This window comes from Streptomyces sp. NPDC060194 (assembly GCF_042728285.1).
In the GTDB taxonomy this organism is placed as follows: Bacteria; Actinomycetota; Actinomycetes; order Streptomycetales; family Streptomycetaceae; genus Streptomyces.
This window is the reverse complement of record NZ_JBHWZH010000051.1, coordinates 1-40,518: the sequence shown is the minus strand read 5'-3', so window position 1 is coordinate 40,518 and position 40,518 is coordinate 1. Positions and strand designations below refer to the sequence as shown.

Below are 40,518 nucleotides of genomic sequence, written 5' to 3'. Positions count from 1 at the left end.
AAACGCCCGGTTACATTCCGAACCCGGAAGCTAAGCCTCACAGCGCCGATGGTACTGCAGGGGGGACCCTGTGGGAGAGTAGGACGCCGCCGAACAAATTGTGAGAAAACCCCCGCACCACAGGTGCGGGGGTTTTCTGCGTTCAGGCCGGCCGTCGTCGGGACGAGCCGGAGGGGATGCGTTTCCCGTCGCCGTCCTCGGAAGAGGGCCGGTTGAGAACCTCCGAGGCTACCGGGCCGGAGGGCCGCCCGGGTGGGCGGTGCCCGGCAGGGTGTCCGTCCACTGGGAAGAATTCGGCCAGCGGGAGCGCGCCTGCTCCTGGGATCGCATGAGCGCGTACGTCGGCAGTTCGTACGGCCGGCCCGAGGTGCGCAGGAGCTCGGGGAGTCGGGGGATCGGGGCGACGGCGGCGACGTCGTCCAGGACCAGGGTGAGTGGTAGGTCGAGCCGACCGTCGGTTGACCGTGCGGCCATGCGGCGGCCGTGCTCGACCACGCTTGCGGTGAGCGCGGTGAGGAGCGGCACGGCGCCGGGATGCGCCCGCGGGTCCTCGACGGGTTCACCGACCACGTAGAGCGTGCCCGTCTCGGGGACGAATGATGCGAGCGCGAGGGTGTCGGCGCGGTTCGCCGTGCAGGCCTCGCGGATGTGGAGGGAGGCGTGCGCGGCGAGGGCGTGGGCGACCAGCGCCGTGGCGGTGGACCGGCGTTCGTCGTGCGAGGTCAGGGCGGACTCGAGCTCGCCGGCGGCTCCGGCGGCCGCGTCGGCGTGCGTGCGGAGGATGGTGACGGGCTCCTGCGGCTGCGTCCCCTGGGCCCAGCGGTGGACGTGCTTGACGGGGCGGCCGTCGAGTGCGGCCGCGTGCAGCCAGCTGCGCAGGAGGGTCTCCGCGGTGTCGGCCGTCGCCGCGTCGCGCCTGGCGCCGGGCCGTACGGGCGCGAGGAGGGCGTGGGCGCGGGCCGCGGCGGTCCACCGGTCCTCGCAGTCGGCGGTCGGCGACCAGTGGAGGCGGACGGCCGCGTCCGTGCGGTGGGTGGGGTCGTAGACGTGGACGGGGCCCAGCTTGGCGCGGGCGCTGCGGGACTCCTCCCAGAGGGCGGGGTCCGAGGTGAGGACCAGGACCGCGCCGGGGGCGTCGGCGATCGCCCGCAGGGCGGTGGTCCTGCGGGCGGCCGGGGGTCCGTACGACAGCGCGGGCACGGTGATCGGGGGCGGCAGCGGTGTCCCGGGCCGCGAGGGCTCGGCGCGGTGCTGGGGCGGCAGCGGTACGGCGGCCGTAGGTACCTGGGCGGAGGACCGGGGCTGTGCCGGACGGCTCTCCTGCGGCTCCGGGACCCCCCGTGGCTCCGTGCCGGGCACCAGGCGCGCCCCGGGGGCCCGCCGGGCGGCTCGCACGGCCCGGGCCCGCGTGACCGTCCCCAGCACGAACACGGCGAGGACGAGCCCGACCATGATCTCGCCGAGGAGGATCCCCCAGAAGAGCCCGTAGCCCGGGAGCTGTGTCCGCGGGGTGGCGGGCCAGGCCGCGGGGAGGTCCTCGGGGGCGGTGGCGAGGGAACGGATGGCGGCGGGGGAGTCGGAGAAGGCGACGCCGTCCGGCCAGGAGCCGTGCACCAGGAGGCCGGCCGCGCCCGTCGCCGTCCAGACCAGGGCGGTCAGGGACAGGAGGAACCCGAGCAGCCCGAGGACGAGGCCGTCCGGGACCCCGCCCGTACCGCGCTGCTGTTCCCCCGCCATCGCCGGCCCCCTGCCCTGTCCGTCGCGCCCGTCACGCCACCGTCGACTCCGGATCGCCCAGACGGTCCATCAGGGCGGCGCGCTGCTCCGTCTCCAGCTCGGCGGCGAGGAGGTCGTCGGCGATGGCCGCCTGCTGCGCGGAGGACTCCGTCATGGCCCGGTCGGTGTAGACGAGCGGGCGCTCGGCCTCGGTGATGAGGTGCTTGACGACCTGGACGTTGCCGTTGACGTCCCAGACGGCGATACCGGGGGTCAGGGACGGGATGATCTCCACGGCCCACCGGGGCAGGCCGAGGACGAGGCCGGTCGCACGGGCCTCGTCGGCCTTCTGGGCGTAGATGGTGCGCGTGGAGGCCATCTTGAGGATCGCCGCCGCCTCGCGGGCCGCCGCCCCGTCCACGACGTCGCTGAGGTGGTGGACGACCGCGACGAAGGACAGACCGAGCCGGCGGCCGAACTTCAGCAGCCGCTGGAACAGCTGGGCCACGAAAGGGCTGTTGATGATGTGCCAGGCCTCCTCGACCAGGAAGATGCGTTTCTTCCGGTCGGGGCGGATCCAGGTGTGCTCCAGCCACACGCCGACGATCGCCATCAGGATCGGCATCGCGATCGAGTTGCGGTCGATGTGCGAGAGGTCGAAGACGATCAGCGGCGCGTCGAGGTCGATGCCGACGGACGTGGGGCCGTCGAACATGCCGCGCAGGTCGCCGTCGACCAGCCGGTCGAGGACGAGGGCGACGTCGAGGCCCCAGGCGCGGACGTCGTCTATGTCGACGTTCATCGCCTCGGCGGAGCGCGGCTCGGGGTGGCGGAGCTGCTCGACGATGTCCATGAGGACGGGCTGGCGCTCGACGATGGTCGCGTTCACGTAGGCGTGGGCGACCTTGAGCGCGAAGCCGGAGCGCTCGTCGAGGCCGTGGCCCATCGCGACCTCGATGATGGTGCGCAGCAGGGCGAGCTGGCCGGTGGTGGTGATGGACGGGTCGAGCGGGTTGAGGCGGATCCCGCCGTTCATGGCCGCGGTCGGGTCGAGGCGGATGGGGGTTATCCCCAGCTCCTCCGCGATCAGGTTCCACTCGCCGACGCCGTCCTCGCCCTGCGCGTCGAGGACGACGACCTGCCGGTCCTTGAAGCGCAGCTGGCGCAGGACGTAGGTCTTCTCCAGGGCGGACTTGCCGTTGCCGGACTCGCCGAGGACGAGCCAGTGCGGGGCGGGGAGCTGCTGGCCGTAGAGCTGGAAGGGGTCGTAGATGTACCCCTTGCCGCTGTAGACCTCGCGGCCGATGATCACGCCGGAGTCGCCGAGGCCGGGGGCGGCCGTGGGCAGGTAGACGGCCTGGGCCTGGCCGGTGGAGGTGCGGACGGGCAGGCGGGTCGTCTCCACCTTCCCGAAGAGCAGGGAGGTGAAGGCGTCGCTGATCGCGGACAGGGGATCTCGCATGGGGCCTTACCTTCGGATGCCGGTGGCGAACGGAAGGGTGTTGACGAAGGCGCGGTGGTGCTCGCGGTCGCACCACTCCAGCTTCAGGTACGACTTGCCGGCCGAGGCGCGGATGGTGCGCTTGTCGCGGGCGAGTGCGTCGGGGTTGCGCGAGGAGACCGTGATGTAGCCGACGAGGTTGACGCCGGCGGCGCCGCTGGCGAGGTCCTCGCCGCGCTGGTCGAGGCGGCCGTGGGCGGCGATGTCGCGCGGGTCGACCGTGCGGTTCATCTTGGCCTGCCGGGACGCCTCGGCGTCGTCGTTGGTCTTCTCGGTCAGCATCCGCTCGATGGCGATCTCGGTCGGTTCGAGGTCCATGCAGACGGCGACCGTGCGGATGACGTCGGGGGTGTGGACGAGCAGCGGGGCGAGGAAGTTGACGCCGACGGGGGTCATCGGCCACTCCTTCACCCAGGCGGTGGCGTGGCACCAGGGGGCGCGGGTGGCCGACTCGCGGGTCTTGGCCTGGAGGTAGGTGGGCTCCATCGCGTCGAGCTCGGCCGGCCAGGCGTTGCGCCGGGTCATGGCCTGGATGTGGTCGATGGGGTGGTCCGGGTCGTACATCGAGTGGACCAGGGAGGCGAGGCGGGCCTGGCCGAGGGGCTGGCGGACGCGGATGTCGGCCTCGGCGAGGCGGGCGCAGATGTCGGTCAGCTCGCGGGCCATCACGACGGCGAGTCCGGCGTCCCGGTCGACCTTGCGGCCGGCGGCGGGCCGGGCCGCGCGGGCCATGGTCTGCGCCTCGGCGGACAACTCGCGGGTGAAGTGCATGCAGGCGACCAGGTACGCGCGGTGCTGCTCGCTGGAGGTCGAGACCATGGACTGCAGCTGGTCGTAGGAGTCCTGGAGCCAGGCGGGGGACTTGGTGTCGCCGCGCTGGGCGACGTCCTTGGCGTGCGCGTCGGGGTCGGCGGGCAGCGTGCGGGCGAGGATCTGGAGCCGGCTGACGAAGCCGTCGCCGTTGGCCACGTGCTTGAGCAGGGTGCCGAAGCGGTCGACGAGGGCCTCCTGGTCCTCGCTGTCGCGCAGGCCGACCCCCGGGCCCTCGATCTCGATCGCGGCGGTGACCGTACGGCGGTCGGCGTGCAGGAGGACGGCGATCTCGTCCGGGCCGAACGGGGCGGCCAGCCAGTTGATGCGGCCGATGCCGGGCGGCGGGACGACCTCGGTCTCCTTGCCGTCGGCGCGGGTGCCGGCCTCCATGGCGGAGGAGCGGTAGGCGGTCCCGGACCGCAGGGAGCGCTTGTAGCTGCGGTTGATCTCGAACCACTTGTAGAACGTGCGGTGGCGGTAGGGGACGTACACCGCGGCGAGCGCGATCAGCGGGAAGCCCATGAGCAGCACGATCCGCAGCGTGAGCTGGGGGACGAGCAGGCCGCACATCATGCCGAGGAACGCGCCCGCGATGATCAGCGCGATCTCGCCGGTCTCGCGGTTGCGGCCGATGATCGCGTTGGGCCGGGCGCGGCCGATGAGGTACGTACGGCGGGGCGTGACCGGGTGCGCGTGGGACGGGGTCGTCAACGCCCTTCACCTCCTGTGCGGTTGTGCGGGGTGGTCGTACGGGGCGGGGGTGCGGCGGAGGGGACAGTTCCGCCGCCGGACCCGCCCGCTGGGGTGCGGGAACTGTGGGCCGACATGCCGCCGGAGACGGCGTTCGCGGGGCGCGGCTGGGCGTCGGAGCCGCCGCCCTGCCCGCCTCCGCCGCCGTTGCTGCGGGCGCTGTGGGTCTTGATGCCCTGGGCGACGAGGGTGGCGGGGGAGCTGATGACGGCGGCGGCGGACGAGCCGTCGGTGGCCCGCTTGCGGCCGTGCCGGGCGGAGGCGATCTCGTCGCCGAAGCCGGGCACGAAGCGGTAGATCATGGCGCTGGCGAAGATCGCGAGCAGGATGATCGCGAGGCCGGAGACGACCGCGGAGAACGCGTTCGGGCCGTCCTCGGCGGACAGCGCGCCTGCGAGGCCGAGGACGATCACGATCACCGGCTTCACCATGATCACCGCGATCATGATCCCGGCCCAGCGGCGGACGTGGCCCCACATGTTCTTGTCGACCAGGCCCGCGTAGACGACCGTGCCGAGCAGCGCGCCCACGTAGAGCAGCGCGGCCCTGATGACGAGTTCCAGCCAGAGGATGCCCGCCGCGAGGATCGAGACCAGGGAGACCACGATCAGCATGATCGGTCCGCCGCCGATGTCGTCGCCCTTCTTCAGCGCCTCGGCGAACGAGCCGAAGAAGACGTCCGTCTCGTTGCCGGACGCGGCCGCGATGATCTCCGTGACGCCGTCGGTCGCCGAGACGACCGTGTAGAGGATCAGCGGGGTGAACGCGGAGGCGAGGACGGTCAGCCAGAGGAAGCCGATCGCCTCCGACAGCGCGGTCGTCAGCGGCACGCCGCGGATCGCGCGCTTGGCGACGGCCAGCAGCCAGATGACGAGCGTGAGGATCGTGGAGGCGGCGAAGACGACCGCGTACTGCTGGAGGAACGTCGTGTTGGTGAAGTCGACGGTCGCGGTCTCCTCGACGGCCTCGGAGAGCTTGTCCACGGTCCAGGCGGCTGCGTCCGCGCAGCCCTTCCCGAGGGAGGCGAGGGGGTCGAGGGTGCTGAGGGCGTCGCTGCCGGGGGTGGGGGCGGCGGGGGAGCCGTCGCCGGAGTCGCAGTAGTCCCGTGCGGGGCCGCGCAGGGCGTCACAGGGGTCGTCGTCGGGCGCGGCGGCGGCCCGGCCGGCCAGCAGGAGCATCGCGCTCTGCGCGGCCGTCAGGGCGGCGGCCAGGGAGAGGACACGGCGGCGGTTCTTACCGGGCATAGGTGAACCCTCCGTACTGCTCGACGGCGGCGGCCATGTCCTCGGCGTCGGAGGCGGCCTGGTCGCGGCCGACCGGCACCGGACCGTCCTTCTGCGTGAAGTCCGTGATCTTCCAGTTCCCGTCGACCCAGGTCAGATCGAAGGTGTTGGTGTACCAGCTCTCCGAGACGGGGTTCTTGGAACCCTCGCCCGCCAGGCCGAACAGCGCCGAGTACCAGACCGAGACGCGGGCGGAGTCGCCGCCGTACTCCTCGACCTTGGAACCCACCGGGTTGAAGCGGCTGATGAACGTCTGCCCCTCGGGGGCGGTGCCGTCCGCCTCCAGGCCGATGCTGGTGAGGAACTTCTCGCTCGAGTAGACCTCGTCCAGCGACTTCAGCCGGTCCTCGACCACGGCGGGCGCGTACACGGCCCGGGCGATCTGCGTACGGCGGTCGCTCCGGTACATGCCGTCGGAGCCGAGCGCCACGTGGTAGTTCACGGCCGCGCTCTGCGCCCCCGCCTCGCTGCGCGCGAACCCCGTCGGGATGCCCGCCGCCTTGCCGTCGACCGGGCGCTCGCCCGTCGGGGCCGTGGCGGACGCCTCGGGCCCGCTCGCTCCGGTGTCGTCCTTCGCGCCGTCCCCGCCGCGGTTGGCGAAGGCGATCGCGGCGAGCAGGAGGACGACGACGCCGACGATCATCACCAGGTTGCGGGAGGACGGCGCACGGCCCGGCCGCCGCCCCGAGCGGTGGCCGGCTTCGTCGTCGGGGTAGCGGTAGCGCGGCGGGGCCGCCACGCCGCGCACGTCACCGCGGTCGGTGTCGCCGAAACCGTGCTCGTCGTCGTAGCTCATGCCCTCACGTCCCCTCGACCTGTCGCCGGAACCGGATCCGCCCTACCGCCTCGTACGACGGTAGCCGTGCTGTTTCCCGCGCGCGCGGGGTGTGGTGACTGGACATCAGGGAGACGCAACCTCAGTCGGGTGGCACGGCGGACGGGAGGACGGAGGGGGAGGCGGCGGGCCCGGCGCGGTGACGCCGGGTCAGACGGCCATGCCGTACACGATGGTGAACAGCGTGCCGAGCGAGCCGATGATGAAGACGCCGGTGAGACCGGCCACGATGAGGCCCTTGCCCTGCTCGGCACTGAACGTGTCGCGCAGCGCGGTCGCGCCGATCCGCTGCTTGGCCGCACCCCAGATCGCGATGCCGAGGCACAGCAGGATCGCGATGGCCATGACCACCTCGATCATGATGCGGGCCTCCTGCCCGAGGGACCCGAAGGGCCCCCAGTCCGGTGCGATCCCGCCGATGATCGTCGTGATGTCGCCCTCTTCGGCTGCCAGAAACATGTAACTCACCGCCCAGTCATGGGTAGTTCCGTGTCCCCCCTGCCACTGCGCAGAGGCCAGAGCCATTGTTGCCGAGATCCCGCGATCCCGTATGTCGACTTGGCGTCATAGTGGTGTCGGAACGCGTATCGTCACTCTGTGTATCACGCTGGGGTACGCCGGGCAATGATGGCCGGGCCTGCGGCTCGAAAGCCGCGGTGCGCGAGTGGGTGATTTGTAGGATGACCGGCGATCCCCCGCGCGGGCGACGGCGGTCCCTCGGTGCCGCAGTAGGACTGGACCGGGCAAAGCCGGTTCCTGGCAGGGATGGTGACGATGCGTAAGGCATGGTTCGTCGGGACGGCCGTCGCCGCGGCAGGCGTGAGCTTCGTGCTGCTGCTCGTCGTCGGGACGTACATGGTCGCCGGGAACCTGATGAACGGGGTCGGCGGGGGCGGGCGGGCCGTCGGGCTCGTCAAGGGCTCGGTGCCGGCCGCGTACCAGGCGCTGGTGCAGAAGTGGGGCAACCTCTGCCCGGCCATCAACCCGGCGCTGCTCGCCGCCCAGCTGTACCAGGAGAGCGGCTGGAACCCCCGCGCGCAGAGCCCCGCGGCCGCGCAGGGGATAGCGCAGTTCATCCCCGGCACGTGGGCCGCGCACGGCGTCGACGGCGACCAGGACGGCGACCGCGACGTCTGGGACCCCGCCGACGCGATCCCCTCGGCGGCCACCTACGACTGCTCGCTGGCGAAGTACGTCGAGGACGTGCCCGGGAACCCGACCCACAACATGCTCGCTTCGTACAACGCGGGGGCGTACGCGGTCATCAAGTACGGCGGCGTCCCGCCGTACAAGGAGACGCAGAACTACGTCCAGCGCATCACCGAGCTGTCCAAGAGCTTCGCGAAGCCGGTCGGCCGGGTCGACCCGAGCAAGCAGGCGGCCGGCGCGATCTACTACGCGCAGAAGAAGCTCGGCACGCCCTACCTCTGGGGCGGCGACGGGACGGCCGCCGACGGCGGGCGCTTCGACTGCTCGGGGCTGACGAAGGCCGCGTACGCCTCCGTCGGCATCACGCTGCCGCGCGTCGCCAACGACCAGTACAACGCGGGCGAGCACCCGAGCCGGGACGAGCTGCTCCCGGGGGACCTGGTGTTCTTCTCCGACGACCTCACCAACTCCCGCGCCATCCGGCACGTCGGGCTCTACGTCGGCGGCGGGTACATGATCGACGCGCCGCGGACGGGGGCCGTCATCCGCTTCGACCGGATCGACACCCCGGACTACTTCGGGGCCACCCGGGTGACGGCGGCGGGCGCGGAGGCGCTGCCGACGAAGCTGCCGGAGTCGGTCGAGGCCGCGGGGCCGGCCGCCCCGGAGGAGACCGGTCCGGATTTGTGACGTTTGGTCATCTGGCTGGAACTCAGCGTCAGGGCACCCTCTTGAGCTGCGGGGACGAGTCACTCTTCGATAACGTCCGAGTGATCTTTCCGTGCAGAGTGGAACGTGGACGGGGGGAGCGGACGTTCCTCGTTCACGGGCGCGGGATGCTGGTGTCGGCCGACGGCCGGACGGCGGCCCCGGCGGTCCCGTGGGCACCGTGAGCTCGACGAGTACGACGCACCAGGCAAGGGGCAGTGGAGATGGCTGGACTTGAGGCCTCCGGGTCGAACCCCGACGTCAGCCTGCTCTACGACATCAACGGCGTCGCCCAGGACGCCCCGCACTGGGTCGACCGGACCATGGAGTTCGTCGGCGAGTACGGCACGATTCTCGCGCTGGTGCTGCTCGGGCTGTGGGCGTGGTGGAGCGTCCGGCGGCGGGCCGTCTCGCGCGACGAGGCGGTGAGCGGGGTGGCGGGACTCGTCTGGGCGCCGCTGGCCGCGGCGGTCGCCCTGGTGGTGAACATCCCGATCCGGGGGTTCGTCGGCCGCCCGCGGCCGTTCCTCGACCACGAGGGGCTCGAGGTGCTGGTCGACGGGAAGACGGACTTCTCCTTCGTCAGCGACCACGCGACGATGGCGATGGCGCTGGCGGTGGGGATCTTCGTCGCGCACCGGGGGCTGGGTGTCCTCGCGATCCTCGTCGCGCTGTTCGCGGGCGTGAGCCGGGTCTACATGGGGGTGCACTACCCGACGGACGTGATCGGGGGGTTCGCGCTCGGCACGGCGGTCGCGCTGCTGCTCGCGCCGCCGGCCCTGGCGCTGCTGACGCGGGTCGTGGGGGCGGTGGAGCGGTCGCGGGGCGGGCGGCTGGTGTGGGCTCCGGTCGTTCCGGCCGAGGTGTCGCTCCCCGCCCAGGCGATGGCGTCGTCGCGCCGCGACGACCCCGCCCGCGACCTGGCGGCGTAGCTCCGCAGCAACCCTTTTCGGCCGTCCCGGCGGAGGTCACGCGCCGGCGGGCACCGCGTTCTCCCGTTCGTGTGCCGCCGCGTCCTCGCGGGCCTTCGAGCGGGCTCTGCGGGAGGGGCCGCGCCAGCCGCAGGCGCAGATCGCCGTGACGAAGCTGCCGGTCTCGGTGGTGGTGGTGCGGTGTGCGGACACCGTTCAACCGTAGCGGGCGTGACGGCGGGTGGGGACCGTCGTTAGGCGGGGTACGCGGCGGGACGGGAGTCGGTGGGCGGCGATGGTCAGGGACGTGCGGGGTCGGGGCGCGGGTGGTGCGGCGGGGGTCGCCGCGGTGGTGCTCTCGGTGCTGGGGACGACGGGGTGTTCGGTGGACGGCGCGGCGGCCGAGGACCGGATGTCGGGGGAGCGGGGCGCGACGCTCGTCCGGGGGGCCGCGGAGCGGCTGGTGCGGGCGGGGACGGCGAGGACGCGGACGTCGATGGAGATGGCCAGCGGCGGCACGCGGGTGACGATCCGGGGCGAGGGGGCGTACGACTTCCGGTCCGCGACCGGGCGGCTGGAGGTGGTGCTGCCGGCGGACCCCGCGGGGGTGCAGGAGCACCGGCCGATCACGGAGATGCTGGCGCCGGGCGCGCTCTACATGAAGAACCGCGGCGCGGGGGTGCCGGCGGACAAATGGGTGCGGATCGAGACCGCCGGGCTGAACGACGGCAACCTGGTGACCGGCGGCGCCACGGACCCGATGGTCGCGGCGGAGCTGCTGCGCGCGGCGTCGGACGTGGACTACGTCGGTGAGAAGCGCGTCGGCGGGACGGAGGTGCGGCACTTCCGCGGGACCGCCGACCTGGGCCGGGCCGCGAAGGAGGCCTCTCCCGGCGCGCGGGGCCCGCTCGCCGCGGCGGCGAGGGGGTTCGCCAGGGACCTGGTGCGGTTCGACGCCTACCTCGACGAGGAGGGGCGGCTGCGCAAGGTGCGGCACCGGTTCAGCTTCAGCGACGGGATGGCCGCGGGCGGGACGGGCGCGGGGGGCCGGGCGATGGAGGTCGCCTCCACGACGCTGCTCGACGGTTTCGGCACCCGCACCCGGTGGCGGCTGCCCGCCGAGGAGGACATCTTCGCCGGGACGATCGCCGAGCGCTGACGCCGCGTCCGGGGGGCGTGAAAATGGTCCGTCCGTGCCATGCGCCGGGCGTGCCGCACTGCCTACGCTGGGGTCCGCAGACGGCGGGAGGAGGTGATGGACGTGGCCCCTGTGGGACGTACCGCCGTGTCGGATCATGTCGCTCTCGCCGAGATCGAGCTGTACGGCGAGCTGATGATCGCGGCCGCGGCCGCGATCGGAGAGCGGCTGCCCGCGGACCGGATCGACGAGGTGCTCAAGGTCACCGCCCCACGCCGACCGGCCGACGGCGACGGGCCGCGCGCCCCGGGCCCGTAGCCCCGGACCCGGCTGCGGCCCCCAGGGGCCGGCCGCCCGCAGCCCGTCCCCGGTCGTGCGGGCCGGGTCGCCTCACCGGGCCGCCGGGGCCGGTCCGGAGGGCTCGCGCGTCACGTCCGCAGCAGGCGGGCGATCGCCTTCGTCGCCTCGTCGACCTTCGTGTCGATCTCGTCGCCGCCCTTGACCGCCGCGTCGGCGACGCAGTGGCGCAGGTGCTCCTCCAGGAGCTGGAGGGCGAAGGACTGCAGGGCCTTGGTGGACGCCGAGACCTGGGTGAGTATGTCGATGCAGTAGACGTCCTCGTCGACGAGCCGCTGCAGGCCGCGGATCTGGCCCTCGATGCGGCGCAGGCGCTTGAGGTGCTCGGACTTCTGGTCGTGGTAGCCGTGGGTGGCGGGCGTGGTCTCGGCCACACCCGGCCGCGGTCCTTCGCCGGCCGGGGTGGTGCCGACCGCGGGGGTGCCGGCCTCGGTGGTCGTCATCGTGCCCTCCGGTGGGACAGTGCGGGGATTCCGGGGGTTTTCATACCCCTCCTGGGTATAGGGTACCCGTCCTTGCGCAAGGTGCTGGTACCGCTTGCCGATCACTCTGCCCGATGGGCGACACTGGTGCGATGCCGGTTAGCCGTGGCCGGATGATGCGCCTAGCATCAGCCTGACCGGTACCCACGACAGATCCCACGCACCCCGAGGACCCCTTGTGCGCTTTCGTCTGACCCCCAGGGAGACGAGCTTCTACGACATGTTCGCGGCGTCCGCCGACAACATCGTCACGGGCTCGAAGCTCCTGATGGAACTGCTCGGAGCGGATCCGTCCGCCCGGGCCGAGATCGCGGAGCGGATGCGGGCGGCCGAGCACGCGGGTGACGACGCGACGCACGCGATCTTCCACCAGCTCAACTCCTCGTTCATCACGCCGTTCGACCGCGAGGACATCTACAACCTCGCGTCGTCCCTCGACGACATCATGGACTTCATGGAGGAGGCCGTCGACCTGGTCGTCCTCTACAACGTCGACGAGCTGCCCAAGGGCGTCGAGCAGCAGATCGAGGTCCTCGCCCGGGCCGCGGAGCTGACCGCCGAGGCGATGCCGCACCTGCGGACGATGGACAACCTCACCGAGTACTGGATCGAGGTCAACCGGCTGGAGAACCAGGCCGACCAGATCCACCGCAAGCTGCTCGCGCACCTCTTCAACGGCAAGTACGACGCCATGGAGGTCCTGAAGCTGAAGCAGATCGTGGACGTGCTCGAAGAGGCGGCCGACGCGTTCGAGCATGTCGCGAACACCGTGGAGACCATCGCGGTCAAGGAGTCCTGAGGCTTCGTGGACACCTTCGCCCTCGTCGTGACCATCGGGGTCGCGCTCTTCTTCACGTACACCAACGGCTTCCACGACTCCGCGAACGCGATCGCGACCTCCGTCTCCACCCGGGCGCTCACCCCCCGCGCGGCGCTCGCCATGGCCGCGGTGATGAACCTCGCGGGCGCGTTCCTCGGCAGCGGGGTGGCCAAGACGGTCAGTGAGGGGATCATCGCCACGCCCGAGGGCCGGACCGGGATGTGGATCCTGTTCTCCGCGCTCGTCGGAGCGATCATCTGGAACCTGATCACCTGGTACTTCGGCCTGCCCTCGTCGTCCTCGCACGCGCTGTTCGGCGGGATGGTCGGGGCGGCGCTCGCCGGCGGCACGGTCGTGTACTGGACGGGCGTCCTGGAGAAGATCGTCATCCCGATGTTCCTGTCGCCGATCGTCGGCCTGGTCGTCGGGTACCTGGTCATGACGGCGATCATGTGGATGTTCCGGAAGTCCAACCCGCACAAGACGAAGCGCGGGTTCCGGATCGCGCAGACCGTCTCGGCGGCGGGCATGGCGCTCGGCCACGGTCTGCAGGACGCGCAGAAGGCGATGGGCATCGTCGTCATGGCGCTGGTCATCTCCGGCCACGAGAAGTACAGCGACCCGATCCCGGTCTGGGTGAAGCTCGCCTGCGCCGTGATGCTGTCGCTCGGCACCTACGCCGGCGGCTGGCGGATCATGCGGACGCTCGGCCGGAAGATCATCGAACTCGACCCGCCGCAGGGGTTCGCGGCGGAGGCCACGGGCGCGTCGATCATGTTCGCGTCGTCGTACGTCCTGCACGCGCCGATCTCCACGACGCACGTCATCACCTCGGCGATCATGGGTGTGGGGGCGACGAAGCGGGTCAACGCGGTGCGGTGGGGCGTCGCCAAGAACATCGTCCTGGGCTGGTTCATCACCATGCCGGCGGCGGCGACGGTCGCGGCGCTGAGCTTCTGGGTGGTGCATCTCGCGTTCCTCTAGGGACGCCGCTCCTCACGCACGGCAGAGGGCCCGCCCCCGGTCTCCCGGGGGCGGGCCCTTTCGTCCTGCGGTGGCACCGCCATGCAGCACCGCAGACGGTCGGGACGGGCCTGGCGCCGGTTATCCGAAGCGGCCCGAGATGTAGTCCTCCGTCGCCTGGACGGAGGGGTTGGAGAAGATCCGCTGGGTCTCGTCGAGCTCGATGAGCCGGCCCGGCTGCCCGACGGCGGCGAGGTTGAAGAAGGCGGTGCGGTCGGAGACGCGGGCCGCCTGCTGCATGTTGTGCGTCACGATGACGATCGTGAAGCGCTCCTTGAGCTCGCCGATGAGGTCCTCGATCGCCAGCGTGGAGATCGGGTCGAGGGCGGAGCAGGGCTCGTCCATGAGGAGCACCTGCGGCTCGACGGCGATCGCGCGGGCGATGCACAGGCGCTGCTGCTGGCCGCCGGAGAGGCCGGAGCCGGGCTTGTTCAGCCGGTCCTTGACCTCGTTCCAGAGGTTCGCGCCGCGCAGCGACTTCTCGACGACGTCGTTCAGCTCGGACTTCTTGTACGAGCCGTTGAGCTTGAGGCCGGCGGCGACGTTGTCGAAGATCGACATGGTCGGGAACGGGTTCGGCCGCTGGAAGACCATGCCGATGGTGCGGCGGACGGCGACCGGGTCGACGCCCGTTCCGTAGAGGTCCTCGTCGTCGAGCAGGACCTTGCCCTCGACGCGGCCGCCGGGGGTGACCTCGTGCATGCGGTTGAGGGTGCGCAGGAAGGTGGACTTGCCGCAGCCGGAGGGGCCGATGAAGGCGGTCACGGAGCGGGGTTCGACGGTCATCGAGATGTCCTCGATGGCGCGGTGGGTGCCGTAGTAGGCCGAGAGGCCCGACACGTCGATGCGTTTGGCCATGGCGGTGGCTCCTTATCGGGTGCTGTGCTGGGGGGCCTTCCAGCGGGCGATGCCGCGGGCGACCAGGTTGAGGATCATGACGAAGGCGATCAGGGCGAGGGCTGCGGCCCAGGCGCGGTCCTGTGAGGCCTCGCTCCCGGCCGCGTACTGCTGGTAGATGTACAGCGGCAGCGATGCCTGCGCGCCCTCGAAGGGGTTCTCGTTGATGAACGGGTTGCCCCAGACCAGCAGGAGGACCGGGGCGGTCTCGCCGGCGATGCGGGCGACCGCGAGCATGACGCCGGTGGTGATGCCGCCGATCGAGGTCGGGATGACGACCTTGAGGATGGTGCGCCACTTGGGGATGCCGAGGGCGAGCGAGGCCTCGCGCAGCTCGTTCGGGACGAGCTTGAGCATCTCCTCCGTCGAGCGGACCACGACCGGCATCATCAGGATCGCGAGCGCCATCGCGCCGGCCCAGCCGGAGGGTCCGAAGCCGAGGATCTGGATCCAGAAGGACAGGACGAACAGGCCCGCGACGATCGACGGGATGCCGGTCATGACGTCCACGAAGAACGTGACCGCCTGCGAGAGCCGGCCGCGGCCGTACTCGACCAGGTAGACGGCGGTCAGGAGGCCGATCGGGACGGCGATCAGGGCGGCGAGGCCGACCTGCTCCAGGGTCCCGATGATCGCGGCGTTGATGCCGCCGCCGGTCTCGGCGTCGGCGACCACGCCCATGGAGTGGGACAGGAAGTAGCCGTCGAAGACCTTGAGGCCGCGCTCCAGGGTCTCCCAGACGAGGGAGAGCAGCGGGACGAGGGCGGCGACGAACGCCAGCCACACCACCGAGGTGGCGAACCGGTCCTTCGCCTGCCGCGGGCCCTCGACGACGGCGGCGAGCGCGTAGGACCCGGCCAGGAAGACGAGGCCGGCGATGAGCGCCCACTGGATGCGGGAGTCGAGTCCGGCGAGCGCGCCGATCGCTGCGCCGATCGCGGCGGAGGCGACCGCGAGCCCGGCGGGGGTCCAGCGCGGGAGGCGGGCCGCGGTGAGGGACGGCTTGCGGCGGTCGGGCGCCGGGGGCTTGTCCATGACGGTGGCGCTCATGCGTTGGCTCCCGAGTACTCCTTGCGGCGGGCGATGATCGCGCGTGCGGCGCCGTTCACCAGGAGGGTGATGACGAAGAGCACGAGTCCGGAGGCGATGAGGGCGTCGCGCCCGGCCTCGCTCGCCTCGCTGAACTTGCTCGCGATGTTCTGCGCGAAGGTGCCGCCGCCCGGGTCGAGCAGGCTGGCGTTGATGAGGAAGTTGGGGGAGAGCACGGTGGCGACGGCCATCGTCTCGCCGAGCGCGCGGCCCAGGCCCAGCATCGAGGCGCTGATGACGCCGGAGCGGCCGAAGGGCAGCACGGTCATCCTGATGGTCTCCCAGCGCGTCGCGCCGAGGGCCAGGGCGGCCTCCTCGTGCATGCGCGGGACCTGGAGGAAGACCTCGCGGCTCACGTTGGTCACGATCGGCAGGATCATGATCGCGAGCAGGATGCCGACGGTCAGCAGCGAGCGGGCCGCGCCGCCCTCGTAGGAGAGGACGCCGGTCCAGCCGAAGTAGTCGTCCAGCCAGGAGTAGAGGCCGGTCAGGTTCGGGACCAGGACGAGTGCGCCCCACAGGCCGTAGATGATCGACGGCACGGCGGCGAGCAGGTCGATGACGTATCCGAGCGGCGCGGCGACGCGGCGGGGCGCGTAGTGCGAGATGAACAGCGCGATGCCGACGGCGATCGGAACGGCTATCGCCATGGCGATGACCGAGCTGACGATGGTGCCGAAGGCCAGGACCGCGATGCCGAAGACCGGCGGGGAGGCGTTGGCGTTCCACTCGAAGGTGGTGAGGAAGTTGCCCTCGTTGTCCGCGAGGGCGAGCGTGGCCCGGTAGGTGAGGAAGACCGCGATCGCGGCCATGATCACCAGGAGGGCGATGCCGGAGCCGCGGGAGAGGCCGAGGAAGATCCGGTCGCCGGGGCGGGTCGCGCCCTTCGCCTCCGCGGCGCTGGGCGCCCGGGGCGGTGTCGGTGGCGGGGGTTCGGTGGTGCGGGTGGCGGTTGCCATGGGATGTCTCCGGTCTGCGTACTGCTGGCGGTGGTGCACCGGATGGGCGCCCCGGGGGCCCGTGCGGGGAGGCACGGGCCCCCGGCGGCGTCTTAGGCGAGGCCCTTGACGGTCTCGCGGACCTTCGTGGCGATCTCGGTCGGGATCGGGGCGTAGCCCGCGTCCTTCAGGACCGACTGGCCGTCCTCGGAGGAGATGTAGGTGAGGAAGGACTTGGTGGCGTCGAGCGTCTCGGGCTTGTTGCCCTTCTCGCAGAGGATCTCGTAGGTCACCAGGGTGATCGGGTAGGCCCCTTCCGCCTTGGTGTCGTAGGCGAGCTCGAGGGCGAGGTCCTTGCCCTGGCCGACGACCTTGGCCTCGGCGATGGCCTTGGAGGCGTTGTCGACGGTGGCCTCGACGGGCGCGGAGGCGCCGGTGGCGAGGTCGACGGTGTTGATGTCCTCGCCGGCGTAGCTGAGCTCGAAGTAGGAGATCGCGCCCTCGACCTGCTTGACCTGCGAGGCGACACCGGAGGACTGGGCCGCGGACTGGCCGCCCTTGGCCTCCCAGACCTTGCCGGGCTCGTACTTCCAGTCCGCGGGGGCCGCGGCCTTGAGGTACTTGGTGAAGTTGTCCGTGGTGCCGGACTCGTCCGAGCGGTGGAAGGCCTGGATCTTGGTGGCCGGCAGCTTCGCCTCGGGGTTCAGCTTCTTGATGGCCGGGTCGTCCCACTTGGTGATCTTGCTGTCGAAGATCTGGGCGAGCGTCTTGGCGTCCAGCGCGAGCTTGTCGACGCCGGGGACGTTGTAGCCGACCGCGATCGGGCCGCCGACCATCGGCAGGTCGATGGCCTGGCTGTCCTTGCAGACCTCCTTCGACTTCTCGATCTCCTCCGGCTTGAGCGCCGAGTCGGAGCCCGCGAAGGCGGTCTGGCCCTGGAGGAACGCGGTGACGCCCGCGCCCGAACCCTCGGCCTTGTAGTTGATCTGCACGTCCTTGCAGGCGGACATGTAGGCCTTGACCCAGGCGTCCATGGCGTTCTTCTGCGCGGAGGAGCCGTTGGCGAGCAGCTGGCCCTTGCCCTGGCAGTCGATGTCGCCGGCCGGCGCGGCCTTCGTGGTGCCGCCGCCATCGCCGCCGGTGGACTCGGTGCCCGTGTCGTCCGAGCCGCACGCCGTGAGGGCCAGGGCGCTGGACACGGCGACGACGCCGATGGCGAGGGCGCGAAGCCGGGAGGTGCGCTGAAGCTTCACTGTCGGGTGTTCCTTCCGGGAGCCGCCGCGGGTTGCCGGGCGGCGTGCGTCGAGATGGTGCTGATCTGCGGTTCTGCGGGGAGCGGCGGTGCGCTCCGGGGTGATGCCGGTTCGTTTGTGAGTCCGAAATTAGGCAGAACAGGTGAAGCGGTCTGAGGGGGTGGGTGAACGGCGGGTGAACCTCGGCGGACGGGTACGAAAATCGGCCCGCTGCCCTGGGGAGGGTGGCGGGCCGCGGGTCGGGCGGGGTCAGACGGGTGGATCGAGGTGCTCCAGGAGCGCGTCGACGAGGGTGCGGTCGTGGAGCCGGGTGAGGGCGGCGCGGGCCTCGTCGGGCGGGAGCCACCGGATCCGGTCGACCTCGTGGCTCGGCTCGAACCGGCCGGTGGTCGCCTCGGCGGTCCAGTAGGAGACCTCCTTGGGGCGGCCGAGGGCGAGGTAGCGGACGGTGGGGAGCCGGCCGCCCGGCAGGCACTGGAAACCGGTCTCCTCCTCCACCTCGCGCAGGGCCGCGGCGAGGGGTTCCTCGCCGCGCTTCAGCTTGCCCTTCGGGTGCGACCAGTCGTCGTATTTCGGACGGTGGACGACGCAGATCTCGATGCCGAGACCGGTTTCGGCGTCGGCGCCTTGCGCGGGCCGCCACAGGACGCAGCCGGCGGCGCGCACCGGTGCGGTGTCCGGGGCGGGGACGGCGCTCATGCGACCGGGGCCGGGGTCGCGGCCCACGGCCGGGCCCGGTGGAAGGCCTCGCGCGCCGCCGCCGCCTCGTGGCGCTGGTCGGCGTGGAGCACACCGAGGGCGTAGGCGGTGGCGGGGGCGATGCGGGGGGTGCGGGCGGCGGCCGCGGCGGCCTGCGCGGCGCCGATCGCGTCGCGGTGCTCGGCGAGGGCCCGCGCGGCGCGGGCGAGGGTGTCGTCCGCCGGCGTGGGGTCCTCGGTGGGGCCCTGGCCGGCCGTCAGGACGTCCTCGGCGTGGCGGTGCAGGCACAGGAGGCGGCGCAGGCGCTCCCAGTCGGCGTCGTGCGTCTCGTCGTACGGGTCGGCGGGGCGGTGGTCGGGGCTGCCCGGTGCGCCCGGTGCATCGGGCGCCTCGGCGGTGAGGGCGTCCGCCGCTGTGCGGACCCGGGTGGCGGCCGCCGCGCAGAGGGGGGCGAGCTGCTCCCCGGGGTGGGCGAGGGGCACCTCGCCGACCAGGACGGCCATGGCGTCGGCCAGGGCGTGGAACCGCTCCGAGCGCAGGGTCTCCAGGGTGGCGGAGTGCGCGCGGGTGCGGGCGAGCGTCAGCTGCCGGTGCAGTAAGGCGGCGGCGCGGGCGGTGCCGACGGGGAGCAGCGCGTCGGGGGCGCGGGAGGCGGGGACGCGCGACGCTGCGGGCCCCGGGTCGCTCGCGGACCTTCCCCCGGGCGCGGGGCCGTCGCCGTCCGCCCGGGACAGATGGTGCAGCGCGGCCTGCAGGCGGTCGAGGCGGGCCTCGTAGGTGTGCTCGCGGCCGAGGCCGGCGGCGAGCCAGGAGAGCTCGGCGCGCAGCCCGGTGGCCCAGTCGGGGTCGAGCAGGGGGCCGTAGGTGTGCAGGACGGCGGCGGTGACGTGGGCGTTCTCCCGCAGGGCGGGGACCGCGTGCGGTTCGCCGTCGCGCAGGTCGCGCAGGGTCCGCAGGAAGCGGGTGGCGCGCTCGCGCAGGTGGGGGGCGAGGACGGCGCCGGCGGTGGGGCCGCCGGGCGCCGGGGGTCGGGGGGAGGTCCCGGTCCCGGTTCCGGTCCCCGGGCCGGTCGGGTCGGTGCCCGTACCGGCCGCGGGGACGATGGTCGGGTCAGGGTGTCGCTGAGCCACGCCGGCGCCTCCGGGCGTCGATGAGCATTTCCTGGACGTTGCGCAGCGGGCGGCCGTCCTGGTCGGCGGAGTGGCGGGTCCATTCGCCGTCCGGGCCCAGGTGCCAGGAGGCGGTGGTCTCCGACATGCCGGTCTCGAGCAGCCGGTTGAGCGCGGCGCGGTGGGCGGGGTCGGTGACCCTGACCAGCGCCTCGATCCGGCGGTCGAGGTTGCGGTGCATCATGTCCGCGCTGCCGAACCAGATCTCCGGGTCGCCGCCGTTGCCGAAGGCGAACACCCGCGAGTGCTCCAGGAACCGGCCGAGGACGGACCGCACCCGGATGTTCTCCGAGAGCCCCGCGACGCCGGGCCGGACCGCGCAGATGCCCCGCACCCACACGTCGACCGGGACGCCGGCCCGCGACGCCCGGTAGCAGGCGTCGATGAGCGGCTCGTCGACGATGGAGTTCACCTTGATGCGGACGTACGCGGGCCGGCCGGCCCGGTGGTCCTTGATCTCCTTGTCGATGCGGGAGATCAGCCCGTCGCGTAGGGACTTGGGGGCGACGAGGAGCCGCCGGTAGGTCTCGCGGCGGGAGTAACCGGAGAGCCGGTTGAAGAGGTCGGAGAGGTCCGCGCCCACCTGCGGGTCGGCGGTGAGCAGGCCGAGGTCCTCGTAGAGCCGGGCCGTCTTCGGGTGGTAGTTGCCGGTGCCGACGTGGCTGTAGCGGCGCAGGAGTTCGCCCTCCTGACGGACCACCAGGGAGAGCTTGCAGTGCGTCTTCAGGCCGACCAGCCCGTACACCACGTGGCAGCCGGCGTCCTCCAGCTTGCGCGCCCACTTGATGTTGGCCTGCTCGTCGAAGCGGGCCTTGATCTCGACGAGGACGAGCACCTGCTTGCCGGACTCCGCCGCGTCTATCAGCGCGTCGACGATCGGCGAGTCGCCGGACGTCCGGTACAGCGTCTGCTTGATGGCGAGCACGTCCGGGTCGGCCGCGGCCTGCTCCAGGAAGGCCTGCACGGAGGTCGAGAAGCTGTCGTACGGGTGGTGCAGGAGGACGTCCCGCTCGCGCAGGGCGGCGAAGACGTCCGGCGCGGACGCCGACTCGACCTCGGCGAGGTCGCGGTGCGTACCGGCGACGAACTTCGGGTACTTCAGCTCGGGCCGGTCGAGGCCCGAGATCCCGAACAGGCCGGTCAGGTCGAGCGGGCCGGGCAGCGGGTAGACCTCGGCGTCGGAGATCTTCAGCTCGCGGACCAGCAGGTCCAGGACGTACGGGTCGATCGACTCCTCGACCTCCAGGCGCACCGAGGGCCCGAACCGGCGCCGCATCAGCTCCTTCTCCAGCGCCTTGAGGAGGTTCTCGGTGTCGTCCTCCTCGACCTCCAGGTCCTCGTTGCGGGTCACCCGGAACATGTGGGTGGCCTCGACGAGCATTCCCGGGAACAGCTCCTCCAGCTGCGCCGCGATGACGTCCTCGATGGGGACGTACCGGTTCGGCGACGCCTCCAGGAAGCGCGAGAGCAGCGGCGGCACCTTCACGCGCGCGAAGTGCCGGTGGCCGCTGACGGGGTTGCGCACCACGACGGCGAGGTTCAGCGAGAGCCCGGAGATGTACGGGAAGGGGTGCGCGGGGTCGACCGCGAGCGGGGTGAGGACGGGGAAGATCTGCTGGCGGAAGAGGGTGAACAGGCGGGCCTGCTCCTTCTCCGTCAGGTCGGGCCAGCGCAGCAGGTGGATGTTCTCGTCGGCGAGGGCCGGGCAGATGTCCTGCGCGAAGCAGGCGGCGTGCCGGGCCATCAGCTCGCGCGAGCGGTTCCAGATCAGGTCCAGGACCTCGCGCGGCTGGAGGCCGGAGGCGGACCGGGTGGCGACGCCGGTGGCTATCCGGCGCTTGAGGCCGGCCACCCGGACCATGAAGAACTCGTCCAGGTTGGACGCGAAGATCGCCAGGAAGTTCGCCCGCTCAAGGAGCGGGGTGGTGGGGTCCTCGGCCAGTTCGAGCACCCGCTCGTTGAACGCCAGCCAGCTGCGCTCGCGGTCCAGGAAGCGGCCCTGCGGCAGCTCACCGGTGTCCTTGGCCTCGTCGTACATGTCGGAGTCGGAGTCGATGTTCGGCTCCAGGTCGGCGACGGTGGCCGAGAGGGTGTGCGGGCGGTGGGCCGCGATGGAGCCGACCGTCGGCTGAGCGTGCAGGAGCGACACGTCTGCGGGGCCGTCGCTGCTGCCGGTGCCTCCGTTGCCGCCGGTGGCGGGGGCGTCGGCACGGTCGGTTGCGCGGGCGCTGAAAGGCTGGCTCATGACCCCATTCTTCCGTGCGGGGGGCACGAGCGGCTCGTCGGAGTCGTCGAGACGGTCGGAATGCGCGGCGGGCGGCATTCCGCGAGCGTCGCAAGTCAGGTTGAAGCGGGGGTGACGCCGGGGTGACGTCCGGGGAAGCAGGGTGCGTCTCCCCGGGGGGCCCGGTTCACGTGAGCGGGGCGCGTCCCCCGGACGGTTGGGCCGTCCGAGGGACGCGGCCCCCTGCGGACGCCCTCCCCTCCGTCCAGGGCGTCCGCGCGGTGGCACCGCGGGTCAGGCGGTACGGCGGCGTATCAGCACGAAGGCGGCGGTGGTGGCCGCGGCGGTCACGGCGAGGAGGATGCCGGTCTCGACGAGGTGGAGGGGGAGGAGGTGGGAGGCGGGGTGGTACTCGTCGAGGAAGCGGGCGCCGGAAGGGGCGCAGGGGGCCATGTCGACCGGTATTCCGGTGCAGTCGTTGAAGTAGCCGCTTCTGCGCGTACCGTCAGAGAGGATGATGCCGCTCCCTATCGGCCACGCGTCGCGAGGAAGAGGGGCCTGACTCGCGGTGATCCTGGTGGCTGTCGGCCAGAGGCTCTCGCGGTAGCGCTCCAGGACGTTGTAGAGGACCAGCGCGAGGCCGAAGCCCAGGCCGAGGGCGGGGAGGGTCCGGCGGGTGAGCACCCCGGCGAGCGCGCCTAGGGCGAGGCCCGCGAGGACGAGGGCGACGGCGACGGGGCCGCGCACGATGAAGTGGTCGGCCATGTACCAGTCGCCCGTGTGGTTCGGGTCGCCGTCACGCCGGGCCCAGGCGAGCAGAAGTACCGCCGTGGTGACGCACGCGGTCAGGACGAGTGCGGGAAGCGCGAGTTTCGCGGTCAGCCAGCGGGTGGGGGTGATCGACTGCGTCCACGTCAGCCGGGCGGTGCCGTTCTCCAGCTCCCGGCCGATCAGGGCCGCCCCGGCCCAGGCGGCCACGGGGAAGACCAGGTAGGACACCGCGGTGGTGGCAAGGGCCAGGTACGGGCTGTAGATGCCCGACGCCCAGTTGTCCCAGACCCGTTCGCACGACGGCAGTCCGTCGGTGGGCGGCGAGGCGCAGCCCCTCTCGCCGAGCCGGGCCTCGTCGCCGATGCTGTACAGCCACACCGTCGCGCCGGCCAGTGCGAGCAGGCACAGCAGTGTGAAGATCAGCGCGGTCCGGTGCAGCCGCGCCACGGTCCTCGGCATGCCCTTGAGGGCGAGCACGCTCATACGGCGGCCTCCTCGCGGGCGGGGTGCGCGGGGGCGTTCGGCGCGGGGGCCGCAGCGAGTGGGCGGGGCGCGGTCCGGCGCCGGACCAGGGCGTACGAGGCGCCCGCGGCGAGCGCGGCCAGAAGCAGGAGGATGCCGGTCTCCACGAGCTGGAGGGGCCAGAAGTGGGACGCGGGGTGGTAGTCGGCGTACCAGTCGACGACCCCGGCCTTGTCGAGGCAGGCGGTGAGGGCGTCACCACTGGCGTTGCCGCAGCGCGGGATCCCGGCGCGGGAGCCGTCCTGGAGGATCACTCCGCGGTCCACGGCGAAAGTGTGGTCGGGTGCCCGCACGCTCAGGAAGCGCGGGGTGCCGCTGGTCGTCGTCGTGACGGGCCACAGCGCGCCGCGGAACCGGTGCAGCACGATCATGACAAGGCCGAGGGCGGCCAGCGTCAGCCCCACCGCGGGCAGGGTCCGCCGGAGCACTCCGCCGACGAGCAGACCCAGCGCGAGGCCGAGTAGGCAGTAGGCGGCCAGGGCCGGGCCGACGGACGGGAACACCGTGCTCGTGAACCACTGCCGTTCGTACGGCTGGATCAGGTGGGCGGTCCAGGCCCATCGGTAGGTCGCGGTCAGCAGCAGGACGCCGGCTGCGACGACCGCAGTGGCCAGGACGAGCTTCGACGTGAACCAGCGCGTCGGCGACACGGACTGAGTCCGCAGCAGGGAGGCCGTACCGGACTCGAACTCGCGGGCCGACAGCGGGCCGGCCGCGTAGGCGGCGACGAGTACGGGGAGCAGCAGGAGTGCACCGGGGGCGTTGTAGACGACGATGCTGGCGTAGGTGTCGGGACCCGGCAGGTACGCCTCGTCGAAGAGGTGACCGTGGCGGGCGGGGTCGGCCGGGCGGGTGTTGATCTCGTGCAGCGCCGCCCACACCAACGCGCCCGCTGACACGCAGGCCGCCGCAAGCACCACCCACAGGGTCCGTGCGTGCAGCCGGACCAAGGCGCGGAACGGGCCGGCCGGAACGAGCGCGCTCATGCCTGCGCCCCCGTCTCCGCCGCCGCGTCCGGGACGCTCTGCGTGTCCGCGGCCTGCGTCCCGTCCACCCGTAGCTGCGGCGCGTCCGGGTTGCGGAGGTGGCCGAGGAGCATGGCCTCCAGGGAGGGTTCCGCGACCTCCCAGGCCGGGTCCAGCGGACCCCGCGGCCGGACGAGCGCGGTCTGCCCGCGGCCGCTCGCGCGGGACTCGATCACCTCGTGCGGGGCGAGGTCGCGACCGGGCGGGGCCGTGACCAGGGCGTGCGCGCCGAGGACCGCGTCGGTGGGGCCGGCGAGGCGGACGCGGCCGCGGTCCACCAGGAGCAGGTGGTCGCAGGCGTCGGCCAGCTCGGTGAGGATGTGGGAGGAGATGACGATCGTCGTGCCGTGCTCCGCGGCGGCCGCCATGAGGGTGCCCATCAGCTGGTGGCGGGCGAGCGGGTCGAGGTCGGCCATCGGCTCGTCGAGCAGCATCACCTCGGGCCGTTTGCCGAGCGCGAGGGCGAGCGCGACGCGGGTGCGCTGGCCGCCGGAGAGGCTGCGGACCTTCGCGTCCGGCTCCAGTTCGTCGTACACGACCGCTTGCGCCGCCTCCTGGTCCCAGCGGCCCGGGTTGAGCTCCTGCCCGACGCGCAGGGTCGCGGCGACGGTCAACTGCGGGAAGAGCGGCTTGTCCTGGGCGACGTAGGCCAGGCGTTCGCGGGCTGCGGCCGGGTGCAGGCCGAGGACGCGGACCTGTCCCGCGGTCGGGCGTATCAGCCCGGCGGCCAGGGTCAGCAGGGTGGACTTGCCCGCTCCGTTCGGCCCGACGAGGGCGCAGATGCGGCCCGCGGGCAGCCGGAACGTGCAGTCGACCAGGGCGTGCCGGTGCTTGCGCAGGCCGTACGTCATGCCGAGGCCGTCGGCCGCGAGGGCGGGTGGGCCGCCGCCGGTGTCGTCGTGAAGCGTGGTGCCGCTCATCTGTCGTCCCCCCGAGGGAATTGTGCGTTGAGTGTCGATTCGACGAGGGCCGCGATGTCCTCACGGTCCATGCCGCCGGCCCGGGCGCGCGCCAGCCAGTCGGCCAGCTCGCGTTCGAGCGGCGAGTCGGCGGGCGGGGTGCTGCCGAGGGTCTTGCGGACGAAGGTGCCGAGGCCCCGGCGGGGCTCGACGAGGCCCTCGCGCTCCAGTTCGCGGTAGGCCTTGAGCACGGTGTTGGGATTGATCGCCGTCGCCTCCACCACCTCGCGGGCGGTGGGCAGTTTGTCGCCCGGTTCGAGCAGTCCGAGGCGCAGGGCCTGCTTGGTCTGGTGGACCAGCTGGAGGTACGTGGCGACGCCGCTGCGGCGGTCGATGTGGAATTCGACCACGCGTTAACCACCCTTTCACTAATCGATTAGTGAAAGGGTGGTACAAGAGAGCCGGGGGTGTCAACCCCCGGCCCGGTATGACTTATTGGGTGTTGTCCACAGGCCCGACCTGCGGTTCAGGACTCCGTGCGGTACATCAGGTCCGTCGCGTACGTGGTGAAGCCGAGGCGCTCGTAGACCGTCACGGCGGGCTTGTTGTCCGCGTCGACGTACAGCATCGCGGTGGGCAGCTCCCGGCCGGCCAGGTAGCGCAGGCCGATGGTGGTGAGCGCCTTGCCGAGCCCGCCGCCCTGCGCGTCGGGGCGCACGCCGACGACGTAGACCTCGCCGACGCCGTCCTGGATCTTGGTCCAGTGGAACCCGACCAGCTCGGTCGTCTCCTCGCCGCCGGGGCCTTCGGAGCGGCGCTCGGCGAGGAAGAAGCCCGCCGGGTCGAACCACGGCTCGGCCTTGCGGTCGTCCAGGTCGCGCTGGGTGAGCGAGCCCTGTTCGGGGTGGTGGGCGAAGGCCTCCGCGTTCGCCGCGAGCCAGGCCGCGTCGTCCTCGCCGGGGCGGAAGGTGCGGATCGCGACGCCGTCGGGGAGGACGGGGCCGGGCAGGGCGAGGTCCGTCAACGGCATCCGCAACTGGCGGAGTTCGCGGAAGAGGCGCAGGCCGAGGGTGCGGGCGAGGTGCCGGGCGGCGGGCTTGCCGCCGTGGGCCCAGGCGCGGAGGCGGTGGTCCGTCGCCGCCAGGACGGCCTCGGCGAGGGCGCGGCCGTGGCCGCGGGTGCGGTGGGAGGGGTGGACGAGGAGTTCGACGGCGGTCGCCTCGACGGGGTCGCCGGCGTCGAGCTGCGCGTAGCCGAGGAGGGAGTCGTGCGCGGTGAGGAGGGCGTGGCGGATGCCGTCGCGGGGGCCGCCGGTGAGGTGCAGGCGGCCTTGCTCCGAGACGGCCTGCACGCCGTCCTCGGCGGCGGTCGTCGCCAGCAGGTCGAGGACCTCTTGCGCCTGGTCGGCGCGGAGGGTGTCGAGGATCTGGATGTCGCGGGCGGCGTCAGTCATGTGCACGAGCGTACGGCGGGGGTGGGTGCAGTGACCGTTGACGGCAGCGGGTCTCGTGTCCCGCTTCGCGGGGGAGTTTCCCCCACCCGCCCCTTCCCCAAGTCCCTCGCCGGGCGGCAGGTGCGCCTGGCGGCGCGTGCACGGCCTGCGGCCGCGCGGCCTCAAGCGCCGGCCGGGCTGAGTTCTTTGCCGGCGCAAGGAAGAAAGGCGCCGGGTCCGGGTGGGCGCAGGCATGCGGCTCCCAATGGCAACCAGCTTGTAACCGCGTACCCCCTTCTCGCGCTACGCGCGTTGACTCTAGGCTGCCGCACAGCCTCAGCCCTGCACCGGACTTCACAAGGGGAACTCGGATGCCAGCCACACCGCAGAGACCGCTCAACCGCCGGGGACGGCGACTGCTCGCGACGGCCGCCGGACTGGCGACCGTTGGCGCGCTCGTCGCAGCGATGCCGGCGGGGGCGCACGGGAAGGACGACGGGAAGGGGAAGTGGCAGCCGAGCCGCTACCAGGACGTGCAGTTGCTGTCGTTCAACGACCTGCACGGGAACCTGGAGCCGCCGGCGGGTTCGGCGGGGAACGTCAACGAGACGCAGCCGGACGGCACGGTGAAGGCGATACCGGCCGGGGGCGTGGAGTACCTGGCGACGGCGCTGCGGACGGCACGCCAGGGCAACTCGTACTCGATCACCGCTGCCGGCGGCGACATGGTCGGGGCGAGCCCGCTGCTCTCGGGGCTGTTCCACGACGAGCCCACGATCGAGGCGCTGAACGGTCTCGACCTCGACGTGACGGCCGTGGGGAACCACGAGTTCGACGAGGGCGCCGAGGAACTGGCGCGCCTGCAGAACGGCGGCTGCCACCCGGTCGAGGGGTGTTACGAGGACGGGAAGGAGTTCAAGGGCGCGGACTTCCCCTACCTCGCGGCGAACGTCACCAAGGAGCGGACCGGCAAGCCGGTCCTCAAGCCGTACACGGTGTGGCGGAAGAACGGCGTGAAGGTCGGCTTCATCGGCGTGACCCTGGAGGGCACCCCGAACATCGTGACGGCGAACGGCGTCAAGGGGCTGAAGTTCCACGACGAGGTCGAGACCGTCAACAAGTACGCGCGCGAGCTGAAGCGCAAGGGCGTGAAGGCGATCGTCGCGCTGATCCACGAGGGCGGCGCGCCGGCGTCGTCGTCGGTGAACTACGACTGCGACAGCCCGGCCCCCGGCGCGGGCATCTCGGGGCCGATCCTGGACATCGCGAAGGGGATCACGCCCGAGGTCGACGCGCTGGTCACGGGACACACGCACCAGGCGTACGTCTGCACGGTGCCGGACCCGGCGGGCAAGCCGCGCCTGGTGACGTCCGCGTCGTCGTTCGGGAAGGTCTACACGGACACCACGCTGACGTACGACCGGGTGACGGACGACGTCGTGCGGACCGCGGTCAGGACCGAGCGGTCGCCGGTGTCGAAGAACTACGTCGTGAACCGCACGCAGCCGAAGGCCGCGGACATGACGTCGCTGATCGCGCGCTGGAACACGATCGCCGCGCCGATCGCCGCCCGTCCTCAGGGCTTCATCTCCGCGGACGTCAACGGACGCGGGTCGACCGCCCTGGAGAAGCCGCTCGGCAACCTGATCGCCGACGCGCAGCTCGCGGGTCTGGCACCGGCCGACAAGGGCGGCGCGCAGCTGACCCTCATGAACCCGGGCGGCATCCGCGCGGACCTCGTGTACAAGGCCTCGGGGGCCGAGGGCGACGGGGTGGTGACGTACGGCGAGGCGTTCACCGTGCAGCCGTTCACCAACATGATGACGGTGATCGACCTGACCGGCGCCCAGCTGGTCACCGCCCTGCAGGAGCAGGTCAGCGGGGCGAACGCGGCCTCGCCGAAGATCCTCCAGGTGTCGAAGGGCTTCACCTACACGCTCGACCTGACGAAGACCGGGGCGGAGCGGATCGTCGCGGGTTCGGTGAAGCTCAACGGTGAGGCGATCGACCCGGCGAAGACGTACCGGGTCGGCATGAACGAGTTCCTGTCCGGCGGCGGCGACGGCTTCCCGACGCTCGCCAAGGGCACGAACAAGCTCGTCGGCGCGTCCGACCTGGACCTCTTCAACGCCTACCTGTCGGCGAACTCCTCGGCCACCGCGCCGATCGCGCCGCCGGCGACGGACCGGATCACGATCGTCCAGTAGGCAGTACCGCAACACCGCACCCAAGGGCCGCGGGTTACCACCCCCCGAAAAAGCGGCCCCTGTGGGCGGTTTAGCGCACCCCCCCACCCACGGGCCGCGATTTCCCTCCCCGGGAAATCGCGGCCCTTGTGCGCGTTTTCGCTCACCGCAACTCCAGGACCTCGCCCGCGAACCGCGCCCGCACCCTGCGGTCATGGCTCACGACCACCAGCGCGCCGCGGTAGTCCGCGAGAGCCGTCTCCAGGTCCTCCACGAGTCCGGGGGAGAGGTGGTTGGTCGGCTCGTCCAGGAGCAGCAGGTCGTGCGGGGCGGTGACCAGGCGGGCCAGTTCGAGCTTGCGGCGCTGGCCCACGGACAGCGTGCGCACCGGTTGGTCGAGCTGCGCCTCCCGGAAGAGGCCGAGTGCGAGCAGCGCGTCGGCGTGGTCCTCGGGGAGCCCGGGGCGGCCGAGGGCGAACGCCTGGAGGGCCGTCCGGCCGTCGCGCGCCCAGGAGTCGTCGTCCTGCCGGAGGAGCCCGGGGCGGGACGGGAGCTTCAGGGTGCGGGCGGCGGACGGGGCGATCAGGCCGGCGAGCACCTTGAGGAGGGTGGTCTTGCCTGCCCCGTTCGGACCGGTGACCAGGAGCCGGTCACCGGGACCGAGCCGCAGCGAGCCGTCCAGGACCAGCCGTCCGGGGACGTGCAGCCCGGCGGCCTCGACGACGGGGCCCGTGGAGCCCTCAGGATCCCCGCCGTCGCCCGTCGTGATCCGGGCCGTGAACCGCAGGGGATCGGGCGGCCTGGGCACCGGGTTCTCGGTGAGCACCCGGATCCGTTCGCGCGCCGCGCGGATGCGGCTCTGCGCGCCGTGGGCCCGCGAGCGCGCGCGGAACGCGCCGGCGCCGCTGAACCCGCGCGGGTTCTTGTGCGGGATGGCCGCGAAGCGCGCGATGTTGGCGTCCGCCAGCGCCGCGTGCCGGTCGAGCTCCGCCCGCCACTCCTCGTACGCGAGCTCCCAGCGGGCCCGTGCGGCGGCCTTGGCGGCCAGGTAGCCCGCGTAGCCGTCGCCGTACCGCCGGACGGTCCTGCGGTCGGCGTCCACCTCCAGGACGGTGGAGGTGACCCGTTCGAGGAACGTGCGGTCGTGGGTGACGGCGACGACCGTGCCCCGGTGGCGGCGCAGATGGTCCTCCAGCCAGGCGACGGCCTCGTCGTCGAGGTCGTTGGTGGGCTCGTCGAGCAGGAGCAGCTCGGGGGCGGCGGCCAGGGTGCCGGCCAGGGCGAGCCGGGAGCGCTGGCCGCCCGACAGGGTGCCCAGCGGGCGGGCGCGGTCGAGCCCGCCCCGCTCGCCCAGACGGTGCAGGACCACCCGCACCCTGCGCTCGGCGTCGTGGCCGCCGCGCGCCTCGAACGCGGCGAGCAGCGCGTCGTACGCGGCCAGGCCCTCGGCCCCGGACGTGTCGAGCCGCGCCTCCGCGGCGCGGATGCGGCGCTCCAGGGCGCGCAGCTCGGCGAGCGCGAGGTCGACGGCGTCGCCGACGGTCGCGCTGCCGGGCAGGCCGAGGGTCTGCGCGAGATGGCCGGTGCCGCCGGGGGCGTGGACGGTCAGCGAGCCGTTGTCGGGGAACTCGCCGCCCTTCGGCGCGCGGTCGTCGTCCGCGCGGGCGGCGGCGGCCGCGGTCGCGATCAACCGCAGCAGGGTGGACTTCCCGGAGCCGTTGTCGCCGATCACGCCGACCTTCTCGCCCGGGCGGACGGTCAGGGAGACGCGGTCCAGGACGACGTGGTCGTCGTAGCGCTTGGTGACGTCGGTCAGGACGAGCTGGGAGGCCGTGGTGGCGGCCGATGCGGTGGAGCGGTCGGCTAGGTGGTGCAAGCGGGTTCCTTTGCCTGGGCGACAGTCCTGTTCAGGCGACAGCCTGTGAGACGGAACGGTCCGTCTCGTTATGAAGACAGTAGACCCCAGGAGCGCTCTCCGCAAGACGTTTCGTCTCGTCAGTTCTGGACGGGGTCGGTGCCGCCCCTCAGACGTCCGTTCCCGGCGGCGGCGTCGGGGCCCCCGGTAGCCGGACCACCGCCCGCGTGCCCCCGCCCTCCGCGGGGCTCAGCGCCACGTCCCCGCCCGCCTGCTGGATCGTGCGCGCCACGATCGAGAGGCCGAGACCCGACCCGGGCAGCGCCCGCGCGGTGGGCGAGCGCCAGAAGCGGTCGAAGACGTGCGGGAGTTCGTCGGCGGGGATCCCGGGGCCGTGGTCCCGGACGCTCAGCGTGCCCCGGTCGAGGGTGACCTCCACGACGCCCTTGGGAGGGCTGAACTTCACGGCGTTGTCCAGGACGTTCACCAAGGCCCGCTCCAAGGAGGCGGGTTCCGCGCGGACGTACCAGGGGGCCAGGTCGACCGCGAACGTCAGCTCCGGACCCCGGAGCCGGGCGCGGGTCAGCGCGGCGCGGGTCGCGTCGTGCAGGGCGACGACCTGGAGGGGGCCCTCGCTGCCGGCCGGTCCCGACCGGGACAGCTCCTGGAGGTCGCCGATCAGCGCGCCCAGCTCGGTCATCTGGGCCTTGAGCGAGTCGAGCAGCGCGGCGCGGTCGGCGGGCGGGATGGCCCGTCCGCTGGTCTCGCTGCGGACCAGCAGGTCGATATTGGTGCGCATCGACGTCAGCGGCGTGCGCAGCTCGTGGCCGGCGTCGGCGATGAGCTGCTGCTGGAGTTCGCGGGAGGACGCCAGGGAGGCGGTCATCGAGTTGAACGCGGCGGCCAGCCGCGCGATCTCGTCCTCGCCCTCGACGGGCAGGCGCACCCCAAGGTCTTCGGTCTCCGCCACGTGCTCGACGGCCTCCGTGAGCTCGTCCACGGGCCGCAGGCCGGCCCGCGCGATCCACAGGCCCGCCGCGCCCGCCCCGAGCGCGCCGAAGCCGCAGACGGCCAGCAGGACGAGTGCGAGCTGGTTGAGGGGGTCGTCGACCTGCTTCATAGGGGCGGCGACGGAGATGGCAATGCCGTTGACACCCGCTGGCCGTTCGGTGTGGACCCGCATCGAGGTCCCGTTCGACGCCTTGGTGGTGTGCGTCGCGCTGTCCCGTGCGCCCGAGGCGACCTGCTGGTCGATCGCCTGCACCGGGATCGTGGGCTTGTCGGGGGACGTGCACGGCTCACCGACGGTCGGAACCAACTGCGTCGTGTACGGCGTGGTCAGGAACCGGACGTCATCCGGGAGCGTGCCATTGCAGTAGCTGCTGAGCACCTGCACGTCGCGCGGGCCGGGATTCGCCTGGCTGAGCGTCGTGTCCAACTGCTCCACCAACCGGTCCCGCGTGATGAACCAGCACGCCGCCGCCACCGCCGCCACCGCGAACGCCACCGCCGCCGTGGTCAGCAGGGCCAGCCGGGAGCGCAGCGGCAGCGACCGCAGGCGCCGGACGACTCCGCTCACTCCCCGCCGCCCGTCCGCAGCACGTAGCCCACCCCGCGCACGGTGTGCACGAGTCGCGGCTCGCCCCCGGCCTCGGTCTTGCGCCGCAGGTACATCACGTACACGTCCAGGGAGTTGGAGGACGGCTCGAAGTCGAAGCCCCAGACCGCCTTCAGGATCTGCTCGCGGGTGAGGACCTGGCGGGGGTGGGCGAGGAACATCTCCAGGAGGGTGAACTCCGTGCGGGTCAGCTCGACCCGGCGGGTGCCCCGCACGACCTCGCGGGTCGACAGGTCCATCCGCAGGTCCGCGAAGGCCAGCGCGTCGTCGACGACCGTCTCCGCGGCGGCGTCGGCCGCGTAGGACGACCTGCGCAGCAGCGCGCGGACGCGGGCGAGGAGCTCGTCGAGCTCGAACGGCTTCACCAGGTAGTCGTCCGCGCCCGCGTCCAGGCCGGTCACCCGGTCGCCGACGGTGTCCCGCGCGGTGAGCATGAGGACCGGCAGTTCCGAGCCGCCCGCGCGCACCCGCCGGGCGACGGTGAGGCCGTCCATCCGCGGCATCTGGATGTCGAGCACCACGAGGTCAGGCCGGTACGACTCGATCCGCGCCAGCGCGTCGACGCCGTCCACGGCCACCTCCACCGCGTACCCCTCGAACGCAAGCGACCGCTGCAGCGCCTCGCGCACGGCGGGCTCGTCGTCGACGATCAGGACACGCTGCGGGTCGCCTTCCGCGGGATTCATGGGGACTGCCTCTCGGGACGTGGGCGGGCGAGGGAGTGGTGGCCGCGGTCCGCGCGGACGTCGACCGCCCACAGCGTGCCACGCGGCGCGCGGGCGGCGCGGGAGCGGCCTCATGGAGGCCGATTGCCGCGAAGAGTGAAGCGGCCCCGCTGCGGCGTGCGTCCGCAGGGGCGCGAAGAGGGTCGGAGAGGAGGTCCGCAGCGGACGGCGGCCTCATGCCGCACGGCTGGACCTCCCGGCCGCAGCGGCCGGGAGGCCCGACCGCGACGCGGCCGACAGCTCCGCGGGGAGACCTGGAACCGGCAAGCGCGGTTCCAGGCCGCCGCCCGCTCAGCTGCCGTTCGAGCCGCCCGCGCGCAGGGTGTCCAGGTCCGCCTTCACCGTGTTGACGGGGATGGCGAAGCCGAGGCCGATGCTGCCTGCGGAGGAGGAGCTGCCGCCGCCGGAGCTGGGTGCGTACATCGCGCTGTTGATGCCGATGATCTCGCCGTTCATGTTGATCAGCGCGCCGCCGGAGTTGCCCGGGTTGAGGGAGGCGTCGGTCTGGAGGGCCTTGTAGGTGGTGGTGGAGTCACCGGTGTCGCCGTTGAACTGCTCGCCGCCGAACTCGAACGGCCACTGCCCCTGGGACTCGCGCGGGCTCTGCTCCTGCTCGGTGGAGACGGTGACGTCCCGGTGGAGCGCGGAGACGATGCCGCTGGTGACGGTGCCGGTCAGGCCCTCGGGGGAGCCGATGGCGACGACCTCGTCGCCGACGCCGACCGCGTCGGAGTCCCCGAGCTTCGCCGCCTTCAGTCCGCTCGCGCCCTGGAGCTTGATCAGCGCCAGGTCCTTGGAGGGGTCGGTCCCGACGACGTCCGCCCGGTACTTCTTGCCGCTGCTCAGGGAGACGGTGACGCTGTCCGCTCCCGCGACGACGTGGTTGTTGGTGACGATCTCGCCGTCCTCGGTGACGATCACCCCGGAGCCGGTGGACTGCCCGCCGGACGAGGACGCGCTGATCTCGACCACGCTCGGGCTGACGGCCGCGGCGACCCCGGCCACCGTGCCCTTCGAGGCGTCGGACACGTTGGTCCCGTTCGCCGTGTTCCCGGCCGCGCTCGCCGTCGCCGCGGGCCGGTCGAGCGCCGACTCCACGCCGACCGCCGTCGCGCCCCCGACGGCCGCCGCGGCGATCGCCACCGCGGCGAGGAGGCCGAACGGCCGGCGCGCCCGCTGGTGCACGGTCGGCGCGTAGCCGGGCCGCGGGGGGACGTCGGCGAACCGCGAGTACGCGGTGGGCTCGGGGCCGACGGTGCTCTCGGGGGTGCCGCCGTAGCGGTGGTTCTCGGTCATGGCACGACTGTCGCCGCCGCGGATGAGAACCGTCTGAGCGGCGGGTGAGAAGCCCGACAGAAGCGTGTATGCCCGATGTAAGGGCGGCTCAGTGGGCGTGCGCGCAGCCGCAGGAGCGGCGGACGACCAGCGCCGAGGGGAAGATCTTGAGCCGTTCCCGGCGCGAGTTGGCGACCCGCAGGCCGTCGTCGAGGACCAGGTCGACCGCGGCGCGGGCCATCGCCTGCCGGTCGGAGGAGACGGTGGTGAGCGGCGGGTCGGTGAGCGCCGCCTCCTTGACGTCGTCGAAGCCGACGACGGCGAGGTCCTCGGGGACGTCGATGCGCAGCTCGCGGGCCGCGCGCAGGAGGCCGATGGCCTGGTCGTCGGTGGTGCACACGACGGCCGTCGGCCGGTCGGGGCCGGAGAGGAGCTCCAGGGCGACCCGGTAGGCGTTGTAGCGGTCGTAGGGGGCGTGGAACAGTCGGCCCTCGGTGGAGATGCCGGCCTCGTCCATGGCCCGCCGCCAGCCCTCGATGTGGTCGGTCACGGGGTCGCCGACGGTGGGGGTGATGTCCAGGCCGCCGAAACAGGCGACATAGGAGTGGCCGTGCTCCAGGAGGTGCCGGGTGGCCATCTGGGCGCCGCCCAGGTCGTCCGTGACGACGGCGACGTCGTCGATGGCCTCGGGTCTGCGGTGTAGCAGCACCACGCGGGCGTCCCAGGTGTCGATCTCGGCGGCGGCGTGCTCGCTCAGGCCCTGGCTGACCAGGACGAGCCCCGAGACCCGCATGCCGAGGAACGCGCGCAGGTAGTGCACCTCGCGCTCGTCGAGGTAGTCGGAGTTGCCGACCAGGACCATCTGGCCGCGCTCGGCGGCCGCCTGCTCGACCGCGTGCGCCATCTCCGCGAAGAACGGCTGCCGGGCGTCCGGGACGATGAGTCCTATGAGGTCCGTGCGCCGCGACGCCATGGCCTGGGCGACCCGGTCGGGCCGGTACCCCAGGTCCTTGATCGCGGCGAGCACCCGCTCGCGCGTGGCCGGGGCGACCGGCCTGGGACCGTTGTTGATGACATAGCTGACGACCGCGGTCGACGTCCCCGCAAGTCTCGCCACATCATCACGCGTCACCTTGGCCACGCGCGGCAGTCTACGCGGATGGACCCCTGACTAGGCCGGTCGAGCGACAGCATCTGCCGAACGCTCTGTGACAGTCGTCTCCTCGGCCGCGGGAGCGGTCCGCCCGTCGCGCTCCGCGCGCTCGGCGCGGTCGCCCTTCTCGGGCTTCTCCGGCGTCACGAAGCGGTAGCCGACGTTGCGGACCGTGCCGATCAGCGACTCGTGCTCCGGGCCGAGCTTCGCCCGCAGCCGCCGTACGTGGACGTCGACCGTGCGGGTGCCGCCGAAGTAGTCGTAGCCCCAGACCTCCTGGAGGAGCTGGGCGCGGGTGAAGACGCGGCCCGGGTGCTGGGCGAGGTACTTCAGGAGCTCGAACTCCTTGAAGGTGAGGTCCAGGACCCGCCCCTTCAGCTTGGCGCTGTAGGTGGCCTCGTCGACCGACAGGTCGCCGTTGCGGATCTCCATGGGGGAGTCGTCGGTGACGATCTGCTGGCGGCCGGTCGCGAGCCTGAGGCGCGCCTCGACCTCGGCCGGGCCCGCGGTGTCCAGGAGGACGTCGTCGATGCCCCAGTCGGCGGTGACGGCCGCGAGACCGCCCTCGGTGACGACCAGGATCAGCGGGCAGCCGGGCCCGGTGGAGCGGAGCAGCTGGCAGAGGCTGCGGACCTGCGGGAGGTCGCGGCGGCCGTCGACCAGGATCACGTCGGCGCCGGGGGTGTCGACCAGCGCGGGGCCCTCGGCGGGCGCGACGCGCACGCTGTGCAGCAGCAGGCCCAGAGCGGGGAGCACCTCCGTCGACGGCTGGAGGGCGTTGGTGAGGAGCAGCAGAGAACTCATCGCCGTCCCCCTGCCCGGGTCGCGGTCATGTCGTCGTGCACGGTTCGTTCGCCCATTACGTCGGTTCCTCCTCGGTCCCTGCGGAGGGGGTCCCACCCTGGTCCTTCAGACCTTGGGGGAGTACTGCGGCTACTGCGTGTCATGCCGGCGCCTGGCACTGCTCCGCGCGGGCCCCGCGCCCCGGGGTCCGCCGCACCGCACTCCAGGCCGGAGCCGGGCGTGAAAGCACGAAAGGACCCGGGGGCGTCGTCGCCCGAGTCCTCTGGGCAGGAGGATAGCCCACCGCGCCCCGGGTCAGGAGGGTGAAGACATGGGGTCGTGTGTGCTGCCCCTCACCGGCAGGCGGGTGAACGGACGGCACACGGCACAATTGACCCGCACCGCGCGCACCGCCCGCGCCGACCGATCCGAGGAGCGCCGTATGCCATCCGGCACCATCCGCTACTGGGCCGCGGCCAAGGCCGCCGCAGGCCTCGCCGAGGAGCCGTACGCCGCCGACACGCTGGCCGGCGCGCTCGACGGGGCCCGCGACCGGCACCCCGGTGAGCTGGTGAACGTGCTGCGTCGCTGCTCGTTCCTGGTGGACGGGAACCCCGTCGGCACCCGGAGCCATGAGACGGTACGGCTGGCCGAGGGCGGCACGGTCGAGGTGCTCCCGCCGTTCGCAGGAGGGTGACCCCCGCACCATGAGCAACCAGCCGCACGAGCCGTACGAGCACGGGCAGCAGCCCTACGCGCCGCAGCCGCCGTACGACCCCTCCTGGCCGCCGCCCGCCCCGCAGTCCTGGGACGAGCGGACGACGCCCCCGCTGACCTGGCCGACCGACGCCTGGCCCGGGCCCGGGTCCGGGGACGTCCCGCAGCAGGACCGCCGGCCCTACGACGTCCCGGTGACGTACGGCGCCCAGGCGTCCCACAACGGACAGGGCCCCCATGAGGCGCCGGACCCGTACGGTGCACGCGCCCCGTACCCCCACCCGGGTGACGGGTACGCGCACGCCGCCGCCCCTCAGGACCCGCAGTCGCCCTACGTCCCCCCGCAGCTCGACCGGTACGACCCGCACACCGTGTCGGCGCCCATCCCGCCGGAGGCCCCCGTGTCCGCGCCCACCGCGCCCCCGCGCGCACCCCTGACGGCCGCGCAGCGGGCCCGTGCGGAGGGGCGGTCGCCGATCATCGCGCCCGGGCTCCGACCGGCCGCGCTGACCGCCGTGCTCGCCGCGCTCCTCGCGGGCGGCGCCGCGCTCGGCTCCTGGGCCCTGCTCCTTCCGCTGCTCGCGCTGCAGGCCGTGACGGCGGCCGGCTGGTTCCGGCTGAACGGGATGTGGCCGGCCCGCCAGGGCATCGCGCTCGCGTTCCTCGGCGGCGTGGTCGCCGACGGCGTGCTGCTGGCCGTCGGCCGCGAGCACGCGCCCGCCGCGATCATCGGCACGCTCGGGGTGTGGGTGCTGCTGACGATCGTCCTCCAGCTCCGCAACCGGGCCCCCGCCGACGAGCGGATGTACGGCCTGACCGCGACCGTCGCCTCCGCCGCGCTCGCGGTGCTCGCCGCCGGGCACCTGGGCGCCGAGCCGGACGCGGTGGTCGTCGGCGCTGTCGCCGTCGGCGTCGCGGCGCTCGTGCGCGCGCTGCCGCTGCCCGGGGTCGTCGCCGTCGTCGCCGCCCTGCTCGCCGGGGCCGGCTCCGGGATCGCCACCGGCTCGCTGACCGGCGTCGGCGCCCAGGGGGCGCTGCTCGCCCTGGGGGCGGCCGGCTGCGCGCTGATCGGGCTGCGGGTCGCCTCCTACGACTACCCGTCGCGGTTCGTGCACATGACGGCCGGCGTCGCGCTGCCGCTGGCCCTCGCCGCGCCCGCCGTGTACCTCCTCGGCCGCGTCGTCGTCTGACGGCCGCGCGGTGTCCGCGCGGAGCGCGATCGTGCTCCGCGCGGACACCGACCGTGCTCAGCCTCGCCGCCGGTCCCCCGAGATCGCGCGCTACGCTCGCGTTCAGCCACCACCCTGGGGGGAACAAAGAGGCATGCGCGCACTACGGACACTCCTGGTCATCGCCGTGATACTCGGCGGCCTCTTCGTCGCCGCCGACCGGATCGCGGTCAACCTCGCCGAGGACGAGGCCGCCCAGCGGATCAAGGCCCGGGAGGGTCTGGTGGAGGAGCCCGAGGTGTCGATCAAGGGCTTCCCGTTCCTCACCCAGGTGCTCGGCGGCTCGCTCCACGAGGTCGACGCCCGCATGACGGACTTCACGGCCGGCTCGGGCGACGCCGAGGTGCGGATCAGCGAGCTCGACGCGGACCTGAGGGACGTCGAGTTCTCCGGCGACTTCAGCTCCGCGAAGGCGGCCACCGCCACCGGCACCGCACGCATCCCCTACGAGGAGCTGCTGGAGGCGGCCCGGGCCAAGGGCCCGGCCGAACTGCGCGGCGGCATCAAGGCCGAGGTGGTCGGGCTCTCCGACGGCGGCAACGGCAAGGTCAAGGTCGACGTGAAGATCGAGGCGCCGATCATCGGCACCCGGGACGTCGAGGTGCTCAGCTCGGTGAACGTCAAGGGCGACAACACCGTCCAGGTGCGCGCCGACAACTTGCCCAGCTTCGGCATCGACTTCGCCGAGCGGCAGATGCGCCAGGTGACCGACATCAGCCAGCTCGTCGACGGGCTGCCGGGCGGCATCGAGCTCGACAAGGTCACCCCGGAGAAGAACGGCATCGCGGTGACCGTCAAGGGCAGCGACGTGCAGCTGACGGGCTGACGCCCGCGCCGGGCCGGCCGCCGCCGGGGAGCGCGACGCCCGACCGCCGGGTCCCGCAAAGTCCACAGGGCGAGACGCCCGTGTCCACGATCGCGGTGCCGACGGGCCGCCCCCCGCTCCGGGGGGCGGCCCGAACGCGTTTCCGGTGGCGTCCGTCCCGACGGTCGGACGATCTCGTCTCATCATCTGACACGCCGGTGACAGCGTCGCCGCATGCTCCTTACGATCGACGCATGAAGCGACAGGCGGACGACCTCACGAAGCGGCGGGCAGTGGACCTGTGCCGCGTCGCCGCCATGCTCTGTCGCTCGGTCTGAGCGGGCGCTCCTCGCCGTCCCGCCTCTCCACCCCCGTGACGTACGCCCCGGCCGTGAGACGGCCGCCCAGCGGCGTACGCACCCTCTCTCGCCACGCCCCCGCAGCTGCCCCGGAGGAGAAACATCATGAGCCGCAGTGACGTCCTCGTAGACGCCGACTGGGTCGAGGCCCACCTCGATGACCCGCAGGTCGCCATCGTCGAGGTCGACGAGGACACCTCGGCGTACGACAAGAACCACATCCGCAACGCGATCCGGATCGACTGGACGAAGGACCTCCAGGACCCGGTCCGCCGCGACTTCGTCGACCAGGCCGGCTTCGAGGCGCTGCTCTCGAAGAAGGGCATCGGCAACGACACCACGGTCGTCCTGTACGGCGGCAACAACAACTGGTTCGCCTCGTACGCCTTCTGGTACTTCAAGCTCTACGGCCACCAGGACGTCAAGCTCCTCGACGGCGGCCGCAAGAAGTGGGAGCTCGACTCCCGCGACCTCGTCGACGGCTCGCAGGTCCCCGAGCGCCCGGCCACGCAGTACCAGGCCAAGCCGCAGGACACCTCGATCCGCGCCTTCCGCGACGACGTCGTGAACGCGATCGGCGCGAAGAACCTGGTCGACGTGCGCTCGCCCGACGAGTTCAGCGGCAAGCTGCTCGCCCCGGCGCACCTGCCCCAGGAGCAGTCGCAGCGCCCCGGCCACGTGCCGAGCGCCCGCAACATCCCCTGGTCCAAGAACGCCAACGACGACGGCACCTTCAAGTCCGACGACGAGCTCAAGGCGCTCTACGAGGACGAGCAGGTCGACCTGTCCAAGGACACCATCGCCTACTGCCGCATCGGCGAGCGCTCCGCGCTCACCTGGTTCGTCCTGCACGAGCTGCTCGGCCAGGAGAGCGTCAAGAACTACGACGGCTCGTGGACCGAGTACGGCTCCCTGGTCGGCGTCCCGATCGAGCTCGGCGCCAACAAGTAAGTCCCTCCGGGGACTTCCCGGACCAGACGCATCCCCCGGAACCATTGGAGTACGCACATGTGTGGAGCGAAGGCCGGCGGCCCCGACGCCTCGACGATCAAGCCCGGTGAGACCACCATCCAGGGTCAGGTCACCCGCGACGGCGAGCCGGTGACCGGCTACGTCCGCCTGCTCGACTCGACCGGCGAGTTCACCGCCGAGGTCCCGACCTCGGCCACGGGCCAGTTCCGCTTCTACGCGGCCGAGGGCACGTGGACCCTGCGCGCGCTCGTCCCCGGCGGCACGGCGGACCGCACGGTCGTCGCGCAGACGGGCGGCCTCGCCGAGGTCGCGATCGCCGTCTGATCCTCCACGCGCCCCTCGCGCCGCTTCGCGGGCTTCGGGGCGCTGTGCCGGACTCCGTCCGCGGGCCGGCCGGCGTCGCGTACGGCGTCGGTAAGGACCGCACCCTTTGGGGT

38 protein-coding genes and 1 rRNA gene are annotated in these 40,518 nt (G+C 72.5%); 13 read left to right on the top strand and 26 right to left on the bottom strand.

The features are described from left to right. Nucleotides 1-95, top strand: a 5S ribosomal RNA gene (gene rrf, locus ACFWEG_RS14075); the annotation flags it as partial. A 133-nt stretch (nucleotides 96-228) separates the two neighbouring features. Here rrf and ACFWEG_RS14070 read toward each other — a convergent pair. The 6 genes from ACFWEG_RS14070 to ACFWEG_RS14045 form a co-directional block, all read right to left on the bottom strand. After that, nucleotides 229-1,737 carry a type VI secretion protein gene (locus ACFWEG_RS14070; RefSeq protein WP_387213846.1) on the bottom strand — a complete coding sequence of 503 codons (1,509 nt, stop codon included), beginning with the start codon at nucleotides 1,735-1,737 and terminating at the stop codon, nucleotides 229-231. 31 nt (nucleotides 1,738-1,768) lie between these two features. Then, the gene (locus tag ACFWEG_RS14065) at nucleotides 1,769-3,178 is read right to left on the bottom strand and encodes an ATP-binding protein (RefSeq protein ID WP_387213843.1); all 1,410 of its coding nucleotides are present in this window, start codon (nucleotides 3,176-3,178) and stop codon (nucleotides 1,769-1,771) included. Nucleotides 3,179-3,184: 6 nt separating this feature from the next. Further along, nucleotides 3,185-4,741 (bottom strand): SCO6880 family protein, encoded by a 1,557-nt coding sequence (locus tag ACFWEG_RS14060; protein WP_387213840.1) that lies wholly within the window; start codon nucleotides 4,739-4,741, stop codon nucleotides 3,185-3,187. Beyond that, nucleotides 4,738-6,024 carry a hypothetical protein gene (locus tag ACFWEG_RS14055; protein ID WP_387213837.1) on the bottom strand — a complete coding sequence of 429 codons (1,287 nt, stop codon included), beginning with the start codon at nucleotides 6,022-6,024 and terminating at the stop codon, nucleotides 4,738-4,740. The genes ACFWEG_RS14060 and ACFWEG_RS14055 overlap by 4 nt, the downstream gene beginning before the upstream one ends. Then, nucleotides 6,014-6,859 (bottom strand): hypothetical protein, encoded by an 846-nt coding sequence (locus tag ACFWEG_RS14050; RefSeq protein ID WP_387213834.1) that lies wholly within the window; start codon nucleotides 6,857-6,859, stop codon nucleotides 6,014-6,016. Before ACFWEG_RS14050 ends, ACFWEG_RS14055 begins: the two co-directional genes overlap by 11 nt. A gap of 189 nt (nucleotides 6,860-7,048) precedes the next feature. Beyond that, on the bottom strand, nucleotides 7,049-7,357 hold the full coding sequence (locus ACFWEG_RS14045) for a hypothetical protein (protein WP_387213831.1): 309 nt from the start codon (nucleotides 7,355-7,357) through the stop codon (nucleotides 7,049-7,051). A 315-nt stretch (nucleotides 7,358-7,672) separates the two neighbouring features. Between ACFWEG_RS14045 and ACFWEG_RS14040 the strand changes: the two genes are divergently transcribed. Then, complete coding sequence (locus ACFWEG_RS14040; protein ID WP_387213828.1) at nucleotides 7,673-8,737, top strand: NlpC/P60 family protein; 1,065 nt, start codon at nucleotides 7,673-7,675, stop codon at nucleotides 8,735-8,737. A gap of 242 nt (nucleotides 8,738-8,979) precedes the next feature. Next, complete coding sequence (locus tag ACFWEG_RS14035; RefSeq protein WP_387213825.1) at nucleotides 8,980-9,687, top strand: phosphatase PAP2 family protein; 708 nt, start codon at nucleotides 8,980-8,982, stop codon at nucleotides 9,685-9,687. Between the two features lie 36 nt (nucleotides 9,688-9,723). On the opposite strand, the gene ACFWEG_RS14030 is transcribed toward ACFWEG_RS14035, so the two are convergent. Then, nucleotides 9,724-9,879, bottom strand: a complete 156-nt coding sequence (locus tag ACFWEG_RS14030) for a hypothetical protein (protein ID WP_387213822.1) — start codon at nucleotides 9,877-9,879, stop codon at nucleotides 9,724-9,726. An 82-nt stretch (nucleotides 9,880-9,961) separates the two neighbouring features. Between ACFWEG_RS14030 and ACFWEG_RS14025 the strand changes: the two genes are divergently transcribed. Together ACFWEG_RS14025 and ACFWEG_RS14020 are read left to right on the top strand one after the other, a co-directional pair. Further along, nucleotides 9,962-10,825 (top strand): hypothetical protein, encoded by an 864-nt coding sequence (locus tag ACFWEG_RS14025; protein WP_387213819.1) that lies wholly within the window; start codon nucleotides 9,962-9,964, stop codon nucleotides 10,823-10,825. A 96-nt stretch (nucleotides 10,826-10,921) separates the two neighbouring features. Next, nucleotides 10,922-11,122, top strand: a complete 201-nt coding sequence (locus ACFWEG_RS14020; RefSeq protein WP_387213816.1) for a hypothetical protein — start codon at nucleotides 10,922-10,924, stop codon at nucleotides 11,120-11,122. Nucleotides 11,123-11,232: 110 nt separating this feature from the next. Here the strand turns inward: ACFWEG_RS14020 and ACFWEG_RS14015 are convergent, their stop codons facing one another. After that, nucleotides 11,233-11,604 (bottom strand): metal-sensitive transcriptional regulator, encoded by a 372-nt coding sequence (locus tag ACFWEG_RS14015; RefSeq protein WP_387213813.1) that lies wholly within the window; start codon nucleotides 11,602-11,604, stop codon nucleotides 11,233-11,235. A gap of 217 nt (nucleotides 11,605-11,821) precedes the next feature. On the opposite strand from ACFWEG_RS14015, the gene ACFWEG_RS14010 reads away from it, so the two are divergent. Both ACFWEG_RS14010 and ACFWEG_RS14005 read left to right on the top strand, forming a co-directional pair. After that, entirely contained in the window at nucleotides 11,822-12,442 is a 621-nt protein-coding gene (locus tag ACFWEG_RS14010) for a DUF47 domain-containing protein (protein WP_387213810.1), read from the top strand. Between the two features lie 6 nt (nucleotides 12,443-12,448). Further along, entirely contained in the window at nucleotides 12,449-13,447 is a 999-nt protein-coding gene (locus ACFWEG_RS14005) for an anion permease (protein ID WP_387213808.1), read from the top strand. Nucleotides 13,448-13,567: 120 nt separating this feature from the next. Here the strand turns inward: ACFWEG_RS14005 and pstB are convergent, their stop codons facing one another. The 12 genes from pstB to mshD form a co-directional block, all read right to left on the bottom strand. Continuing rightward, on the bottom strand, nucleotides 13,568-14,344 hold the full coding sequence (gene pstB / locus ACFWEG_RS14000; protein ID WP_387213805.1) for a phosphate ABC transporter ATP-binding protein PstB: 777 nt from the start codon (nucleotides 14,342-14,344) through the stop codon (nucleotides 13,568-13,570). A gap of 12 nt (nucleotides 14,345-14,356) precedes the next feature. After that, entirely contained in the window at nucleotides 14,357-15,433 is a 1,077-nt protein-coding gene (pstA, locus tag ACFWEG_RS13995; RefSeq protein ID WP_387213802.1) for a phosphate ABC transporter permease PstA, read from the bottom strand. After that, on the bottom strand, nucleotides 15,430-16,431 hold the full coding sequence (gene pstC / locus ACFWEG_RS13990) for a phosphate ABC transporter permease subunit PstC (protein ID WP_387213800.1): 1,002 nt from the start codon (nucleotides 16,429-16,431) through the stop codon (nucleotides 15,430-15,432). Before pstC ends, pstA begins: the two co-directional genes overlap by 4 nt. Nucleotides 16,432-16,523: 92 nt before the next feature. Further along, the gene (gene pstS / locus ACFWEG_RS13985) at nucleotides 16,524-17,663 is read right to left on the bottom strand and encodes a phosphate ABC transporter substrate-binding protein PstS (RefSeq protein ID WP_387213796.1); all 1,140 of its coding nucleotides are present in this window, start codon (nucleotides 17,661-17,663) and stop codon (nucleotides 16,524-16,526) included. 249 nt (nucleotides 17,664-17,912) lie between these two features. Then, nucleotides 17,913-18,362 (bottom strand): NUDIX hydrolase, encoded by a 450-nt coding sequence (locus ACFWEG_RS13980; RefSeq protein WP_387213792.1) that lies wholly within the window; start codon nucleotides 18,360-18,362, stop codon nucleotides 17,913-17,915. Beyond that, on the bottom strand, nucleotides 18,359-19,492 hold the full coding sequence (locus tag ACFWEG_RS13975) for a CHAD domain-containing protein (protein WP_387213789.1): 1,134 nt from the start codon (nucleotides 19,490-19,492) through the stop codon (nucleotides 18,359-18,361). Before ACFWEG_RS13975 ends, ACFWEG_RS13980 begins: the two co-directional genes overlap by 4 nt. Continuing rightward, the gene (locus ACFWEG_RS13970; protein WP_387213786.1) at nucleotides 19,473-21,776 is read right to left on the bottom strand and encodes an RNA degradosome polyphosphate kinase; all 2,304 of its coding nucleotides are present in this window, start codon (nucleotides 21,774-21,776) and stop codon (nucleotides 19,473-19,475) included. The genes ACFWEG_RS13975 and ACFWEG_RS13970 overlap by 20 nt, the downstream gene beginning before the upstream one ends. 273 nt (nucleotides 21,777-22,049) lie before the next feature. After that, on the bottom strand, nucleotides 22,050-23,009 hold the full coding sequence (locus ACFWEG_RS13965) for an ABC transporter permease subunit (RefSeq protein WP_387213783.1): 960 nt from the start codon (nucleotides 23,007-23,009) through the stop codon (nucleotides 22,050-22,052). Beyond that, nucleotides 23,006-24,034 (bottom strand): ABC transporter permease, encoded by a 1,029-nt coding sequence (locus ACFWEG_RS13960; RefSeq protein ID WP_387213780.1) that lies wholly within the window; start codon nucleotides 24,032-24,034, stop codon nucleotides 23,006-23,008. The genes ACFWEG_RS13965 and ACFWEG_RS13960 overlap by 4 nt, the downstream gene beginning before the upstream one ends. After that, nucleotides 24,031-24,993, bottom strand: a complete 963-nt coding sequence (locus ACFWEG_RS13955) for an ABC transporter ATP-binding protein (RefSeq protein ID WP_387213777.1) — start codon at nucleotides 24,991-24,993, stop codon at nucleotides 24,031-24,033. Before ACFWEG_RS13955 ends, ACFWEG_RS13960 begins: the two co-directional genes overlap by 4 nt. Next, nucleotides 24,990-25,382: a GntR family transcriptional regulator gene (locus ACFWEG_RS13950; RefSeq protein ID WP_387213774.1), complete on the bottom strand. Its 393-nt coding sequence runs from the start codon at nucleotides 25,380-25,382 to the stop codon at nucleotides 24,990-24,992. Before ACFWEG_RS13950 ends, ACFWEG_RS13955 begins: the two co-directional genes overlap by 4 nt. Before the next feature lie 116 nt (nucleotides 25,383-25,498). Next, nucleotides 25,499-26,425 carry a mycothiol synthase gene (mshD, locus tag ACFWEG_RS13945; protein ID WP_387213771.1) on the bottom strand — a complete coding sequence of 309 codons (927 nt, stop codon included), beginning with the start codon at nucleotides 26,423-26,425 and terminating at the stop codon, nucleotides 25,499-25,501. 350 nt (nucleotides 26,426-26,775) lie between these two features. Between mshD and ACFWEG_RS13940 the strand changes: the two genes are divergently transcribed. After that, complete coding sequence (locus ACFWEG_RS13940; RefSeq protein WP_387213768.1) at nucleotides 26,776-28,611, top strand: bifunctional metallophosphatase/5'-nucleotidase; 1,836 nt, start codon at nucleotides 26,776-26,778, stop codon at nucleotides 28,609-28,611. A 142-nt stretch (nucleotides 28,612-28,753) separates the two neighbouring features. Here ACFWEG_RS13940 and ACFWEG_RS13935 read toward each other — a convergent pair whose 3' ends face one another. The 6 genes from ACFWEG_RS13935 to ACFWEG_RS13910 all read right to left on the bottom strand — a co-directional run bounded on the left by ACFWEG_RS13935 (nucleotide 28,754) and on the right by ACFWEG_RS13910 (nucleotide 36,020). After that, nucleotides 28,754-30,466 carry an ABC-F family ATP-binding cassette domain-containing protein gene (locus ACFWEG_RS13935; protein WP_387213765.1) on the bottom strand — a complete coding sequence of 571 codons (1,713 nt, stop codon included), beginning with the start codon at nucleotides 30,464-30,466 and terminating at the stop codon, nucleotides 28,754-28,756. A 148-nt stretch (nucleotides 30,467-30,614) separates the two neighbouring features. Beyond that, nucleotides 30,615-32,024: an ATP-binding protein gene (locus ACFWEG_RS13930; protein WP_387213762.1), complete on the bottom strand. Its 1,410-nt coding sequence runs from the start codon at nucleotides 32,022-32,024 to the stop codon at nucleotides 30,615-30,617. Continuing rightward, nucleotides 32,021-32,749 carry a response regulator transcription factor gene (locus ACFWEG_RS13925; RefSeq protein WP_387213759.1) on the bottom strand — a complete coding sequence of 243 codons (729 nt, stop codon included), beginning with the start codon at nucleotides 32,747-32,749 and terminating at the stop codon, nucleotides 32,021-32,023. Before ACFWEG_RS13925 ends, ACFWEG_RS13930 begins: the two co-directional genes overlap by 4 nt. A 330-nt stretch (nucleotides 32,750-33,079) precedes the next feature. Next, a complete protein-coding gene (locus ACFWEG_RS13920) occupies nucleotides 33,080-34,084 on the bottom strand; it encodes a S1C family serine protease (RefSeq protein WP_387213756.1) in 1,005 nt (334 codons plus the stop codon). A gap of 88 nt (nucleotides 34,085-34,172) precedes the next feature. Continuing rightward, nucleotides 34,173-35,204 (bottom strand): LacI family DNA-binding transcriptional regulator, encoded by a 1,032-nt coding sequence (locus tag ACFWEG_RS13915; protein ID WP_387213752.1) that lies wholly within the window; start codon nucleotides 35,202-35,204, stop codon nucleotides 34,173-34,175. A 30-nt stretch (nucleotides 35,205-35,234) separates the two neighbouring features. Next, entirely contained in the window at nucleotides 35,235-36,020 is a 786-nt protein-coding gene (locus ACFWEG_RS13910) for a winged helix-turn-helix domain-containing protein (protein WP_387213749.1), read from the bottom strand. Between the two features lie 421 nt (nucleotides 36,021-36,441). On the opposite strand from ACFWEG_RS13910, the gene ACFWEG_RS13905 reads away from it, so the two are divergent. From ACFWEG_RS13905 to ACFWEG_RS13885, 5 genes are all read left to right on the top strand, one after another. Next, nucleotides 36,442-36,696, top strand: coding sequence for a MoaD/ThiS family protein (locus ACFWEG_RS13905; protein WP_387213746.1), 255 nt, complete (start codon nucleotides 36,442-36,444; stop codon nucleotides 36,694-36,696). A gap of 10 nt (nucleotides 36,697-36,706) precedes the next feature. Then, the gene (locus ACFWEG_RS13900) at nucleotides 36,707-37,906 is read left to right on the top strand and encodes a hypothetical protein (RefSeq protein WP_387213743.1); all 1,200 of its coding nucleotides are present in this window, start codon (nucleotides 36,707-36,709) and stop codon (nucleotides 37,904-37,906) included. Nucleotides 37,907-38,039: 133 nt separating this feature from the next. Continuing rightward, nucleotides 38,040-38,771, top strand: coding sequence for a DUF2993 domain-containing protein (locus ACFWEG_RS13895; protein ID WP_387213740.1), 732 nt, complete (start codon nucleotides 38,040-38,042; stop codon nucleotides 38,769-38,771). 443 nt (nucleotides 38,772-39,214) lie between these two features. Beyond that, the gene (locus ACFWEG_RS13890; protein ID WP_387213737.1) at nucleotides 39,215-40,060 is read left to right on the top strand and encodes a sulfurtransferase; all 846 of its coding nucleotides are present in this window, start codon (nucleotides 39,215-39,217) and stop codon (nucleotides 40,058-40,060) included. A 57-nt stretch (nucleotides 40,061-40,117) separates the two neighbouring features. Continuing rightward, nucleotides 40,118-40,405 carry a DUF1416 domain-containing protein gene (locus tag ACFWEG_RS13885; protein ID WP_127832476.1) on the top strand — a complete coding sequence of 96 codons (288 nt, stop codon included), beginning with the start codon at nucleotides 40,118-40,120 and terminating at the stop codon, nucleotides 40,403-40,405. The last annotated feature ends 113 nt before the right edge of the window (nucleotides 40,406-40,518 follow it).

Coding starts and splice junctions, on each gene's coding strand:
- ACFWEG_RS13940 (WP_387213768.1), top strand. CDS start 26,776: ATGCCAGCCACACCGCAGAGACCGCTCAACCGCCGGGGACGGCGACTG.
- pstB (WP_387213805.1), bottom strand. CDS start 14,344: ATGGCCAAACGCATCGACGTGTCGGGCCTCTCGGCCTACTACGGCACC.
- ACFWEG_RS13900 (WP_387213743.1), top strand. CDS start 36,707: ATGAGCAACCAGCCGCACGAGCCGTACGAGCACGGGCAGCAGCCCTAC.
- ACFWEG_RS14050 (WP_387213834.1), bottom strand. CDS start 6,859: ATGAGCTACGACGACGAGCACGGTTTCGGCGACACCGACCGCGGTGAC.
- ACFWEG_RS13925 (WP_387213759.1), bottom strand. CDS start 32,749: ATGAATCCCGCGGAAGGCGACCCGCAGCGTGTCCTGATCGTCGACGAC.
- ACFWEG_RS13960 (WP_387213780.1), bottom strand. CDS start 24,034: ATGAGCGCGCTCGTTCCGGCCGGCCCGTTCCGCGCCTTGGTCCGGCTG.
- ACFWEG_RS14065 (WP_387213843.1), bottom strand. CDS start 3,178: ATGCGAGATCCCCTGTCCGCGATCAGCGACGCCTTCACCTCCCTGCTC.
- ACFWEG_RS13910 (WP_387213749.1), bottom strand. CDS start 36,020: ATGAGTTCTCTGCTGCTCCTCACCAACGCCCTCCAGCCGTCGACGGAG.
- ACFWEG_RS14025 (WP_387213819.1), top strand. CDS start 9,962: ATGGTCAGGGACGTGCGGGGTCGGGGCGCGGGTGGTGCGGCGGGGGTC.
- ACFWEG_RS13980 (WP_387213792.1), bottom strand. CDS start 18,362: ATGAGCGCCGTCCCCGCCCCGGACACCGCACCGGTGCGCGCCGCCGGC.
- ACFWEG_RS13970 (WP_387213786.1), bottom strand. CDS start 21,776: ATGAGCCAGCCTTTCAGCGCCCGCGCAACCGACCGTGCCGACGCCCCC.
- mshD (WP_387213771.1), bottom strand. CDS start 26,425: ATGACTGACGCCGCCCGCGACATCCAGATCCTCGACACCCTCCGCGCC.
- ACFWEG_RS13955 (WP_387213777.1), bottom strand. CDS start 24,993: ATGAGCGGCACCACGCTTCACGACGACACCGGCGGCGGCCCACCCGCC.
- ACFWEG_RS13890 (WP_387213737.1), top strand. CDS start 39,215: ATGAGCCGCAGTGACGTCCTCGTAGACGCCGACTGGGTCGAGGCCCAC.
- ACFWEG_RS14070 (WP_387213846.1), bottom strand. CDS start 1,737: ATGGCGGGGGAACAGCAGCGCGGTACGGGCGGGGTCCCGGACGGCCTC.
- ACFWEG_RS14015 (WP_387213813.1), bottom strand. CDS start 11,604: ATGACGACCACCGAGGCCGGCACCCCCGCGGTCGGCACCACCCCGGCC.
- ACFWEG_RS13885 (WP_127832476.1), top strand. CDS start 40,118: ATGTGTGGAGCGAAGGCCGGCGGCCCCGACGCCTCGACGATCAAGCCC.
- ACFWEG_RS14035 (WP_387213825.1), top strand. CDS start 8,980: ATGGCTGGACTTGAGGCCTCCGGGTCGAACCCCGACGTCAGCCTGCTC.
- ACFWEG_RS14045 (WP_387213831.1), bottom strand. CDS start 7,357: ATGTTTCTGGCAGCCGAAGAGGGCGACATCACGACGATCATCGGCGGG.
- ACFWEG_RS14020 (WP_387213816.1), top strand. CDS start 10,922: ATGGACGTGGCCCCTGTGGGACGTACCGCCGTGTCGGATCATGTCGCT.
- pstC (WP_387213800.1), bottom strand. CDS start 16,431: ATGGCAACCGCCACCCGCACCACCGAACCCCCGCCACCGACACCGCCC.
- pstA (WP_387213802.1), bottom strand. CDS start 15,433: ATGAGCGCCACCGTCATGGACAAGCCCCCGGCGCCCGACCGCCGCAAG.
- ACFWEG_RS13895 (WP_387213740.1), top strand. CDS start 38,040: ATGCGCGCACTACGGACACTCCTGGTCATCGCCGTGATACTCGGCGGC.
- ACFWEG_RS13965 (WP_387213783.1), bottom strand. CDS start 23,009: ATGAGCGTGCTCGCCCTCAAGGGCATGCCGAGGACCGTGGCGCGGCTG.
- ACFWEG_RS14055 (WP_387213837.1), bottom strand. CDS start 6,024: ATGCCCGGTAAGAACCGCCGCCGTGTCCTCTCCCTGGCCGCCGCCCTG.
- ACFWEG_RS13905 (WP_387213746.1), top strand. CDS start 36,442: ATGCCATCCGGCACCATCCGCTACTGGGCCGCGGCCAAGGCCGCCGCA.
- ACFWEG_RS14040 (WP_387213828.1), top strand. CDS start 7,673: ATGCGTAAGGCATGGTTCGTCGGGACGGCCGTCGCCGCGGCAGGCGTG.
- ACFWEG_RS13920 (WP_387213756.1), bottom strand. CDS start 34,084: ATGACCGAGAACCACCGCTACGGCGGCACCCCCGAGAGCACCGTCGGC.